This window comes from Tahibacter amnicola (genome assembly GCF_025398735.1).
GTDB classification, from domain to species: Bacteria; Pseudomonadota; Gammaproteobacteria; order Xanthomonadales; family Rhodanobacteraceae; genus Tahibacter; species Tahibacter amnicola.
The window spans coordinates 6162279-6219949 of record NZ_CP104694.1; the positions used below are offsets into that span (position 1 = coordinate 6162279).

Annotated in this window: 42 protein-coding genes (2 of these 42 cut by a window edge); 14 read left to right on the forward strand and 28 right to left on the reverse strand. The window is 65.1% G+C overall.

The genetic code is table 11. The features are described 5' to 3' along the window. On the forward strand, positions 1 to 1599 hold the 3' portion of the coding sequence (locus tag N4264_RS24415) for a molybdopterin oxidoreductase family protein (RefSeq protein ID WP_261694811.1). Its footprint begins 1188 nt before the window's first position; the window shows 1599 of its 2787 coding nt (coding positions 1189-2787); its start codon lies beyond the left edge, outside the window; its stop codon occupies positions 1597 to 1599. Next, positions 1596 to 2345 carry a 4Fe-4S dicluster domain-containing protein gene (locus N4264_RS24420; protein WP_282563024.1) on the forward strand — a complete coding sequence of 250 codons (750 nt, stop codon included), beginning with the start codon at positions 1596 to 1598 and terminating at the stop codon, positions 2343 to 2345. The genes N4264_RS24415 and N4264_RS24420 overlap by 4 nt, the downstream gene beginning before the upstream one ends. A 148-nt stretch (positions 2346 to 2493) precedes the next feature. On the opposite strand, the gene N4264_RS24425 is transcribed toward N4264_RS24420, so the two are convergent. Continuing rightward, positions 2494 to 4191: a serine/threonine-protein kinase gene (locus N4264_RS24425; RefSeq protein WP_261694812.1), complete on the reverse strand. Its 1698-nt coding sequence runs from the start codon at positions 4189 to 4191 to the stop codon at positions 2494 to 2496. A gap of 86 nt (positions 4192 to 4277) precedes the next feature. Between N4264_RS24425 and N4264_RS24430 the strand changes: the two genes are divergently transcribed. Next, positions 4278 to 5261, forward strand: coding sequence for a dimethyl sulfoxide reductase anchor subunit family protein (locus tag N4264_RS24430; RefSeq protein WP_261694813.1), 984 nt, complete (start codon positions 4278 to 4280; stop codon positions 5259 to 5261). Between the two features lie 145 nt (positions 5262 to 5406). After that, a complete protein-coding gene (locus N4264_RS24435; protein WP_261694814.1) occupies positions 5407 to 6162 on the forward strand; it encodes a DUF481 domain-containing protein in 756 nt (251 codons plus the stop codon). A gap of 53 nt (positions 6163 to 6215) precedes the next feature. Here the strand turns inward: N4264_RS24435 and hemC are convergent, their stop codons facing one another. The 4 genes from hemC to N4264_RS24455 form a co-directional block, all read right to left on the reverse strand. Then, positions 6216 to 7136 (reverse strand): hydroxymethylbilane synthase, encoded by a 921-nt coding sequence (gene hemC, locus N4264_RS24440; protein ID WP_261694815.1) that lies wholly within the window; start codon positions 7134 to 7136, stop codon positions 6216 to 6218. A 79-nt stretch (positions 7137 to 7215) separates the two neighbouring features. Then, complete coding sequence (locus tag N4264_RS24445) at positions 7216 to 7962, reverse strand: LytR/AlgR family response regulator transcription factor (protein ID WP_425508362.1); 747 nt, start codon at positions 7960 to 7962, stop codon at positions 7216 to 7218. Beyond that, entirely contained in the window at positions 7925 to 9049 is a 1125-nt protein-coding gene (locus N4264_RS24450) for a sensor histidine kinase (RefSeq protein ID WP_261694817.1), read from the reverse strand. Before N4264_RS24450 ends, N4264_RS24445 begins: the two co-directional genes overlap by 38 nt. Before the next feature lie 32 nt (positions 9050 to 9081). Then, positions 9082 to 9747: an alpha/beta hydrolase gene (locus tag N4264_RS24455; protein ID WP_261694818.1), complete on the reverse strand. Its 666-nt coding sequence runs from the start codon at positions 9745 to 9747 to the stop codon at positions 9082 to 9084. A 159-nt stretch (positions 9748 to 9906) separates the two neighbouring features. On the opposite strand from N4264_RS24455, the gene N4264_RS24460 reads away from it, so the two are divergent. Then, positions 9907 to 12354: a S9 family peptidase gene (locus tag N4264_RS24460; protein ID WP_261694819.1), complete on the forward strand. Its 2448-nt coding sequence runs from the start codon at positions 9907 to 9909 to the stop codon at positions 12352 to 12354. 29 nt (positions 12355 to 12383) lie between these two features. Here N4264_RS24460 and N4264_RS24465 read toward each other — a convergent pair whose 3' ends face one another. From N4264_RS24465 to N4264_RS24475, 3 genes are all read right to left on the reverse strand, one after another. Beyond that, positions 12384 to 13322, reverse strand: coding sequence for a glutaminase (locus N4264_RS24465; protein ID WP_261694820.1), 939 nt, complete (start codon positions 13320 to 13322; stop codon positions 12384 to 12386). Then, a complete protein-coding gene (glnE, locus tag N4264_RS24470) occupies positions 13319 to 16180 on the reverse strand; it encodes a bifunctional [glutamate--ammonia ligase]-adenylyl-L-tyrosine phosphorylase/[glutamate--ammonia-ligase] adenylyltransferase (protein ID WP_261694821.1) in 2862 nt (953 codons plus the stop codon). The genes N4264_RS24465 and glnE overlap by 4 nt, the downstream gene beginning before the upstream one ends. Positions 16181 to 16276: 96 nt before the next feature. Continuing rightward, a complete protein-coding gene (locus tag N4264_RS24475; RefSeq protein ID WP_261694822.1) occupies positions 16277 to 18970 on the reverse strand; it encodes a fibronectin type III domain-containing protein in 2694 nt (897 codons plus the stop codon). 542 nt (positions 18971 to 19512) lie between these two features. Here N4264_RS24475 and N4264_RS24480 point away from each other — a divergent pair. The 5 genes from N4264_RS24480 (at position 19513) to N4264_RS24500 (ending at position 26352) form a co-directional block, all read left to right on the forward strand. Beyond that, positions 19513 to 21318, forward strand: coding sequence for an assimilatory sulfite reductase (NADPH) flavoprotein subunit (locus N4264_RS24480; RefSeq protein WP_261694823.1), 1806 nt, complete (start codon positions 19513 to 19515; stop codon positions 21316 to 21318). Positions 21319 to 21329: 11 nt separating this feature from the next. Further along, positions 21330 to 23009, forward strand: a complete 1680-nt coding sequence (cysI, locus tag N4264_RS24485; protein ID WP_261697700.1) for an assimilatory sulfite reductase (NADPH) hemoprotein subunit — start codon at positions 21330 to 21332, stop codon at positions 23007 to 23009. Further along, positions 23006 to 23728: a phosphoadenylyl-sulfate reductase gene (locus N4264_RS24490; RefSeq protein WP_261694824.1), complete on the forward strand. Its 723-nt coding sequence runs from the start codon at positions 23006 to 23008 to the stop codon at positions 23726 to 23728. The genes cysI and N4264_RS24490 overlap by 4 nt, the downstream gene beginning before the upstream one ends. A gap of 133 nt (positions 23729 to 23861) precedes the next feature. Further along, positions 23862 to 25607, forward strand: coding sequence for a bifunctional sulfate adenylyltransferase/adenylylsulfate kinase (locus N4264_RS24495; RefSeq protein WP_261694825.1), 1746 nt, complete (start codon positions 23862 to 23864; stop codon positions 25605 to 25607). 175 nt (positions 25608 to 25782) lie between these two features. Then, on the forward strand, positions 25783 to 26352 hold the full coding sequence (locus tag N4264_RS24500; RefSeq protein ID WP_261694826.1) for a hypothetical protein: 570 nt from the start codon (positions 25783 to 25785) through the stop codon (positions 26350 to 26352). Here the strand turns inward: N4264_RS24500 and N4264_RS24505 are convergent. Both N4264_RS24505 and N4264_RS24510 read right to left on the reverse strand, forming a co-directional pair. Further along, on the reverse strand, positions 26316 to 26744 hold the full coding sequence (locus N4264_RS24505; protein ID WP_261694827.1) for a hypothetical protein: 429 nt from the start codon (positions 26742 to 26744) through the stop codon (positions 26316 to 26318). The genes N4264_RS24500 and N4264_RS24505 overlap by 37 nt on opposite strands. Positions 26745 to 26754: 10 nt before the next feature. Further along, positions 26755 to 30045, reverse strand: a complete 3291-nt coding sequence (locus N4264_RS24510; protein WP_261694828.1) for an nSTAND1 domain-containing NTPase — start codon at positions 30043 to 30045, stop codon at positions 26755 to 26757. A gap of 568 nt (positions 30046 to 30613) precedes the next feature. Between N4264_RS24510 and N4264_RS24515 the strand changes: the two genes are divergently transcribed. The 3 genes from N4264_RS24515 to N4264_RS24525 all read left to right on the forward strand — a co-directional run bounded on the left by N4264_RS24515 (position 30614) and on the right by N4264_RS24525 (position 34400). Beyond that, a complete protein-coding gene (locus N4264_RS24515) occupies positions 30614 to 33094 on the forward strand; it encodes a TonB-dependent receptor plug domain-containing protein (protein ID WP_261694829.1) in 2481 nt (826 codons plus the stop codon). A 315-nt stretch (positions 33095 to 33409) separates the two neighbouring features. Further along, positions 33410 to 33826, forward strand: a complete 417-nt coding sequence (locus N4264_RS24520) for a hypothetical protein (RefSeq protein WP_261694830.1) — start codon at positions 33410 to 33412, stop codon at positions 33824 to 33826. 187 nt (positions 33827 to 34013) lie between these two features. Beyond that, a complete protein-coding gene (locus N4264_RS24525; protein ID WP_261694831.1) occupies positions 34014 to 34400 on the forward strand; it encodes a hypothetical protein in 387 nt (128 codons plus the stop codon). Between the two features lie 76 nt (positions 34401 to 34476). On the opposite strand, the gene N4264_RS24530 is transcribed toward N4264_RS24525, so the two are convergent. The 12 genes from N4264_RS24530 to N4264_RS24585 all read right to left on the reverse strand — a co-directional run bounded on the left by N4264_RS24530 (position 34477) and on the right by N4264_RS24585 (position 47153). Then, entirely contained in the window at positions 34477 to 34701 is a 225-nt protein-coding gene (locus N4264_RS24530; RefSeq protein WP_261694832.1) for a formate dehydrogenase subunit delta, read from the reverse strand. Then, positions 34698 to 35540 carry a formate dehydrogenase accessory sulfurtransferase FdhD gene (fdhD, locus tag N4264_RS24535; RefSeq protein ID WP_261694833.1) on the reverse strand — a complete coding sequence of 281 codons (843 nt, stop codon included), beginning with the start codon at positions 35538 to 35540 and terminating at the stop codon, positions 34698 to 34700. Before fdhD ends, N4264_RS24530 begins: the two co-directional genes overlap by 4 nt. After that, positions 35518 to 38385 (reverse strand): formate dehydrogenase subunit alpha, encoded by a 2868-nt coding sequence (gene fdhF, locus N4264_RS24540; RefSeq protein WP_261694834.1) that lies wholly within the window; start codon positions 38383 to 38385, stop codon positions 35518 to 35520. Before fdhF ends, fdhD begins: the two co-directional genes overlap by 23 nt. A 137-nt stretch (positions 38386 to 38522) precedes the next feature. Beyond that, positions 38523 to 40064: a formate dehydrogenase beta subunit gene (locus tag N4264_RS24545; protein ID WP_261694835.1), complete on the reverse strand. Its 1542-nt coding sequence runs from the start codon at positions 40062 to 40064 to the stop codon at positions 38523 to 38525. Then, a complete protein-coding gene (locus tag N4264_RS24550; protein WP_261694836.1) occupies positions 40061 to 40570 on the reverse strand; it encodes a formate dehydrogenase subunit gamma in 510 nt (169 codons plus the stop codon). The genes N4264_RS24545 and N4264_RS24550 overlap by 4 nt, the downstream gene beginning before the upstream one ends. A 102-nt stretch (positions 40571 to 40672) precedes the next feature. Next, positions 40673 to 41749 (reverse strand): EAL domain-containing protein, encoded by a 1077-nt coding sequence (locus tag N4264_RS24555; protein ID WP_261694837.1) that lies wholly within the window; start codon positions 41747 to 41749, stop codon positions 40673 to 40675. Between the two features lie 165 nt (positions 41750 to 41914). Then, positions 41915 to 42124 (reverse strand): hypothetical protein, encoded by a 210-nt coding sequence (locus N4264_RS24560; RefSeq protein ID WP_261694838.1) that lies wholly within the window; start codon positions 42122 to 42124, stop codon positions 41915 to 41917. A gap of 306 nt (positions 42125 to 42430) precedes the next feature. Beyond that, a complete protein-coding gene (locus N4264_RS24565) occupies positions 42431 to 42775 on the reverse strand; it encodes a hypothetical protein (protein ID WP_261694839.1) in 345 nt (114 codons plus the stop codon). A 487-nt stretch (positions 42776 to 43262) separates the two neighbouring features. Then, positions 43263 to 44064 (reverse strand): IS5 family transposase gene (locus tag N4264_RS24570; protein WP_261694840.1). Its coding sequence is split into 2 segments (ribosomal slippage): positions 43263 to 43737 and positions 43736 to 44064, totalling 804 coding nucleotides; the frame shifts between segments, so codons are not numbered across the junction. A 63-nt stretch (positions 44065 to 44127) separates the two neighbouring features. Further along, positions 44128 to 45281 (reverse strand): IS3 family transposase gene (locus N4264_RS24575; RefSeq protein ID WP_425508297.1). Its coding sequence is split into 2 segments (ribosomal slippage): positions 44128 to 45026 and positions 45026 to 45281, totalling 1155 coding nucleotides; the frame shifts between segments, so codons are not numbered across the junction. Positions 45282 to 45658: 377 nt separating this feature from the next. Next, the gene (locus N4264_RS24580; protein WP_261694842.1) at positions 45659 to 45895 is read right to left on the reverse strand and encodes a hypothetical protein; all 237 of its coding nucleotides are present in this window, start codon (positions 45893 to 45895) and stop codon (positions 45659 to 45661) included. Positions 45896 to 46538: 643 nt separating this feature from the next. Then, entirely contained in the window at positions 46539 to 47153 is a 615-nt protein-coding gene (locus tag N4264_RS24585) for a hypothetical protein (RefSeq protein ID WP_261694843.1), read from the reverse strand. Positions 47154 to 47350: 197 nt separating this feature from the next. On the opposite strand from N4264_RS24585, the gene N4264_RS24590 reads away from it, so the two are divergent. Beyond that, positions 47351 to 48504 (forward strand): IS3 family transposase gene (locus tag N4264_RS24590; RefSeq protein ID WP_261694844.1). Its coding sequence is split into 2 segments (ribosomal slippage): positions 47351 to 47618 and positions 47618 to 48504, totalling 1155 coding nucleotides; the frame shifts between segments, so codons are not numbered across the junction. Positions 48505 to 50163: 1659 nt separating this feature from the next. Here N4264_RS24590 and N4264_RS24595 read toward each other — a convergent pair. From N4264_RS24595 to N4264_RS24620, 6 genes are all read right to left on the reverse strand, one after another. Beyond that, on the reverse strand, positions 50164 to 52500 hold the full coding sequence (locus N4264_RS24595) for a hypothetical protein (RefSeq protein ID WP_261694845.1): 2337 nt from the start codon (positions 52498 to 52500) through the stop codon (positions 50164 to 50166). A gap of 76 nt (positions 52501 to 52576) precedes the next feature. Next, on the reverse strand, positions 52577 to 54853 hold the full coding sequence (locus N4264_RS24600; RefSeq protein WP_261694846.1) for a type IV pilus secretin PilQ: 2277 nt from the start codon (positions 54851 to 54853) through the stop codon (positions 52577 to 52579). 23 nt (positions 54854 to 54876) lie between these two features. Beyond that, positions 54877 to 55398: a pilus assembly protein PilP gene (locus N4264_RS24605; RefSeq protein ID WP_261694847.1), complete on the reverse strand. Its 522-nt coding sequence runs from the start codon at positions 55396 to 55398 to the stop codon at positions 54877 to 54879. A 2-nt stretch (positions 55399 to 55400) separates the two neighbouring features. Beyond that, a complete protein-coding gene (locus N4264_RS24610; RefSeq protein WP_261694848.1) occupies positions 55401 to 56132 on the reverse strand; it encodes a type IV pilus inner membrane component PilO in 732 nt (243 codons plus the stop codon). Then, positions 56129 to 56776 carry a PilN domain-containing protein gene (locus tag N4264_RS24615; protein ID WP_261694849.1) on the reverse strand — a complete coding sequence of 216 codons (648 nt, stop codon included), beginning with the start codon at positions 56774 to 56776 and terminating at the stop codon, positions 56129 to 56131. The genes N4264_RS24610 and N4264_RS24615 overlap by 4 nt, the downstream gene beginning before the upstream one ends. After that, positions 56776 to 57671, reverse strand: partial view of a pilus assembly protein PilM gene (locus N4264_RS24620; RefSeq protein WP_261694850.1) — the 3' portion only. 163 nt of this gene lie beyond the right edge of the window; only the last 896 of its 1059 coding nucleotides appear in the window; its start codon lies beyond the right edge, outside the window; it ends in the stop codon at positions 56776 to 56778. Before N4264_RS24620 ends, N4264_RS24615 begins: the two co-directional genes overlap by 1 nt.

Below are 57671 nucleotides of genomic sequence, written 5' to 3' on the forward strand. Positions count from 1 at the left end.
TCGAACGGCTTCCATACCTGCCGCATGCTGCACACGCTGCAGATGCTGATCGGCGCGATCGACACGCCGGGCAGCTTCCGCTATCAGCCGCCCTATCCCAAGGGCGTGCCGCCGGCCAATCGCCCGGGCAAGTCACGCAAGCCGGACGGCACGCTGGATGCGGGCCCCCTGGGCTACGTGCACAGCCCCGACGATCTGCTCGTCGATGCGCAGGGTGCGCCGCGTCGCATCGACAAGGCGTTCTCCTGGCAGCACCCGCTGGCCGTGCACGGCATGCTGCAGAGCGTGATCGCCAACGCCGCTGCGGGTGATCCGTATCGCATCGACACGCTGTTCCTGTTCATGGCCAACATGAGCTGGAACTCGTCGATGAATACGACGGGCACGCGGCGCATGCTGACCGAACGCGATCCGGCAACGGGGCAGTACCGCATTCCGCGCATCATCTACGCCGATGCCTACGCCTCGGAAATGGTGGAGTTTGCGGACCTGGTCCTGCCTGACACCACCTATCTGGAGCGGCACGACTGCATCTCGCTGCTCGACCGGCCGATCTCCGACGCGGACGGTGCGAGCGATGCCATCCGCCATCCGGTCGTTGCACCGGATCGCGACGTGCGGCCATTCCAGGACGTGCTGCTCGACCTGGGCACGCGCCTGGGTCTGCCGGGATGCCTGCGCGAGGATGGCTCGGCGCGCTATCCAGGCGGCTACGCACAGTACATGGTCGATCACGAACGGGCGCCGGGTGTGGGCCTTCTGGCCGGCTGGCGCGGCCGCGACGGCAGCGCGCGTGGAACCGGTGAGCCCAATCCGCAGCAGCTGGAGCGCTACAAGGAACACGGCTCGTTCTGGCATGCCGATGTACCGGTCGCCGGCCGCTACTACAAGATGGCAAACCGCGATTACCTGGAGTGGGCCCGCAGCCTGGGGTTCGTCGGCGCCACCACGCCGATCGTGCTGGAGCTGTATTCCGAGCGGCTGCAGCGTTTCCGCCTGGCGGCGCAAGGTCACGGCAACACGCAGCCGCCGGACCACGAACGCGCCCGCGTCGAGCGGTATTTCGATCCGTTGCCCTTCTGGTACGAACCGTTCGAGTGGGAAACCAGCGACCTGGCGCGATACCCGATTGCCGCCATCACACAGCGGCCGATGTACATGTATCACGCCTGGGGATCGCAGAATGCCTGGCTGCGCCAGATCGCCGCGCGCAACTTTCTCTATCTGCATCCGCAGACCGCCGCCTCGATCGGCGTCGTCGACGACGACTGGGTGTGGGTGGAATCGCCGCACGGACGCATCCGCGTGCCGGTGCGCCTGCATACCGGTACCGAGCCGGGCACGGTGTGGAGCTGGAATGCCATCGGCAAGGCACGCGGCGCCTGGAAACTGGCGGCCGACGCACCGGAGTCCCAGCGTGGATTCCTGCTCAATCACGTGATCACCGAACTGCTGCCACCGCGGGCGAACGGTCAGCGCTACGCCAATGCCGACCCGGTCACCGGGCAGGCCGCGTGGTTTGACCTGCGGGTGCGCATCGAAAAGGACACCGCCACCATGACGGACGCCGTTCACCGCGTCGAGGACGCACGCGCATGACCGCGCTCCCGCCCCCCACCACGAAGAAGCTGGGCCTGGTCATCGACCTGGACACCTGCGTGGGTTGCCATGCCTGCGCCGTTGCGTGCAAGGAGTGGAACGACGGCGGCCAGTTCGGCCCCCTTCCGGACGAGAACGCCTACGGGAAGGAACCGCTGGGTGTCTGGTTCAACCGGATCCACAGTTTCGAGGTGACGCCCAAGGCCGACGCCGGCAGCAGCATGACGGTCCACTTTCCGCGCTCCTGCCTGCACTGTGAGACGCCGGACTGCGTGACAGTCTGCCCGACCGGCGCCAGCTACAAGCGCGCCGAAGACGGCATCGTGCTCGTCGACGAGGACAAGTGCATCGGCTGCAAGCTGTGCTCCTGGGCCTGTCCCTATGGCGCCCGCGAATACAGTGAAAAACGCGGCGTGATGCAAAAATGCACTTTGTGCGTCGACCGGATCTACAACGAGACGTTTGCGCCGGAAGACCGCCAGCCCGCCTGCGTCATGGCCTGCCCGACGCGCGCACGCCATTTCGGCGACCTGGGCGACCCCGAATCGCCCGTGTCACGCCTGGTGGCCGAACGTGATGGCGTGGCCCTGATGCCGGAGCTGGGCTACAAGCCGGTCAATCGGTATCTGCCGCCACGTCCCCGGCGCGGCGGCTGCGACGCCAACGCCGCGCCGCGCGAGACGGCGCTGGATACGAACCAGCTCTCGCCGCTGCTGCGCTGGGTCGACCGCCTGCTGTCACGCTAGTGACCTGTAACCGAGGAATCGGGAGTGACTGGCGAAGGGCTGGTCGTGCCGGGCGCCTAGCAGCGCTACGGCCCGAATGAGAAACACGTCCGGCGCGGGCAGAACGACTCAGTCATTTCCGATTCGCGTGTTACAGGCCACCCGATGGCTAACCCGCCGGCTCCACCACGATCCAGTCCACCTCGCCGGTGACGTTCTGTGCGTCACCGGACCAGCTGGACAGCATGACGTACCACGTGGCCTGGATATCGTCCGGCGTTGCCGGCAACTGGCCGACGGCGCGGCCGTTGATCCGGATCTGCGCAGCGCCCGCGTCGAAATGGAATGCCAGTTCCTGCCAGTCGGACAAGGCGCCCGCATCGCCCGCCGGGAATTCGCGCCGCCGCTGGTCGGTGCAGGTGGGCGTGGCGCGCAGCGCGCCACGGGTGGCGTAGACGTAGCAGGAGATCCAGCGGTCTGGCTGGTCCGAACGCACGACGGTCATGCCCACCGCCGCGTCACTGGCAATGACGGGCGCGGTCAACCGCGCACGGGTCACCATGCGGCTCAGGCCAATCGCACCGAATGTCGCCACCAGCCCCTGCTCGCGCAGCGGGCTGTCGATGGTCATAGCGCCGTTACGCTGTATGTAGCGCTGGCGCGGATCCTCGCGCGTGAAACCCCAGCGTTTCGTATCGAATGCACCGTCGAATGCAGCACCGTCGAAATCGTCGAAGGCATCCGGCGGCGGCGGTGCCGGCGCTGGCGCGCCGGTACTGGCCACCGGCGGCGCCGGAACGGGCGCCGGCGCGGGAGATCCGGGGCTGGCCCCAGCCGGCGGGGAAACCGCCGGCTTGCGCGACAGGATGATCGTCGCTGCCACGATGACAACGGCGATCGCGCCGACCAGCGCAAACCGGAACCGTCGTGCCGCCGGCGCGCGGACAGGTCCCGTGGGTAGCGCCACGAGCGTATCCGCATCGATCACGCGCGTGGGCGTTTCGTCCGTCCGGATGGTCGGAAGCGTCGGCGAATAGGCATCGACGTCGGAGTCCGGCAATGCCTGGCGCATCGCCGCAGCCATCTCGGCCGCGCTCTGGAAGCGCTTTTCCGGTGACTTCGCCAGGGCATGCAGGATCACCCGTTCGAAGGGTTCCGGCAGGTGCGGATTGAGCGTACGCGGCAGCACCACGGCTTCGTCGCGATGTGCACGCAGCCAGTCGGCCGCGCCGCGCGCGCGGAACGGCAGGCGGCCGGTGGCCATCTGGTAAAGAATCACGCCCAGCGCGTAGACGTCGCTGCGGAAATCGGCAACGCCCTGGGCCTGCTCCGGCGCGAGGTATTCGGGCGTGCCCAGCGCGTGCCCGGCCTGGGTCAGGCGTTCCGCCCCGAGGGTGAGGGCAATGCCGAAGTCCGCCAGGTGTACCGTGTCGTCTTCGTCCAGAAGGACATTCGCCGGCTTCAGGTCACGGTGGACCACGCCGCGAAGATGGGCGTATCCCAGGGCCTCGCACAGTTCGAGCCCGATGCGGCGAACCTGGGCCAGTGGCAGGGGGCCGTCCTCGCGATTGATGCGATCGGCAAGGTCGCCCTGGCGCAGCAACGGCAGCACCAGATAGAGCTGGCCGTCATCGCTGCCAGCGTCCAGCAGCGGCACAATGTGCGGATGGTCGAGCTCGCCCAATACCGCCGTTTCGCGGGCGAAGCGGGCGCGCAGCGACTCGTCGGCGCCCGCCGCCAGCCACTTGACCACCACCTCGCGACCGTCGCGAGTGTCCAGCGCCCGGAACAGGCGCGCCATGCCACCTACCGCCAGCGTCTCGGTCAGCTGATAGGGCCCCAGACGATCACCCGGTCGAGCCTGCACGTTTGCCTCCCTTCCGTTGCGCGACGGTGCGCGTGGCGCCGCCACAAGGGCTAAACTGCGCACGTTCCCGCCCTGCCCTGCCAGCCATGCATCCTGCGTTGTCGGTCCTATTCTTCACTACTCTGTCGGGCGCCGGCTACGGCCTGTTGTTCCTGCTCGGTACGGGCGTCGCACTCGGCATCTGGCCGCACTTGCCGCTGGAGATCGCGATGCCGCTGGCGATCGGCCTCGGACTGGTGGCGCTCGGGCTGGCCTCGTCGATGGCCCACCTGGGCCAGCCGGCCCGCGCCTGGCGCGCCTTCACCCAGTGGCGCACCTCGTGGCTTTCGCGCGAAGGCGTCCTGGCCGTCCTGGGTTTTGCACCGGCGCTGGCACTGGGTTTTCTCTATTTCACACCGGTGGAGGGGGGAATGAACCCGCCACTGCAGCGGGCCTGCGGCGCGACGATGGCGCTCCTGGCCGTCGCCACGGTGTATTGCACGGCGCAAATCTACGCCAGCCTCAAGACGGTGCCTGCCTGGCACAACCCCTATGTCACGCCCGGCTATTTCCTGTTCGCGCTATACAGTGCCGGCCTGTGGCTGTGGGCGCTGGGCGCCTGGTATCGCCGCGGTGACCCGCAGTTCTGGCCACAACTGGGCCTGCCGCCGGGCGTACTGTTCATGGTCGTCGTCGTGGCCATGCTGGCGTGCGTGCAGAAACTGCTGTACTGGCGCCACATCGACAATCCGCCCGTGACAGCCACGGTCGAATCGGCCACCGGCCTCAATGACGTCGGTGCGGTCAGCGCCTTCGAACGCCCGCACACGGAAGAAAATTATATTACGCGTGAAATGGTATTTGTTCTGGCACGCAAGCACTCGACCAAACTGCGTGCGATTGCCCTGCTGTTCGCGTTTGCGCTGCCGCTGGCCGCGCTGGTCTTCGCGATGCTGTGGGTACCGACGAGCTTCGTGCTCGCCACCGTGGCCCTGGTTTCGGCCAGCGTGGGCATCTTCGTCGAGCGCTGGCTGTTCTTCGCCGAAGCGCGCCACGTCGTCTCGCTGTACTACGGCGAACAGAAAGCCTGACCACGCAAAGCCCGCTCCGTCAAGCCGGAAACGCCCTTCCGGCCGACCGGGTTCACGCCGGATTCAATCCCCGCCGGTACGATGCCCTGGCGCCGGCGTCGTCCCGTGCCCGCGGCCAGCCCCATAGAAAATACGGTAGAACGTCATGAAGAAACTCCCGCTTGCCCTCGTTTTTTGCAGCCTGATGCCACTCGCCGCCCACGCAGACGGCGACTGGAAAGGCTCGGGTGAACTCGGTTTTGCGGCTTCGCGCGGCAACACCCGTTCGGAAAACCTCAACGCCAAGCTGAATTTCAGCATGGAAGACGACACCTGGAAAGATAACTTCTACTTTTCTGCACTTCGCAGCAAAGGCGAAGTCAAGGTCACCAACGTCGACTCCAACGGCCAGGTGGTCAGCCAGGACAGCTACCAGCTCACCGCCAACCGGTATGAAACCGGCGCGTCCCTGGGCTACAAGTTCGACGAGCGCAGTTATCTGGTCGGCGCGCTGCGCTACGAAAACGATGAGTTCTCGCCGTTCGACTACCAGGCCGTGCTCTCGCTGGGCTACGGCTACACGGCGATCAAGAACGAGCGCACCGAGCTGTCGCTGGAAATCGGCCCGGGTTACAAGCGCTACAGCATGACCCTCACGGGCGAAGACGAAAGCGAAGCCGTTGCCCGCGGCCTTATCGGCTACAAGCAGCGCGTCACCGAAAACACGGCATTCGAGAACACCCTGCTGGTGGAAGCCGGTTCGGACAATACTTTCATCCAGAACGACGCGGGCCTTGTCGTCAACATGAACAAGACGCTGGCGCTCAAGCTCGGCTACCAGGTGCGCCACAACTCCGATGTCACGCCGGGTACGAAAAAGACCGACCAGCTGATGACGACCAATCTCGTCTACAACTTCTGACGGCATTCGTAGCACCGGGAGCCCCTTGCATCGCGGGGCTCCCCTTCGCGGCGTCAGCTGGCGCTGCGCCCCAGCAGCGGCCCGGCGCCCTGCGCCAGCAGCAGGTCGGCGACCTGCAAACCCAAGGCTTCACCCTGGTCGCGCGGCGCCGTTGCCCGCGCCCGCAGCAGACGGCCCGTGGCGGCATCGCCGACCAGGCCGACCAGGTCCAGCGCGTTCTCGGTTTCCCAGCAGAATCCGGCAATCGGCACGCTGCAGCTGCCGTGCAGCGCCAGGTTCATGGCCCTTTCGGCGCCGGTGCAGCGGGATGTCTCCGCGTCGTTGAGCGGCGCCAGGAGGCCCGCGACCTCCCGGTCAATCGTGCGGTACTCGATCGCGATCGCGCCCTGCGCTACGGCCGGCACCCAGTCCGGCGGAGCCAGACGATTGCGGATACGGGCAGCCAGGCCCAGGCGATCGAGCCCGGCACAGGCGAGAATGATGGCGTCGTACTGGCCCGCATCGAGCTTGGCCAGCCGCGTGCCGACATTGCCGCGCAGGTCGAGCAATTCCAGGTCCGGACGGAAGGCGCGCAACTGGGCCTGGCGCCGCAGCGACGAGGTGCCCACGCGCGCGCCCTGGGGCAGTTCGGAGAGCCGCTCGTACGCGTTGCTGACGAAGGCGTCCGCCGGATCCGCCCGTTCGAGCACGGCACCGATCGAAAAGCCGGCCTCCAGCGACATCGGCACATCCTTGAGGGAATGCACGGCGATGTCGGCACGTCCTTCGGCCATTGCCACCTCCAGCTCCTTGAGGAACAGGCCCTTGCCGCCGATCGCCGCCAACGGGCGATCGATGATCTCATCGCCGCGCGTGGTCATCGGCACCAGTTCCACCAGGACATCCGGATGCGCCTGGCGCAACCGGGCGGCCACGTGTTCCGCCTGCCAGACTGCCAATGCGCTCTGCCGCGTGGCAATGCGAAGTGATTTCATGCCGTTCCTGTCGCGCCGCTAAAGCACAACAGGATAGAAGGCTTGGCGATGGAGGTGAAGAACCAGCACCGCTGCCACCTCAGAGGCTGCGCACCAACTTGCGCAGGGCAGGCAGGTTCCGGCGCGAAACTTCAAGCACGTCCGGACTGCCGTCCACGCGCGCATGGATGCGGCCGTCCGCACCGCGGCTCAGGCCGCCCAGGCGATCGCGTGCGACCAGGCAGTTGCGGTGAATACGGACGAACCGGTCACCGAATTCATCTTCCAGGCCCTTGAGCGCATCCTCCACGAGCACCTGGCCCTTCAGATGGTGCACGACAACGTACTTGTCCTCGGCCATGAGGTAGAGGATCTCGTTCACCGGAACCAGCACCAGGTTGCCACGCACCCGCGCGCAGACATGGGTGCGTTGCCGGTTCGACGCCATGGCGCCCGCCATCGCGTCCAGCTTGGGCGGGCGCAACCGGCGCGCTTTCTCCAGCGCCTGTGTCAACCGCTCCTGTCGGACAGGCTTGAGCAGGTAGTCGACCGCATTCTCCTCGAACGCGCGGACCGCATATTCGTCATAGGCGGTGCAGAACACGATCGCCGGCGCCTCGGGCATCGCACCGATCATGCGCGCCGCGTCCAGGCCGTCCATCAGCGGCATGCGGATGTCCAGCAGGCATACATCCGGCTGAAGCCGCTCGGCTTCACGGACGGCCTCTTCGCCATTGGCCGCCAGGGCCACCACCTCACCCTCGGCGGAAGCGACCAGCGCCGCCAGGCGCTCGCGTGCCAGCGGTTCGTCATCGGCGATGAGTATGCGCATGCTCAATTCCCCCAGGTGCGGTGCCATCGTCCGGCAGGCGCAGGACGCAGTCGAAAGTATCGTGGCCCTGGTGGATTTCCAGGGCGCCACGGTCGTCAAAATGGTAGGCGATCCGGCTGCGGATGTTTGCGACCGCGATACCGTTGCCGCGCGGCGAACGCTTGCCGGGCGCCGGGCAGGGATTGGCGATGCGGATCTCCACCATGCCGCCCGAATGCCGCCCCGTCACGGTGACCGTTCCCCCGTCGGTCAGGGGCTGGATGCCGTGGTACACGGCATTTTCGACCAGCGGCTGCAGCAACAGCGGCGGCAGCGGAAGGTCACGCGGTAAGGACGCCACATCCCACACCACCTGCAAGCGCTCGCCGAGACGCAATTCCTCGATACGCAGGTAACCGCGCGCCAGATCCAGCTCCTCGCCCAGCGTGCGCGGTGTGTCCACGGACCCGAGCGAGGCGCGGAAAAGGTCCGCCAGGTCCTCCACCGCCGTTTCGGCCTGGGCCGGCCGGATGCGGATCAGGCTGGCGATCGTGTTCATGCTGTTGAACAGGAAATGCGGCCGGATGCGCGCCTGCAGCGCCTCGTAGCGCGCCCGTGCTTCGGCTCTGACGCGATCGCGCCACTGTTCCTGCACGTAGAAGTAGCGCAGCACGGCGGTCGCCACGAGCGCGCAGATGACGCTGTTGCGCAGGATGAAGCGCTCCTGCCCGCTCAGGATGCCGATCAGGCCCAGCGACAGGGAATTGTCGATCGTATAGGCGAGCCAGCTGGCGATCGCCGTCGTGCCGACCATCAGGGCGAACGCGGCGAATTCGCTCATCCACGGACGCATGCGCACCAGCAACGGCCGCGCCTTGCACAGGCAGACGGTCCAGACGACCGCCAGCCACTGCACGAACACCGTGGCCGTTCCGAGCCGCTGCCAGCCGGGCGAACCCACGTCGCTCGACGCGAGCACGACGATCAGGGCGACCAGTTCGCCGATCACCATGAGCGCAAACAGGATGGGCAGGCTGCAGAAATTCGGCAGCCAGTGATTGGCGAGCGCCACCTCGCCGGAACTGTCGTTGGCCGTGGCCGACCGCGGTTCCGAATGCGCCATGCGCCCTCCCGGCGCCTGCGTAGGTCGCCCGATTATGCCGCCAGCCGCGCTCCAAGCCATTGCCGCAGGTCGGCAATTTCTTCCGAACACACCTGATGGGCCATCGGATAGGTGTGCCACTGGACCGCGTACCCCAGCCCGCGCAGGTAGTCGCGCGACGCCGTGCCGAGGGTCTGCGGTACGACATTGTCGAAACTGCCATGCGCCATGAGGATCGGTACAGCCTTGTTGGCGTCGTGGCGGTCCGCGGCGGTCTTCTCCGCCAGTGGCAGGTAGGTCGACAAGGCCATGATGCCGCCCAGGCGCGCCGCGTGCCGCACGCCGCCCGCCAGGACCACCGCGCCGCCCTGTGAGAAGCCGGCCAGGATCACGCGTTCGGCCGGCACGCCGCGCTCAGCCTCGCGCGCGATCAGCGCGTCGAGCTGGCCGATCGAGGTGCGGATACCGGGCTCATCCTGCTTGGACGCGATATCCACGCCGCCAATGTCGTACCAGGCACGCATGGGCATGCCGCCGTTGATCGTCACCGGGCGCACCGGCGCATGCGGAAACACGAAACGCAGGGCAGGCCACTGGCGCGAGACCAGTTCCGGCACGATCGGCTCGAAATCATGGCCATCGGCCCCCAGACCGTGCAGCCAGATGACGCTGTGGCGCGGATCAGGCGCTGTTTCAAGTTCGACGGAAGGAAGGATCATCAGAACGTCTCCGGGGCCGGCAGGCCAGGGCAAACGGCGATAGTGCCCGAACGGCCCTGGACGGGAAAAGCCGCTGCCGGACGCGGGGGGCCTGACTTATTGCCGATCCACCCTCCCACCTTCTGGGCTACCCTGCCCGGGTTCCCCGCGGAGGTATCCATGTCACGCCTGTTTACCGGAGGCTTAGCCTTCCTGTTCGTCCTTGCCGCGCAACCGTCCACGGCGGCCCTGTCGCTGGACCAGATCATGGCCGACCCGGACTGGATCGGCCCGGCCGTCGAGGCCCCCTTCTGGGCTGTCGACGGCAGCGCCGTGTACTACTCGCTCAAGCGCACCGGCTCGCCCATACGCGACCTGCATCGGATCACACTGGGCGATAAGTCTGACCACATCCTCACGGACGCCGAACACGCCAGCCGCGACGCCATCGGCGCCGTCTTCGACACCGCACGCCAGCGTGCCGCCTTCGTCCGCAACGGCGACATCTTCGTGCGCGAACTGCCGGGCGGGCGCCTGGTACAGGTGACGCGCACCGCCGAAGACGAATCATCGCCGCAGTTCTCCGCCGACCAGCGCCAGCTGCACTATCGCGTGGGGAACGACTGGTTCAGCTATGACTTCGCCAGCGCCATCAACGCCCCCATCGCCCTGCTCAAGGCCGAGAAGAACCCCGACGACAAAAAACCTGGCGAGTTGGAAGAGCTGCAGCTTCGCCTGATCAGTACGCTCAAGCGTGACCGCGACAACCGCCTGGCACAGAAGGCGCGCGAGAATGAACTGCGCAAGACAGACCCCACTCGCGCCGTGGCCCCGCATTTCCTGGGCGATGACGTGAAAATCGCCGATACGGCCCTGTCGCCATCCGGCCGCTGGCTGGTAGCGGTGACTACGCCCAAATCCTTCGATGCGGGCCGCGCCGGCAAGATGCCCGACTACGTCACCGAATCCGGCTATGAGGAAGTCGAAGACGTCCGTACCCGCGTCGGCCGTGGTGACCCCGTGCCGCACACCGTGTGGTTCATCGATCTTGAAACCCACACGCGCACCGAGCTTTCGGTAACAGGACTCGACGGCATCAAGGACGACCCGCTCGCGGCCGTCCGCGCGGAAAATGCGAAGGTCCGTGATAAAGACAAAAAGACAGATTCTTCCAAGGAGAAGAAATCCACAAAAGAAGCGAAGGAACCTGCCGCTCGCCCCATCCAGGTCGCCGGCGTGCAGTTTACGCGCGACGGCAGCATGGCCGCCATCCAACTGCGCGCCAACGACAACAAGGACCGCTGGATCGCCACCGTCTCGCCGGACGCAAAACCGGCACTCACGCAGCGGCACCGCCTCACCGACCCGGCCTGGATCAACTGGAACTTCAACGAATTCGGCTGGCTGCCGGACAATCGCACGCTGTGGTACGTCTCCGAAGAGACGGGCTACGCCGGCCTGTACGTACGCCAGGGCGACCAGAAGCCCACGCGCCTGGCCGGCGGATCGTTCGAGATCTCGACGCCGACGGTATCGCCGGATGGTCAATGGATCTACGTACGCGCCAATGCCGAGGCGCCGTATGTCTATGACGTCTACCGTGTACCGGCCCGCGGCGGCGAGTTCGAACGCCTGACCACGCTCAAGGGCGTGGAAGGGTACAGCCTCTCGCCCGACGGTACGCAGCTGCTGCTGGCTCATTCGGGCAGCTACCAGCCCCAGCAGATCAGCGTGCGCGACGCCCAGGGCCAGCTGCACGCACTGACCGACACACGAACAGCGCAGTTCAAGGCCATGAGCTGGCAATCGCCGGAAATCGTTGCGGTGCCCTCCAGCCACACCAGGGCGCCGATCTGGGGCAAGCTGTATCGCCCGACGACGCGCAGTGCGCAGCCCGCGCCGATCGTGCTGTTCGTCCACGGCGCCGGCTATACGCAGAACACGCACCTGTCGTACCCGTACTACTTCCGCGAGCAGATGTTCCACAACCTGCTGACGGAAAAGGGCTACCTCGTGCTGGATCTGGACTATCGCGCCTCCGAGGGCTACGGGCGCGACTGGCGCACGGCGATCTATCGCCAGATGGGCACGCCGGAACTGGAAGACCTGATCGACGGCGTGAACTGGCTGGTGAAGGAACACAACGGCGATGCGAAGCGCGTCGGTGTCTACGGCGGGTCCTACGGCGGATTCATGACACTCATGGCAATGTTCCGCGCACCGGATCGCTTCCATGTCGGCGCCGCGCTGCGGCCGGTCACCGACTGGACCCAGTACAACCACGAATACACCTCCAACATCCTCAACACGCCGCAGGTCGATGACCTGGCCTATCGCCGCAGCTCGCCGATCGAGTTCGCCGACGGCCTCAAGGGCCCGCTGCTGATCGCCCACGGCATGATCGACGACAACGTGTTCTTCCAGGATTCGGTGCGTCTGTTCCAACGCCTGATTGAACTGCACAAGGACAACGTGGAACTGGCGCCCTATCCAATGGAACGGCACGCGTTCACGCACGCCTCCGCCTGGCGCGATGAATACGCGCGCATCCTGAAACTGTTCGAAGGCACGCTGCGGACACCGCAGTCTGGCACCACCGGCGCCGCCGCCGCGCCACCTGCCCAGTAAGTGACGGACGCCAGTGTCGCGCAGCGCTGCTACGCGACACTGGCACCGAAAATCGAAAGGCCCGTTTCCGCCGCAAAGCGCTCGATCGCTGCCGCTGCCGCGATCGAGTTGCCGTTCGCATCCAGCCGCGGCGACCAGGCGCACAGGCTCATGCGTCCCGGCACCACCGCGAGAATGCCGCCGCCCACGCCGGTCTTGGTCGGAAGACCGATGCGACAGGCGAAATCCCCCGCTGCATCGTAGGCGCCGCAGGTAAGCATCAGGGCATTGATGCGCCGTGCCGCCAGTGCATCCACCACCGGCGATCCACCCAGCGGATCACGACCGTCGGCCGCGAGAAACAGGCTCGCGCGCGCCAGGTCCGCGCAGCTCATGGCGATCGCGCACTGGGCGCAATAGGCATCGAGCACCGTCGCCGGCTGGCTGCCCAGTTTGCCGAAGCTGCGCATGAAATGCGCAATGGCCGCATTGCGGTCGCTGTGCTGCCGCTCCGAACGTGCCACGCCCGCGTCGATGGCGACATCCGTCCGGCCAAGCAGGCCATGGATGAACTCCAGCACCGCGCGCTCGGGCTGCAGGAAGCGCTGGCACAGCACGTCCGTGATGACCAGGGCACCGGCATTAACGAAGGGGTTGCGCGGAATACCCTGCTCCCGCTCCAGTAGCACCAGCGAATTGAACGGCGTACCGGAAGGCTCGCGGCCAACCCGCCGCCACAAGGACTCGCCTTCCCGGCGCAGCGCCAGGGTCAGCGCAAACAGCTTTGAAATACTCTGGATCGAAAACGGTTCCGTGGCATCGCCGGCCCGCAGCACCGTGCCGTCGAGCGTGGCGATCGCCATGCCCAGCCGGTCCGGCGGTACTTTCGCCAGCGCCGGGATGTAATCGGCGACCGCGCCTTCGTCGCAGCGCGAGCGCGTCGCGGCGACAATATCGTCGATCAGCGCCTGCAGAGACGAGGCGTTCACCGCACGGCCAGGCCAACGGAATGGGCCACTTCGAGGACGACCGTCGTGGCCTCGTCGAGCGCGTCGTCGCGCGGCGCGATGCGGGGGCGCGCGTCCAGCGTGCAGGTCAATGCCCGCTCAAGCAGGCAGGCGTGAGCCGCCAGCAGCTGCGTGGCCTGCGGTTCGTCGAACAGTCCCAGCTTCGCCGCCGCGCGGATCAGCCCGCCGCTGTCACTGCTGGCGAGCAGTTCGCGGTGATCCGCCGCATGTGCCAGCACCAGTGCCTGTAGCAGGAATTCGATATCCAGCAGCGCGCCGGCCCCTTGCTTGAGGTCCAGCTCCACCGCGTTGGACCGGTCGCGTTCGGCACGCCAGCGCGCACGCATATCGGCGACATGGCGCAGCACTTCGGAAGGTTGCCGCGGCTGCCCGAGCACCGCGCTGCGCGCCTGGTCAAAACGAAGCGCCAGCTGCGGGTCGCCGGCGAGGAAGCGCGACCGCACCAGGGCCTGGTGTTCCCAGGTCCAGGCCCGCTCGCGCTGGTAGTCGGCAAATCCCTGCACGCTGGTCACCAGCAGGCCCTTGCCACCATCCGGACGCAGGCGCACATCCACTTCATACAGGCGGCCGGCACGCGTGAGCGTGGTCAACAGGTGCACCACGCGCTGCGCGATACGCGCGAAGTAGCGCTGGCCATCCAGCGGACGCGGGCCGTCGCTTTCGGCCTGGCCCAGGCTTTCGTCATAGAGAAAAACGAGATCCAGGTCGGAAGCGAATCCCAGCTCGGCCGCCCCGAGCGACCCGTAGCCGACGATGCCCAGCCCGCTGCCATCGGTGGCATGGCCGGGCATCCGGCCATGCTGGCGGATTGCATCGCGCTCGGCCTGGGCCAGTACGGCTGCAATGATCGATTCGGCCAGGACGGCCATTCGTCGCGCCGTCTGCACCGCATCCGCACGCCGCGCCAGGAACGCAAGGCCCAGACGGAAACCCAGGCTGTGCTTGAGCTCCTGCAGGACCTCGATCTCTGCCTCGGCGTCGGCCTCGTCGAGCGTGGCGACGCGACGGGCGATCTCACCCTCGATGGCGCGGCGGTCGACCGGCACCTGCTCCAGACGCGGGTCGAACAGGTCATCCAGCAGCAGCGGATGGGCGATCACGCGCTCTGCCAGCCAGGCGCTGTCGGCAAACAGCGCGATCAGCCGGCGCCGTGCGCCGGGCTGCTCATCCAGTAGCACCAGGTAGGCGGCGCGACGCACGATCGCGTGCAGCAGGCGCACCAGGCGTTCCAGGCAGGCTGCAGGTACACGCGTCGCGGCAGCGGCCTGCAGGAGCTGCGGCATCAGGCGATCGAAACGCTCGCGCGAACTGGCGGCCATCACGCGGACCGACGGTGATCGCGCCAGTCCCACCAGCGCCTCGCGCACCGGCTCGCCGGGAACGAAACCGGCGGCCTCGAGTGCGGCCGTGGTATCGCCGTTCCCGTCCGCATCGATCGCGCGCCACAGCGTGATCCAGCTGTCCGGCGTGGGCGAATGCGTTTCGGGCGTGAGCGGCGCCAGCAGCTGGCGGAACTCCTCGGCAACAATGGCACGCTCGACGGTCAAGGCTCGTCCGAATGCGTCGGCATCGGGAAAGTCCAGCGCGCGGGCAATGCGCCCCACGAGATCCGCATCACCCGGCAGGGCGTGCGTCTGTTCGTCGCGCAACATCTGCAGCCGGTTCTCCACGCGCCGCAGGAACAGGTACGACTGGCGCAGCTGGGCCGCGCGGGCCCGATCGAACAGGCCCAGCTGCTCGCAGGCCGCCAGTGCCGGCAGCAGGCCGCGCACGCGCAGGCTGGGCTCACGGCCACCGCGGATCATCTGCAGCAGCTGCACGATGAACTCCACTTCGCGGATACCACCGGGGCCGAGCTTGAGATTGTCGGTCAGGTCTTTGCGCGCCACTTCAGCGTCGATCAGCGCTTTCATCTCGCGCAAACCGGCGAAAGCGGTGTAGTCGAGATAGCGCCGGTAGACGAACGGCCGCAGCGTCTCGGTCAGGCGCTTGCCGGCCCCCAGGTCACCAGCGACCGGGCGCGCCTTGATCCACGCGTAGCGCTCCCAGTTGCGGCCTTCGCGCTGGTAGTACTGTTCCATCGCGGCGAACGACAGGGCCACGCGGCCGGAATGGCCGAACGGGCGCAGGCGCAGGTCCACGCGATAGACGTAGCCGTCCGCGGTCACCTCGGCCAGCAGCTTGACCATCTGCTGTCCGACGCGCGCGAAAAATGTTTCGTTGTCCACGACACGCGCGCCGTCGGTCTGTCCATTCTCGGCGTAGGCGAGAATCAGGTCGACGTCGGAGGAGAAATTGAGCTCGCCGCCACCGAGCTTGCCCAGGCCCAGCACGACCAGGCGCTGTGCCTTGCCTGCGCTGTCACGTGGCGAGCCGTGGCGGGCGCCCAGGTGCGCCTCGGCGTAGCGCAGCGCCAGTTCGATACAGGTTTCCGCCAGCGTGCTCGATCCAGCGAGCGTATCGGCGACTTCGTCCAGTCCGTTGACGTCGCGCCAGATCAGGCGCAGCGCCTCGCGCTTGCGGAAGCGGCGCAGCGCGCTCATCTGGCGCGCCTCGTCGCGTTCAGTGGCATCGAGCTGGTAAACCCGCGCATCCGCCGGACGCGGATCGCTCATCAGCATCAACGCATCGGGCGCCATCAGCGCCGGATCGCGCGAAAAGCAGTCGTAGGCGAAGTCGCTGGCCAGCAGCACGCGCTGCAGCTGCTCGGCAACGCCGGCATCGTCATAGAAGGGAACGCCGCATTCGCGGCAGCGCGCCAGCAGATGGCTGTAGCGGGATTCGGTGAGGCCTGCGAAAGGCGCGACGGTCGTGGGCATGAAGGCCGATTGTAGCCTTGGCCGGCGTGCCGGATGTAATACCCCGGTCCGGCCTCCCCGCAGCGGGGAGGCCGGCACTTCCGATAGAGCCGAGGGTTATGGTTCGAAGCCGTTGCGGAAGATCAGGTCGGCGCCAACGCTGCAGCTGCTGCCGTAGAACAGGCGTACGTCATCGATCCACCAGCCGTCACGGCCGACGGAATTGTCGCTGCCTGTACGGAAGCGCAGCTTCACGATGCGTCCGGCGAAATCCGCCAGGTCGGCCTGGACGCGGCTCCATTCCAGGTGTGCGCCATGCCAGGCGTTGCGCCCCGGGAACGCGCCGGCGGAATTGAGCGCCCCGTTATAGCCGCCTTCGATGAGGCGATTGGCGTTCGCGGGCACCGGCCCCTGCGCCGCAAGGATGTCCGTCCAGGTCGTTCCGCCGTCGAGCGAGTATTCCAGCACCGCACCGTCGTAGGCCGTCTCCAGCTCGTAGCGGTGCCAGAACTCCAGCAGCACGCCGCCCTCGGCCGGCACGGTGACGGGAGTGATCTGGGTCAGGGTGCGGTCCTGCACCTCGCCCGGATCCGGCGAATGCCAGGCACGCGTGGGCGAATGGACATGATCGGTGACGACGCTGAATCCGCCGTTGGCGGGGCCGGTGCCCGCCGTGACCCAGGAAGCAGCCCCTTCCACGTCATCGCCGAAGGCCACGATGTCCGGTCCCGTCGGCCGTACGTCGAGACGCTGCGTGTTCGTATCCTGCAGACCACTGGCGCACAGGCCGTTGCCGGAACCGCTGATGTCCTCGGCACGCACCGCGTAGTAGTAGCGCGTGGCGTTGGCAACTGTGGTGTCGGTAACCTGTGTATCCGTGACGCACGAACGGATGAGGTTGTCCGCCGACGGCGTGAAGTTCGCGCTGGTCGAACGGAACACGTTGTAGCGCATCTGCCCCGCCGCTCCGCAGCTGGGGGTTGCCGAGGCCCAGCTCAGCTGCGCCGCGCAGGTGGCAGTGTGTGCATTGGTGGCGGCGCCAAGGCCCGTGAATGCGGGCGCCAGCGTACATACGCCCGTCGCCACGGCGTTGGAGCACTGGCTGAGCACGGATTCGCAGGGCTGGGTTGTGTCGTAGGACGTCACCTTGTAGCTGTAGGTCGTGCCGCCGGAGACCGTGGTGTCGACAAAGCGGGTGGCATTTTCCACATCGCCGACCGGCACGAAGGTGGCGCCGGGGCAGGCACCGGTCGAACGCAGGATGCGATAACGCGTTATGCCAGGCACGGCCGTCCAGGTGACCGCGACGCGGTTGGCGCCGTCCACCGCCGCAGCCACGTCTGTCGGTGCCGCCGGCAAGGTGCATTGGCTCACGCCGTCCAGGAATTCCGCTGCGCCACCGGTGACCGGATCCAGGTGCGACTTCACCGCCGTGGCCGGCGTGCCACCGCCCTCCCAGGCGTTGGAAAGCCGGCCGTAGAAATCCGACAGGTCACCGCCGGTGGAGCCGCACTGGGACGGCCCGCCACTGAGCACGCCGACGAAGCGCTTGTCGGCACTGTAGAGCGGCGAACCGGAGGAACCGGGCTCGGTCACGTTGGGCACCACCGTGGTCGGCGCCGGCGTGATACCCGGCAGCAGCGGCGGCGTGGGGTCCCAGTACGGATGCAGGTGGCTGTTCTGGCCACCGGAGAAATTGGAAACTTCCATCGTCTGCTCGACGAAGGTGATGCGCTTTTCCTGCACGCCGGGGTGATGGATGCTGGCACACAGCCCTTCGGTCGATACCAGGTTCGCCGGCGCGGTGCAGGTGTGGCTGCGGTCGCGCCGGTCCCAGCCGGCCCAGTAGAGATTGTGTGCGGGATTGGCCGGCTGCAGGAACTCCACCAGGGTGAAGTCCGAGTTGAACGCGCTGCCGATCTGCGCATTGAAGGGGCTGCCGGTCTGCGCCAGGAAGCGAGCGCCGGTGGATGTCGTTGTCGGTCGCGGAACCGATGTGCCGCTCGCCTGCGAACCCGGCGTGCGGCAGCTGGCCGACTCGTAGTTCCAGTAGGCCACCAGGGTGGCTGCGACGGAATCGGAGCTCACGCCGCAGTGCGTCGCCGTGGCGAACAGCATGCGCCGGTCGTTGGCCGTGTTGTTGAGCAGCGAACCGGTACAGGCGAAACTGCCGTTGCGGGAATAGGCGGCGACCGACCGGCGCGGCTGATTCCAGCTGTCGTTGTTGCCCAGGCAGGCCACGTCCATGTTGCAGGCGCCCGAACGGCAGTACTTCGCCGTCGCGCCAAAGCCACGATAGCCCTGCCCGATGTGCACGAGGCCCAGCTTGACCTCGCCCTCCTTCCCGGCCGGAACGACCAGTTCCACGCGCGCCTCGGCGACCGGAAGTATCGGTGTCCACAACTGCGCCGACGGGTTGTTGTCCCGCTCGGTAAACGGGCCCAGCACCTGTTTTCCATCGCGGGACACGATGCGTAGCGACGCACCGGCCGGCAACTGGAACGGGTTGAAGCCGAAGTTGAGATGCACCGCGTCCGGCGTGTGGACGTCAAACTGCCACTGCCGCGACCCGTCGGCGCGCGATGACCACAGGCCATCCGCCGTGGGATTCACCGCGACGGCGCGCGCAATGGCAAACCGGAACGCTTCGCCCTTCCGGTCGTTGCGTTCGTCTTCCGCGGCGATCGAAGCCAGGTCCAGGGCCTCAAAGCCGATGGCACTGCGATCGGGCGCCATCCCCGACGCCGATGCCTGTCCCCCAATGCCAAACAGCCCTGCCAGCACGAGGCCGGCAAACATACTTTTGCGCACTGTCATCTCCCTTTGCGATGAAGACGCCCGCGCCGGCCACGGGCGGCCAGCGAGGTCGGACGTCATTCGATTGCCGGCGCGTGCAAACGACGCCGGACGCTGTGGCCGGATCGGTCCACTCCGGCGGCGCCAAGGATAATTACGCTACAGTGCAACAAATAGACATTACGCCACGCATCCGCGCACAAGGGCATAAAAAAACCCGCCGCAGTCGCCCGCGGCGGGTTCCCTCCCCGCAGGCTCTGTGGCCCGCGCGGCCGGATTGTGGCGATCCGTCCTGCGGAGTCACGCGGCAGCGCAGCACGGAGCGCAGTGTCCGGCCGCCCTTGCCCCCGTCGACATCGTGCCAAAGTGGTGCCAGCCACCCAGGCAATCCGCCGCCCCATATCCAACCGATTGATCTGCAAAGCTAATTCCAAACCGGAATGGCACATGTCGCGGCGGCATAACCGAATAACCCCCCATCCTTTCCGCCGCCCCGCACCGATCCCTAGCATCCCCTGTCAGTTGGCGTTTAGACGTCCAAATGATTCGGTGCTGCCATGTCCTCCAACGCCGCTCTTCCACTCATTCCGCTGCCCGAAGCCAAGGCCGGCGAACTGCTGCGGCTGGTCGACGGTCTCGACAGCAGCGCCCTGTGGTGGCTGTCCGGCTATGCCGCCGGGCTCGCTTCGCAGCCGGCATCGCTGCCACGCGCCGTCAACGCGGCGCTGGCCAAGGACGCAACGCCCGCGCTCAAGCTCTCCATCGTGTACGGCAGCCAGACCGGCAACGCCAAGCGCCTGGCCGAGCAGCTGGCGCAAAAGGCCGAAGCCGCCGGAATCGCGGTGCGTCTGTTGCGCGCCGACGCCTACCCGACGCGTGAACTCAAGGCCGAGCGCCTGCTCTACATCGTGATCAGCACCCAGGGTGATGGCGATCCGCCGGACGACGCCCGCGGCCTGGTCGAATTCATTGCCGGCAAGCGCGCGCCGGAACTGCCCGAACTCCAGTACGCCGTGCTGGGTCTGGGCGACAGCAGCTATCCGCAATTCTGCGCCATCGGACGCCAGCTCGATGAGCGCCTTTCGGCGCTCGGTGCGCGGCGCCTGGTCGCACGCGGCGATGCAGACGTCGACATCGACAGCATCGCCAAGCCCTGGCTGGAGCAGGCCCTCACCGCCGTGCGCGAAGCGACCAAGGGCGCTGCGCCGCTGGCGACAGTCACGCCGCTGCGTCCGCCCGCCGCGCCCGCGTTCTCGCGTGAGAAGCCCTTCGCCGCCGAGTTGATCAAGAATCAGCGCGTGACCGGCCGCGGCAGCGACAAGGACATCCGTCACGTCGAACTGTCGCTGGAAGGTTCCGGCCTGCGTTACGAGCCGGGTGACGCGCTGGGCCTGTGGCCGCGCAATCCGGCGGCACTGGTTGACGCCGTGCTCGATGCGCAGAAACTCAACGGCGATACGCCCGTCACGCACGACGAGGTCACGCTGTCGCTGCGCGAATGGCTGTCCAGCCGCCGCGAGCTGACCAAGCTGGCGCGTCCCTTTGTCGCGCAGCACGCGGCGCATGCCGGTGATGCGGAACTCAACCGGATCCTCTCACCCGACCACGCACCGGCGCTGACGCGCCTGCTCGGTGAGTACCAGATCATCGACCTGCTGCGTGCCTTTCCAGCGGCGTGGTCCGCCGAGGAACTGGTCGCCGCCCTGCGCCCGCTGGCGCCGCGCCTGTACTCGATCGCCTCGAGCCAGCGCCTGGTCGGCGACGAAGCGCACCTGACCGTCGCGCACGTGCAGTACGAAGCCTTCGGCAGCACGCACTGGGGAGCGGCGTCGCACCAGCTGGCCGCCAGCGACGAAGGCGCGGCCTTGCCGATTTTCATCGAGCACAACGATCGCTTCCACCTGCCCAAGGACACCGCCCGCGACGTGATCATGATCGGTCCCGGCACCGGCGTGGCACCGTTTCGCGGCTTCGTACAGGAACGCCAGGCCATCGGCGCTACGGGCCGCAACTGGCTTTTCTTCGGCAATCCGCATTTCCGGTCGGACTTTCTCTACCAGACCGAGTGGCAGGAAGCGCTCAGGAACGGCTCGCTGCACCGGCTGGACCTCGCCTTCTCGCGTGACCAGGCGGAAAAAGTTTACGTGCAGCATCGCCTGGTCGAGCAGGGCCGCCAGCTCTACGCGTGGATTGAATCCGGCGCGCACGTATACGTCTGCGGTGACGCCACGCGCATGGCCAAGGACGTGCACAACGCGCTGATCGAAGTGGCCATGAGCCACGGCGGCAAGAGCCGCGAAGACGCCGAAACGTATATCAACCAGTTGCAGCAACAGGGCCGTTACGCCCGAGACGTGTATTGACGATGAGCGCGTTGCCTTCCCCCGTTGAAAAGATCAAATCCGAAAGCCGTTACCTGCGCGGGACGCTCAAGGAAAGCCTGGCCGACGCCGTCACCGGCGCGCTGCGCGAATCCGACACGCAACTGATCAAGTACCACGGCAGCTACCAGCAGGACGACCGCGACGTGCGCGAGGAACGGCGCCAGCAGAAGCTGGAGCCGGACTACAGCTTCATGATCCGTACCCGTACGCCCGGCGGTATCGCGACGCCGGAACAGTGGCTCAAGCTCGACGCCATCGCCACGCGCTACGCCAACGGTACGCTGCGCGTCACCACGCGGCAGGCGTTCCAGTTCCATGGTGTGATCAAGCGTGAACTCAAGGCGACACTGGCAGCCATCAACGGCAGCCTGATCGACACCATCGCCGCCTGCGGCGACGTCAATCGCAATGTGCTGGCGGCGGCCAATCCGCTCGAATCGCAGGTCCACGCGGTCGTGTACGAGCAGGCCAAGGCGCTGTCGGAGTACTTCCTGCCCAAGACGCGGGCGTACTACGAGATCTGGCTCGACGAAGAGCAGGTTGCCGGTACGCCCGAGCACGAACCGATCTACGGCGCGACCTACCTGCCACGCAAGTTCAAGACCGCGTTCGCCGTGCCACCCGTCAATGACGTCGACATCTTCGCCAACGACCTCGGCTTCATCGCCGTGGTCGAGAACGGCGTGGTGGTCGGCTATAACGTCACCGTCGGCGGTGGGTTCGGCGCCACCCACGGCGATCCGACCACCTATCCGCGACTGGCCGATGTCATCGGCTTCGTGACGCCGGAACAGGTCATTGCCGTCGCCGAAGGCGTGATCACCACGCAGCGCGACTGGGGCAATCGCAGCGAACGCAAGCGCTCGCGCCTGAAGTACACCATCGATGATCATGGCCTCGACGCGTTCAAGGCCGAAGTCGAGCGCCGCGCAGGCTTCGCCCTTGCGCCGGTACGACCGTTCCATTTCGATCACAACGGCGACCGCTTTGGCTGGGTCCAGGGCCACGACGGCCGTTGGCACCTCACCCTGCGCATCGAGGCCGGCCGCATCGCCGACCGCGGCGAGCGACGTCACCTGAGCGGCCTGCGTGAAATTGCCCGCATCCATACGGGCGATTTCCGTCTCACACCGAACCAGAACCTCGTCATCGCCGCTGTCGCCGACAGCGACAAGGCGCGCATCGACGCCCTGGTCACCGAATACGGCCTGGACGGCTTCCGTACGGCCAGCCCCGTGCGTCTCAACGCGCTGGCCTGCGTTGCGCTGCCGACCTGCTCGCTGGCCATGGCCGAGGCCGAGCGCTACCTGCCCGATTTCCTGACCCAGGTCGAGACACGCCTGGCTGCGCACGGCCTGCGGGACACGCCGATCAATCTGCGCATTTCCGGTTGCCCCAACGGCTGCTCGCGCCCCTACCTGGGTGAAATTGCCCTGGTCGGCAAGGCACCCGGCCGCTACAACCTGATGCTCGGCGCCGATCACCGCGGCCAGCGCCTGAACCGCCTGTACAAAGAGAACAGTGGCGAGAGCGACATTCTCGACACATTGGACGGCCTGTTCGCGCGTTATGCCGCCGAGCGCGAAGCCGATGAAGGATTCGGCGACTTCCTCGTCCGCAGCGGCATCGTGGCCGCCAAGGCCGGTATTCCGCTGGAGATACGTGCATGAACTTTCCGGACCTGATCAGCGCCGCCGAAGACGCCCGCGCGCTGTCCGAACTGAACCAGAAACTCGATGCGCTCAGCGCGCAGGACCGTGTCGCCTGGGCGCTGGCCAGCCTGCCGCAGAGCCGGGCGCTGTCCTCGTCCTTCGGTGCGCAGTCAGCCGCCTCGCTCCATCTGGTGACCCAGCAGACGCCGGATATCCCGGTGATCCTGGTCGATACAGGCTACCTTTTCCCCGAAACCTACCGCTTCGCCGACGAGCTGGCCGAACGGCTCAAACTCAATCTCAAGGTCTATCGCCCGAATATCAGCCGAGCCTGGATGGAGGCCCGCCACGGCCGGCTGTGGGAGAACGGCGTCCAGGGAATTGACGAATACAACCGCCTGCGCAAGGTCGAGCCGATGCGGCGCGCGCTGGAGGACCTGGCCGTCCGCACCTGGTTCGCCGGCCTGCGCCGCGCACAGGCCCGCTCGCGCAGCGACGCGCAGGTGCTGGAACTGCGCAACGGACGCTGGAAGTTCCATCCGCTGGTCGACTGGACCGATCGCGACATTTACGTCTACCTGCAGCAGCACGACCTGCCGTACCACCCGCTGTGGGACGAGGGCTATGTCTCGATCGGCGACGTGCACACCACGTCGCGCTGGGAGCCGGGCATGCGCGAAGAAGACACACGCTTCTTCGGCCTGAAGCGGGAGTGCGGTATCCATGTGGAAATCTGATTCCGCGCGTGCTGCCGCCGCATGGCGATGTTGACGCACGCGCTGGCACGGCAATAGCGCCGCCACGCGGCGTCCAAACCCCGAATACCTGCATCCGGCCACCGAAGCCGGACTTCGCCCACGGCTGATTCCCATGACCCATACGGCTCTTGCTCCGCAACTCGTCGATACCCTCAATGCGCCGCACGGCGGCGTGCTCAAGGAGCTCTACGTTCCCGCCGCCGAACGCGCGGCCCTCAAGCAGCGCAGCGCGACGCTGCCCGGCTGGGACCTTTCCATCCGTCAGCTGTGCGACCTGGAACTGCTTCTCAACGGTGCCTTCTCGCCGCTGGAAGGCTTCCTGACCCGGCGCGACTATGACCGCGTCGTCCAGGAACTGCGCCTGGCCGACGGCACGCTGTGGCCGATGCCGATCACGCTGGATGTATCGGAGGCATTCGCCGCCAGCATCCAGGTCGGTGCCGAGATCGCGCTGCGCGATTCCCAGGGCGTGCCCCTGGCCGTGCTGGACGTGCAGGACATCTATTTTCCGGACAAGCTGCGCGAAGCCCGCGAGGTCTTCGGCACCACGGATACCACCCATCCCGGTGTCGCCGACCTGCTCGAGCGCAGTCATCCGGTCTATGTGGGCGGCACGCTGCGAGGCATCCAGCCGCCGCAGCACTACGACTTCGCCGAACTGCGCCAATCCCCGCGCGAACTGCGCGACTGGTTCGCCCGGAACGGCTGGGAAACGATTGTCGCCTTCCAGACGCGCAACCCGATGCACCGCGCCCATCGCGAGCTGACGCTACGCGCGGCGGAGCAGGTTGGGGCACGCCTGCTGATCCAGCCGGTGGTCGGCCGGACCAAGCCCGGCGACGTCGACCACTACACCCGCGTGCGCTGCTACCACGCCCTGCTCAAGCACTATCCGCGCAACGAGGCGACGCTGTCGCTGCTGCCCCTGGCCATGCGCATGGGCGGCCCGCGCGAGGCGGTATGGCACGCCATCATCCGCAAGAACTACGGCGCCTCGCACTTTATCGTCGGACGCGACCATGCCGGCCCCGGCAACGATCGCGACGGCAAGCCCTTCTACGATCCCTTCGCGGCGCAGGAACTGCTCGCACGCCACCAGCAGGAAATCGGCATCCGCATCGTGCCGTTCCCGGCGATGGTCTATGCCGCCAATCGCGATACCTACGTGCCGTCCAACGAAGTGCGCCCCGACGACGTCGTCAAGGACATCTCCGGCACCGAGCTGCGCCGCCGCCTGCAGACCGGCGAAGACATTCCCGAGTGGTTCACCTTCCCGGAAGTGGTGGACATTTTGCGCGAACGCTACCCCGCGGGCGCCAAGAAGGGTGTGGCCCTGCTCTTCACCGGTCTTTCCGGTTCGGGCAAGTCGACGCTCGCCGAAGCGGTGATCGCCAAGCTCCTGGAACGCAGCAGCCGGCCGATCACGCTGCTCGACGGCGACGAGGTGCGCAAACACCTGTCCAAGGGACTGGGGTTCTCACGCGAGGACCGCGCCGCGAATGTCACGCGCATCGGCTGGGTGGCCAGCGAGATCGTCAAGCACGGCGGCATCGCCATCTGCGCGCCGATCGCACCATACGCCGACACACGGGCGGAAATCCGCCGCCTCGTCGAACAACATGGTATTTTTGTGGAGATATACGTTTCTACGCCGATTGACGTATGCGAATCCCGCGATCGCAAGGGCCTGTACGCGCAGGCCCGTGCCGGTAAGATTCCGCAATTCACCGGCGTGAGCGATCCCTACGAAGTACCCGCCAATCCCGAGTTGTCCTTCGACACCAGCACCGCCGACGCCGGCGCGCTGGCCAACCAGATCCTGGCGCATCTGCGCAATCGCGGCTGGCTGGTCGACTGACCCTCCCTATTCAGCGGTATTGCCCCGCCGAATGACGTGACGCCCGGCCCCCTGTGCCGGGCGTCGTCGTCCTGGTACGGAAAGAATCTGAAAATTCCGAGGAATCTGCAGGATTCCCGCGGATTCGCCGCATTTCGCACACGCCTACGCTGGTGGCCCCCACAAGGAGTCCACCATGCATCGACGCATCGCACTGCTGGCAATAGTGCTGGCCACCATCGCCTGCCAGCCGGATGGCGCCATCGCCGCCACGCCGATCCACAAATGCCAGCGCGCCGACGGGCACGTGACATACCAGGACATCGCCTGCCCGGCAGACAACCAGGAACTGCCGGTCGGCTGGATGCCGCGCGAGGTGACGCCCGCTGACACGGCTGCGCGACCGCACACACACAGCTGGCCGCAGCGGCCGGCGCTGCTGCCGCGTGTGGTAACCCGCCCGGCGCGATCCAGGCCCGTGGCGGCCGCCGTCTCCTACGAATGCCGCGCCAGCAATGGTGAAGTGTTCTACCAGCACGTGGGCTGCCCGGCGACGATTCCCGCCGACCTGCGCAGCGCTGGAAAGTCATCCCGGCGGCGCAGGAATAGTGGCAGCGGTGACCTCGCCGTCACCGGCCGTCCGATCGCGCGTGCCGAAGCCTGCCGTCGCATCCACGCCGCCAGCGCAAGTGACCGTCCCGGGCATGCCCGGGACGAAGATGTTTCCACTTACGAACGGATACTCGGACGCGATTCCTGCGACTGAGCCGCCAGCTCCGCACGCACATGGGGCGGCGTGTTGACCACCTGCGGATCGCACACGATCACCTCGCCGGTCAGGTTGTCGCGTACCACCAGTGCCAGCTGCATCAGGTAGGGCGCCGTATTCCGGTTCTCCACCTGTACCCGGCGCCGGTCTGCATCGATCAGCGGTTCGCCCAGCTGCTGCAGGGCGTCGCTGCTGATCAGGCTTTCGATGACCAGATCCTTGGGGGTCTCCTTGGACAGCTGGAAATCCAGGATCGCCGCCGTGTCGCCCGTCTGCACCGGGTGGGGATCGAAGGTGAAGAAGTAGCGGCCATTGCCGGCGTTGCCGCCCTCGTGAATACGCGCAATCGACAGCAGGATCGGAATGGTGCGAACGATCTGGGTGCTCATGGTCTGGCCCTCAGGGTGAGTGGTGGCGTGCGAACCGCAGGTAGTCCGGATGACGGTACCCCATGCGGTCCAGACGCTGTTGCAACGCACGGGCGTCTTCTTTCCGGTTCAGCAGGATCAAGGCGCGCTGGCGAAGATCGATACTGGTGGCGTCCCGCGCCGAGGCGTCGCCGTCGAGCGAGGCCAGCAGGTGCAGTGCATCCTCGCTGGCCGCCAATTCAGACGTTGCTTTCTCGGCGCGCGCGGCGAGCAGGTTCTGCAGCAGGCGCTGGGACTGGGAATCCTGCGGCGCGCGCGCCAGCACAGCTGTCTGCTCCGCAACCAGAACATCCAGGACGCCCGTGGCACTTTCCGGCGCCGCCGGATCCAGCTGGTGGCTGCGCCAGCGTGCCAGTACCTGCAGCCGGCGCCAGGTGACGTTGTTGGGCGACTTCTCCAGGAGCGCGCTGATTGCGCCGAGCCCGGACTGGGTCAGCGACCGCGCACGTGCGATGTCGCCGGCAAATTCGGACGCCGTTCCATTGTGGATGGAGGCCAGTGCGGCATCGTGCTGCCAGGCGACGTTGCTGGGGTCCGAAGCGGCCAGGTCCACAAGCGCCCCGCGCGCCGCGTCATAGTTGGCCAGTGCGACGGAACGTTCGCCGCGCATGAGCGCGATACGCGCGACATGCATCCGCGCCAGCGCTTCCCGGTGGCGCCAGCGCGGATCGTCCGGACGACGATGGCGGACAATGCCAAGCGTCGTCAGTGCCGCCTCGTACTGCGTCGCGGCGGCGGGCAACGCCAGCTCGACTTCCTCCAACGTGCCAAGCCAGGTCAAGGTGTCGGCCAGGTCCGCCAGGATGGCGTCATCGTCTGGCGCCGCCTCCGCGGCGGCGCGCTTGAGCGTTGCCGATTCGGTGAAACGCAATCGGGCGGCAGCATGGCGGTTTTCACGCAGGTCCAGTGTGGCCAGGTTGTTCAGCGCGTACGACAGTTCCAGCGTTGCGGCAGGATCTTTCGGTTGCAGTGCCACCACGCGCCGGGCCGCTTCCAGATAACGCTGCCAATGCGTGGCGGCGTCCGCATACCGCGATTCCTGGAAAGGAATCTGGCCCAGCCAGAATTCGGCCAGCCCGAGCTCGGTCCAGGCCTCGGCGTCGTCCGGCGCGCGTGCGGTCAACGCGCGCGCCAGATCGCTGGCGTGGGCGAAGGCTTCGGCCGGCGCCGATTCCGCGCGTGCCAGCCGGATTTCACCGATCTGCCGCGACGCGCGGATACGCAGCAGCTGAGTGCGCGCGTTATCCGGATCCGCCGGCAGTGACACGAGATAGCGCATCGCCTCGTTGCCGACCGCATCGAGCACGTCGAGCTTGCCCAGGCCGCGCAGGCGTTCGGTCAGGTCGCCCAGCATGAAGCCCACCAGCCCTTCCGCCTGGCTGCGTCGCTGCTCCGCCTCGCGCTGGGCAAACAGCGCCAGCGTGCCGGCAACGGCGGTCGCAAGACTGAGCACGATGACGACAGCGATTCCGGCGATCCAGCGCCCCCGCTGGCGACGCCGGCGACGCGCGCTGGCCCGCACGAAATCCTGGATGTCCGGTGGCAGCGGCGCGTGTGCCTGGTTGAGCAGCGCTTCGCCGTCATCCAGCTGCGCGCCAGACGGCAGCAGAAAATCCGCGCGGCGTCCTTCGGTACACCAGCGCCGGAATGCCTGTTCCAGGCGGGTTCTCGCGAGTAGCAGGCGACGGTTCTCGGTCACCCAGTCGCGCGCCCGCGGCCAGTTGCGGAAGAGCGATTCGTGCGCAGCCGCGAAAGCGGGAATCTCGCCGCTGCGCTCGGCGACGAAGAGGCGATGCTCGACCATGGCCTCGGCCAGCCGACGCTCGTCGTCATCGGCCAGGGCGCTCCAGGCGACACGCCGTCCGACCGGCACGGTTTCATCCGGCCCGAGCGCGACCATCCGGCGCAGAAGCACCGGCAGGCGCTGCCGACTGGCAGGCGGCAGCATTGCGAAGGTGGCCTCGGCGCGCTGGCCGAGCGCGCCGGCCAGTCCGCCGATGTCGTGCAGGGCGGCAAAGCTCAGCACGCTGCCGCCTTCGCGCCGCTGGTAAAGCTCGACGAGCGCATGCGCGAGGAGCGGCAGCGGCTGCGGTTGCGCAATGGCCTCGTCGCGCAGCACATCGTCCAGGCGCATCGCGGTGTGTGGGTCGGTGTCGAAACGCAGGCCCGCCGCCAGTGCGGGCGCGCGGATGATCTGCGCCAGCTCACCGGCGGTGAGCAGGGGAATGTCGACGGTGCCGTCGCCGGATTTCAACTCCGCCAGCGCAGGCACATTGCCCAGGTGCTGGTAGAAATCGTCGCGACACGACGCGATGACCGCAATGCGTCCGTTGCTGATGAGCGCCGACAGCATCTGGCAGCAGCGTTCCAGCGCATGAGTGGCACCGGCGGTGAAAGCCCGTTCGAGCTGGTCGATCACCAGCAGCACGACGGCCGAATCGTCGGCCAGTCCACCGGCGGCGCGGCGCGACAGGCGTTCGTCGAGCAACAGCGCGACATGGGTCGGTTCCGATTCGAGCAACTCGACCAGGAAACTGCGTTCGGCGGGGAAGAACACGGGTTCGCCACCGACTTCCCATCCGAGCAGGCCATCGGCCAGTGCCGCCGCGGCGCCGTCGGTCAGGCGCAGGGCATCCAGCGTGCTGGCCGACAGCACGCGGCAACCATCGAAGCCGCCTTCCTGTTGCAGCAGCGGCAACACGCCAGCCTGGATCAGCGAGGTCTTGCCACAGCCACTGGGCCCAAGCAGCAGCACAAAGCCGCATCCTTCACGTAGCCGGGACCGCAGCCGCGACAGCACGGCCGCCTGCGCCCTTGTCCGCCCGAAAAAGACGTAGCGATGGGCGGAGCCATAGGCACCCAGGCCCACATACGGGCATCCGCCGCCCCAGACGGGCAGCGAGGCGGGCGCGGCGCGGTATTCCTCCGGAAAGGTGACCTTGGCGACGATGCGGTAGCCCCGCTTGCGGATGGTGGCGAGGTAGCGTGGCGCAGTCGCGCTGTCACCCAGTGCGCGCCGCAGCTGCGCGATGGTCTTGTGAACGGGGTTGTCGCCGTAGAACGTGCCGCGCCAGCATTCGATCAACAGCTGTTCGGCGCTGACCACTTCGCCGGCGCGCTCACACAGCACGACCAGCACATCCATCAGGCGCGGTTCCAGCGGGACGCGTCCACGCGCGTTTTCGATGGCGCACTCGGCCGGCAGCACGAGCCAGCCGCCAAGGCGGAACCGCGAGGAGACGGAGGAAGCGACGGTCGCCATCGACAGGACACACCAAGCGGGACGGACATCGTAATACAAAGCATCGGAGTTTTGGGCCGCGCATTTTCTCTGAGGCGACTAATCCGCATATTCCCATACGCCACATACTGCACCGGATCGCGAGGCACGCAGCAGAGTGTCTTCCGCTTAACCGGCATCCGGCCCTCGGTGTCGATACATGCGGCGGCGTAATCCTGTCGGCCGCTGCCGCGCCCAGGCTGCCTTCGACGGCCGGGATAGCAGAAGTGGTTGGCGGAACACCGGGCCACCCGGTCGCCGAGCTCCTTCCGGCGAGCAGCCGGTCAAACAGCCGCCGGATTCCGTACGACCACGAGTAACCCGTGTCCTACCCGTCGATTCCAGCGTGGCTGCCCGTTATTGCGGCGTCCCGCAAGGGCATAAGGGGAATTGACCGGTCCGCTGTACAGCGCCGGTGCGGATCAGCCACACTTTCGCCAGCGCTGTGCGCTTCCCGCCGGGGACGGGATTGTTATCGAGGCCCCAGGCTGTCGCGGCAGATGCCGTACGGCAAGGAGCCGTTGTTTTACGGAAACGGAGTGCTTTAACAATGAATAGGTATTACCGCCGCGCGCAGCGGCGCGCTGCGTTGTATGTGTCCCTGATTGCTGCGCTGGCCAATCTGCCCGTCTTCGCGCAGGAAGACGCGGACAAGCTGGAAACCATCAACGTCGTGTCCACGGGTACCCGCGCCGGCAACCGCTCGGATACCGACACCGCCGCGCCGATCGACGTCATCAACATCGACGCCATCGAGGCCACCGGCGCCCTGGAAACCGGCAAGCTCCTGCAGAAGCTCGCCCCTTCGTTCAACTTCCCGACCAATTTCGTCAGCGACGGTACGGACCTGATCTGGCCGGCCACGCTGCGCGGGCTGGGCCCGGACCAGGTGCTGGTGCTGGTCAACGGCAAGCGCCGCCACCAGCAGGCGCTGGTCAACGTGCAGCAGAGCATCGGCCGCGGTTCGGCCGGCACCGATATCAACTCCATTCCCATCGCCGCGATCGAGCGCATCGAAGTGCTGCGTGACGGCGCCTCGGCCCAGTACGGTTCCGACGCGATTTCCGGCGTGATCAACATCATCCTGAAGGATCAGACCGACCACACCGACCTGGGCGTGGAGATCGGCGAAACCTACGCCGGCGACGGTGACCAGTACCGCGCCAGCCTCAACACCGGCTTCAAGATCGGCGATGAAGGCTTCATCAACCTCACCGCCGACTACCTCAAGCGCTTTGAAACCAACCGGGCCGGCCCGGACAGCCTGCGTGTCGACCCGCCGCGCGTCACCCAGCGCCTGGGCGAAGCCGACATGGAAGGCGCCCAGCTGTGGATGAACGCCGAGATCCTGCTCGCCGGCGGCGAACTGTACGCCTTCGGTGGCCTCTCGCGCCGCGAGGGCGATTCGTCGGGCTTCTTCCGTTCGGCCGGTGACGGCCGCACGATTCCGCAGCTCTACCCGAACGGCTTCCTGCCAACCCTCCTGACCACTACCGACGATGCGTCGCTGGCGGTTGGCTACCGCCACGCGATCAACGACCGCTGGCGCTGGGACCTGAGCATCAACCGCGGCTGGAACGAGTTCGAGTTCGCCTCGGAAAATTCCGCCAACGTCAGCTATTTCTACGAACCCAAGCCCGGCGGCGGCATCTTTGGCGAAACACCGACCTCGGCCAGGGACGGTACGCTGCGCTACAAGCAGACCACCGCGAACTTCGACGTGAGCGGCGATATCGACTGGGGCATCGGCGCCGAGCCGCTGTACCTGGCGTTCGGCACGGAATGGCGTCGTGATGGTTACCAGATCATCGCCGGCGACCCGGTGTCCTACCAGTACGGCCGCGCCAACGACCGCTCGGTGCAGATCCTGAACCAGGCCGGTGGCACCGCAGCCGCCGGTATCCAGGGCTTCCCGGGCTTCACGCCGGGCACCGAGGTGGACAAGAGCCGCCGCAGCTACGGCGTCTATGTCGATGCCGAGTCCTACATCACCGAGAAATTCCTGATCGGTGCGGCTGGCCGCTTCGAGGACTACAGCGACTTCGGCACCAACTCCACCGGCAAGCTGTCGTTGCGCTACAACTTCACCGACACCTTCTCGATCCGCGGCACGGCCTCGACCGGCTTCCGTGCGCCGAGCGTGCAGCAGCAGTACTTCAGCCAGGTGTCGACCAACCTGAACTCGGCCGGCGTCCTCACCGACACCATCACCGCGCGCCAGGGCAGTGGCCTCTACAACGCCTTCGGCCTCAAGCCGCTGCAGGAAGAAGAATCGAAGAACTACTCGGTGGGCTTCATCTTCAAGCCGACCAACGAGTTCAGCCTGACGCTCGACTTCTACAAGATCAGGATCGACGACCGCATCGTGTTCTCCGGCGCGATCGGCCCGGAAGCCAACAGCACCAGCTGCACCGACGCGACGGTGTGCCCGATTGCCGTGCTGCTGCGTCCGTTCAATGTCGGCCAGGCCACGTTCTTCACCAATGCGATCGACACCGACACCAAGGGCGTGGACATCGTCACCGAGTACAACACCGAGCTGGCCAACGGTGCGAAGGTCGGCGTGTCCACGGCGTTCAACTTCAACCAGACCGAAGTCCTGCGCGTCAACTCGCCCTCGTCGCTGTTCCCGGCTTCGGTCATCTTCGGCCAGGAACAGATCACCCTGATCGAGGAGGGCCAGCCGCGCCAGCGCGCCACCATCGGTGGCAACTACGGCATCGGCGCCTGGCGTGCAGACCTGGCGTTCAACTACTACGGTTCGGTCGCCGGCGAAGGCTTCACCCCGGGCCTGAAGCAGAAGTGGGGCGGCAAGTGGCTGACGGACCTGGCCTTCAGCTACAACTTCAACGACGACTTCAAGCTCACGGTCGGCGGCAACAATATCTTCGACGTGTACCCGGACAAGTGGGAAACCACCGGTCCGGACCAGAACCCGTTCCCCGCGCTGGGCTTCAAGTACGGCTGGGAAACGCTGCCGTTCGGCCTGAACGGCGGGTATTACTACGCGCGCATGAACTACCGCTTCTAAGTGCATAGCACGCTACCCGGCGCGAGCGATCGCGCCGGGTTTTTTGTGCCCGAGTTCGCGGCTCGTCGCGCGGAACCACTTCAGACCCGACGCCCGCGCACTGTGGCGACTGCTTCACAACTCGCCCGTCGAATGCTTAACACATCCCAAAATCGTTCAGCTTCCACCACGCCCATGGACCGAAACCTGGGATAGAGTGCGCGCGCCGTGCCCGACACGGCGGCCGCCGGCGGCTGCGTTCGCTTCGGCGCTGCCCGGACGTTGTACATCCATCGCTCTTTGGGGGGCGATGCCATAGAACATTAGGAGACGTCGATGACCCGTTTTGCTCGCCCTGCCCTGGCCATCCTGGCCGCTGCGATCCTCGCCGCCTGCCAGCAGCAGGCCGAACCCGCCAAGACCACCACCCCGCCGCCGGCTGCCCAGACTGCGCCGGCGCCGACCGCTCCGGCAGCCACCCCGGCTCCGGCGCCCGCCGCTCCGGCCGCCACGGCGGACAGCGTCGGTATCCCCGAGTGCGACAGCTACCTGACCAAGTACGAAGCCTGCGTGTCGGAAAAGGTGCCGGCTGAAGCGCGCGCCATGATGAAGCAGAGCATGGACGGAATGCGCGCCCAGTGGCGCGGCCTGGCTGCCGACGCCACCACCAAGGCGGGTCTGGCGCAGGCCTGCACCGCGGCCAAGGAAGCGGCCAAGGCCAGCATGTCCGCCTACGGCTGCACCGACTTCTGATCGGCCGCCTGCCCGCCCGGACCGCCATCCGGCGGCCGGGCCGGCAGGCGCGATGGCTTGCCTTCGCCTCTCCTTTCCGGTCGAATCCGCCACGTTTTGCCCGGTTGACCGGGCTCGACACGGAACCGATCCGCATCGACCCAGTCAGAAAGACCAGTCACCGCTCCGCGGATGCCAGGAGAGCTGCATGAATCGTTTGATCCCCCTTGCCCTTGCCGTTGCCGCCCTCGGCCTTGCTGCCTGCCAGCGCGATCCCGCGCCAGCGGACCAGGCCCAGGCTGACGCCGGCACGGACACCGCCGCGCTCAAGTCCGCCACCCGGCCGCCGTCCACCAAAGGCGCCACGACCACCATCGACGCCTGCGACGAGTATCTTTCCAAGTACGAAGCCTGTATCGCCAAGCTGCCGGACGAGACACGGCAGGGCATGCAGGAATCACTCGAACTCAATCGCGCCGCCTGGCGCACCGCCGCATCGACCGAAAGCGGCCGCCGCACCATGACCACCAAGTGCAAGAACGACTGGGAAGCCGCCAAGGTCGCGCTGGCTGCCTACGGCTGTTCTGATCTGTAGTCGCCGCACCGCATCGCCACTCTTTTCGTCACGATGCTGTCCGATGCACTGGGCCTTTGCTGGCCCGGTTCAGCCGCTAAGTCACCGATGCCTGCCGCAGGCGCTGCGCGGCTTCCAGCGCCAGCGTCTCCAGGCCGGCGCCGCCACCGTCGACATAAGCCAGGAGCTGGCGTCGCATGCCCGGCTCCCAGAAGCGGCGAAGGTGCGCGACGATCGCCGCCAGCGCCTCCTCGCGATCCGGCTCGACACCAAGATTGGCAGCGATATCGTTGAGCATGTCGACCAGGCGTTCGGGATTCATGGCGTGATGAGGCGTTCGGGAAAGGTATACACGGTACAGCCGCTGCCGCGCGCAAAGCCCACCAGCAGCAGGCCGCAGGTCTGGGCCAGCGCCACTGCCATGGCAGTGGGTGCCGACACCGCGGCCACGGCGGCAATCCCCGCGCGCGCCGCTTTCAGCACGATTTCATAACTGGCACGGCTGGTCACGACGGCAAATCCGTCCGTATCGAAAACAGTCTCACCCCAGCGCGCGCCGATGACCTTGTCCATGGCGTTGTGACGGCCGATATCCTCGCGAACAAGGTGGATCTCACCATCGCTGCGGCACCAGGCCGCCGCATGCACGGCACCCGTGGCCTGGTTCAAGCGCTGCTGCGCCGCCATTGCTACCATCGCCCGTGCGATGGCATCGGCCCGCACGCATACGACGGGGAGTTGACCCGCCGGCAGGCGCAGCACGTCCTCGGCCACGGGATTGCCGCACAGCCCGCAGCCGCTGCGGCCTTCGATCAGGCGGACGCGGTCGCGCAGGCGTTCCGCCTGCGGTTCGGCCAGCGTCATGGCCAGCTCGACGCGTTCCAGCTCGCGTCGCACGTGGATACCATGCAGCTGGCCTGGCTGGTCGACGAGCCCTTCAGTCAGCGCGAAGCCGCGGCCGAAGTCTTCCAGGTCGCCGGGGCTCGCCATCATGACCGCAACGGGATGTCCGTTGCAGTGGATGGCCACGGGCACTTCCTCCGCCAGCCATTCACGCCGCGGCTCGCGCCGTCCGTCGCGCCAGCGCGTGACCTCGCGCAATGCCATTCCGGTCGCGCTGGCAACTTCCGGCGCCACGCTAGCGCGGTCGTCGTGTGGCATCGTCGGGTGCCACGGCAGCATCGACAAAGGCGCGTTGCTGCGCATCAAAGGCCTGGTGACGCCGCTGCCAGTCCGAGGGCTGCTGCACGCGTACCACCTGGACGGCGGTGACCTTGTACTCCGGGCAATTGGTCGCCCAGTCGGAGTTCTCGGTCGTAATGACGTTGGCGCCCGATTCGGGAAAATGAAAGGTTGTATACACGACGCCCGGCGCGACGCGATCAGTCACGCACGCGCGCAGCACCGTATCGCCGGCACGACTGGAAATGCCACACCAGTCGCCCTCGGCAATGCCGCGATCGCAGGCGTCCTGCGGATGAATCTCCAGGCGATCCTGGTCGTGCCACACGACGTTGTCCGTGCGGCGCGTCTGCGCACCGACGTTGTACTGGCTCAGGATACGCCCCGTCGTCAGCAGCAGCGGGAACCGCGCATTCACCCGCTCGCGCGTCGGTACGTAACCGGTGAGCATGAACTTGCCCTTGCCGCGTACGAACTGGTCGACGTGCATGGTCGGTGTACCCTGCGGATGGGCCTCGTTGCACGGCCACTGCACGCTGCCGAGCCCATCGAGCAGCGCATAGCTCACACCGGCGAAGGTCGGCGTGAGCGCGGCAATCTCGTCCATGATCTGCGCCGGATGCGCGTACGCCATGGGATAGCCCATGGCCCGCGCGAGCAGTTGCGTCGCTTCCCAGTCGGCATAGCCGGCACGCGGACTCATCACGCGGCGCACGCGCGAAATACGGCGCTCTGCATTCGTGAACGTGCCATCCTTTTCCAGGAAGGACGATCCCGGCAGGAATACGTGCGCGTACTTGGCAGTCTCGTTGAGGAAGAGATCCTGCACGATCACGCATTCCATCGCCCGCAGCGCGTCCGTCACGTGCTGGGTGTTCGGATCCGACTGCGCCAGATCCTCGCCCTGGATATAGATGCCCTTGTACTCGCCCGCGAGCGCCGCCTCGAACATGTTCGGAATGCGCAGTCCGGGTTCATCGTGCAGGCTCACCTGCCAGGCGCTCTCGAAACTGGCGCGGACCGCCGCATCCGACACGTGACGGTAGCCGGGCAGTTCGTGCGGGAACGACCCCATGTCGCACGAGCCCTGTACGTTGTTCTGGCCGCGCAACGGATTCACACCGACGCCGACGCGTCCGAGATTGCCCGTGGCCATCGCCAGGTTGGCAATGGCCATGACGGCGGTCGAGCCCTGCGCATGCTCGGTGACGCCCAGGCCATAGTAGATCGCCGCGTTACGCGCGTTCGCATACAGGCGCGCCGCCGCGCGCACCGCGTCCGCCGGCACACCCGTCTCTGCTGCGAGTGATTCCGGTGACTGCGCCGGATCGGCGATGAAGTGCCGCCACTTGGCATAGGCTTCCGCCTCGCAGCGTTCCGCAACGAACGCCTCGTCGACGAGGCCCTCGCTGACGATGACATGCGCCAGGCTGTTGAGCAGCGCGACATTGGTGCCCGGCTTGAGCTTGAGGTGCTGCGCCGCCGCGATGTGCGGCGTGCGCACCAGGTCGATGCGGCGCGGGTCGACGACGATCAGCTGCGCGCCTTCGCGCAGGCGCTGTTTCAGCCGGGATCCGAAGACCGGATGCCCATCCGTCGGATTGGCGCCGATGACGAGGACGACATCCGCCTCCATCACCGAATCAAAATTCTGCGTACCGGCCGATTCGCCCAGCGTCTGCTTCAGGCCGTATCCCGTCGGGGAGTGACACACGCGTGCACAGGTATCGACATTGTTGTTGCCGAATGCGGCGCGCACCATCTTCTGCACCAGGTAGGTTTCCTCGTTGGTACAGCGCGACGAGGTGATGCCGCCGATGGCGAATCGCCCATAGGTGGATTGAATGCGCTTGAGTTCCGACGCCGCATAGGCAATGGCCTCGTCCCAGCTGACGGCGCGCCAGGGATCGTTGATCGACGCCCGGACCATCGGCTGGGTGATGCGGTCCGGATGCGTCGCATAGCCCAGCGCAAAGCGGCCCTTCACGCAGGCGTGGCCGCGGTTGGCGGCACCGTTGCTGTCGGGAACCATGCGCAGCAGCGTCTCGCCGTGCATCTCGGCCCGGAACGAGCAACCGACACCGCAGTACGCGCAGGTGGTGACCACACTGCGCTCCGGCCGCGGCGCGCCAATAAGGGATTTCTCCACCAGGGCCGTCGTCGGGCACGCCTGCACGCAGGCGCCGCAGGAAACGCATTCGGAACCGAGAAAGCCTTCGTCGATACCGGCGCTGACACGGGACGCAAATCCACGCTCTGCAATCGATAGCGCGAAAGTACCCTGGACTTCGTCACAGGCACGCACGCAGCGCGAGCAGACGATGCACTGCGACGGATCGAAGCGGAAATAGGGATTGCTGGCGTCGACCGGCGCGGCGGCGTGGCTGGCGCCGGAACTGCCGTAGCGGTTTTCCTCCAGGCCGACGGCCGCCGCCATGTCCTGCATTTCGCAGCGCCCATTCGACGGGCACGTGGGGCAATCCAGGGGATGGTCCGAGACGTAGAGTTCCATCACGTTGCGGCGCAACTGCGTCAGCCGCTCGCTTTGCGTGCGCACGCGCATACCCGCCGCGACGGGCGTCGTGCACGAGGCCGGATAGCCCTTGCGGCCTTCGATCTCCACCAGGCAGAGGCGGCAGGACCCAAACGCATCGAGCGAGTCGGTGGCGCAGAGCCGGGGGATGGCCGTGTCGGCCAGTGCCGCGGCACGCATGACCGAGGTTCCTTCCGGCACGCTGACGCTGACACCGTCGATATCCAGGGTGATGGTGCGGGTGGATCCGGTATCCGGGGTGCCCCGGTCGATTTCGCCGTACGCGCGCATAAACTAGGTTCCGCTACAGGCCGTGCGCGCCGGGGCGCCCAGCCGTGGATAGGGTGGCGCAGGGCCTATTCTGTGCCTTTCCCGGCGCCGTGGCGCGTGGGTCCGCGCCATCGCATCCGGACGTCGTTCCGTCCGCTTCATCGGGAAGTTTCCGTGCGGCGGAAATCATCCGGGAAATGGTCCAGGGCGCTGAGCACCGGATACGGCGTCATGCCCCCGAGCGCGCACAGCGAGCCATTGAGCAAGGTGTCGCACAGGTCACGCAGCAGGGTTTCCTGCGCGACATCGCCGGCGCGCAGCCGATCGATGACTTCCATGCCACGCACCGAGCCGATCCGGCACGGCGTGCACTTGCCGCAGGATTCCGCCGCGCAGAACTCCATCGCGAAGCGCGCCTGCTCGGCCATGTCGACGCTGTCGTCGAAGACGACAATGCCGCCATGACCCAGCAACCCGCCGTTCGCCGCGAGCGACTCGTAATCGAGCGCCGTGTCGAAGTGCTTCTCTGCCAGATACGCGCCCAATGGGCCGCCGATCTGCACCGCGCGAATCGGCCGGCCGCTCAGCGTGCCGCCGCCGATGTCATACAGCAGCTCGCGCAGAGACATGCCAAAGGGCACCTCGTACAGCCCGCCATGGCGGATATTTCCCGCCAGCTGCAGCAGCGCGGTGCCGCGCGAATTTCCGGTGCCCAGCTCGCGGTAGGCCGTCGCGCCATTGGCGAGGATCCAGGGCACTGTCGCCAGGGTCACGACGTTGTTGACGACCGTGGGCTTGCCGAACAGCCCCACATGCGCCGGCAGCGGCGGTTTGAAACGCACCTGCCCGCGCTTGCCTTCGAGGCTTTCCAGGAGCGCCGTTTCCTCGCCGCAGACATAGGCCCCGGCCGCCATGCGTACTTCGAGCTCGAAGCCGAAGTCCGTACCGCCGATGGACGGTCCCAGCCAGCCGGCTGCCCTCGCATGCGCCAGTGCGGACAGCAGCATCTGCTGCGCGTGCGGATATTCGATGCGCAGGTAGATGTATCCCCGGCTCGCACCGACCGCGTACGCCGCGATCGTCATACCTTCGATCAGGGAATAGGGATCGCCCTCCATCAGCAGGCGATCGGCGAATGTGCCCGAATCGCCTTCATCCGCATTGGCCACAATGTACTTTTGCGTGCCCGCGGCCTCGGCGCAGGTTTTCCACTTGATGCCGGTCGGAAAGGCCGCGCCTCCGCGGCCCCGCAGGCCCGATCCGGTCACCTCGGCAACGACATCGACCGGCGACATCGCCAGCGCGCGGCGCAATCCGGCGTAGCCGCCGGTGGCCACATAGGCCGCGAGGTTGTCGCCTTCGTCTTGCCCCAGACGCGCCGCTGTCACGCGTTGCTGCCGCCGAAGCGCGGGGATGGCGTCGACCGGACCGAGGGCGAGCGTGTGTGCCGCGCCCGACAGAAAGCCAGCGTCAAACAACGCGGGTACATCGGCGGTGGCGACAGGTCCGTAGGCCAATCGCCCCTGGGGCGTCTCCACTTCAACCAGCGGTTCCAGCCAGGCCAGGCCGCGCGATCCATTGCGGCGCAGGCGAATGGATTCACCGCGTCGCGCGGCCTCGCGCGCGATCGCGCTGGCGACCTCGTCGGCGCCCACCGATACCGCGCTGGCGTCGCGCGGCACGTAGACCGTGACGCTCATGGCCGCTCCCGGCTGGCCAGCAGCGCGTCAATCCGCTCGGGCGTCAACCGTCCCACGAGTTTCCCGTCGATGAATGCGGACGGGCCGCAGGCGCAGTTGCCCAGGCAATACACCGCCTCCAGCGTAACGGCACCGTCAGCGGACGTCTCTCCGAAATCAATGCCCCATCGCGACCGGATGTGAGTCTCCAGCGCCCGCGCACCGACCGACTGGCAGGCTTCCGCGCGGCACAGGGCCAACACCTGGCGACCGGGCGGCGTGGACCGGAAATGGTGGTAGAAGCTGACCACCCCGTGCACCTCGGCGCGGGACAGATTGAGCGCGTGCGCAATCCGAGGCAGGCAGGCCGGCGGTACATACCCCAGAGCCTCCTGCACCGCGTGCAGGATCGGCAGGAGCGGGCCTTCGCACGACTGGTGCGCGGCGATGGCCGCATCCACGGTGGCGCGCTGCGACTCGCCCAAGGGCGGCAGCGGCGCGTGCAGTGGCAGGGTTTCCGGGGACACGCGGCGCTCCAGGACGAACAGGACACGCAGGGTAATCCAAGCCTGTCGCGATGGGAACGCGCGCCGCGACGCGGAATTCCGCCATCCGCCGCGCGGCGCGGACTATCGGAGCAGGGCCACGGCCTCGGCAATCGGCAGCGGCTTGCCGATGAGATAGCCCTGGGCGTACTTGCAGCCCAGCGAATCGAGCGTAGCCAGCTGCTCGTCGGTCTCCACACCCTCGGCAACGATGTCGCAGCCCAGGGAATCGGCCATGCCGACGACCGCCCGCACGATAGCCAGGCAGCGCGGATCGTGCATCTGGCGGATGAATCCCTGGTCCATCTTGAGCGTGTCGAACTGCAATTTGTGCAGGTGACCCAGGTTGGAATAGCCGGTGCCGAAGTCGTCGAGCGCGACCTTCATACCCGCCCCGTGGCAGCGCTCGATGATGCGCGACACCTGGGCGTAGTCCAGAACCAGGCTTTCGGTAATCTCCACTTTCAGCTGCGCCGGAGACACCTCGTGGGCACGCAGCACGGTCAGGAACCGATCCAGCAGACCCGGGTCGTCGAGCTGGCGGCCCGACACATTGAGCGCGATAAACGGCTGTGGACTGCCCGGAGGCGTGGCGATACCGCGCAGGGCGCCGCACACTTCGTGGAGCACGTAATCGCCGACCGGTACGATGAGCGAGGTTTCCTCCGCCAACGCGATGAAATCCGCCGGTGAAACCGGACCGCGTTCGGGATGCGTCCAGCGTGTCAGCGCCTCGAAGCCCGCCACCCGCTTGGCGTGAATATCGAGGATGGGCTGCAGGCGCACCTCGAGCAACTTGCTCTCCAGCGCCTCACGCAGATGGCTTTCCAGGCGGATCTTGTCGAGCGCCAGCAGGGCATCCGGCGACTGCTGCGCCGCCGCCTGCGGCGAAGCGTGGTGTTCGCCCTGCCCCGACAACTGGGCCAGCGCCGACCGATAGCGCGAGATCTGGCTCAGCAACAGCGCCCGCACCACCGGATCCGCCGAATCCAGCCGCTCCGCAAACTGCTTGCGGTCAATCGGCATCAGGGTGCAGTCCGTCAGCGCCCGCGCCGTGGCCGTGCGCGGCGAATCATCCAGGACCGCCATCTCACCCAGCAGATCACCGTCCGCCAGCAGCCCCAGCCGCCTCACCTCCCCCGTGGCGCGTCGTAACTTCAATCTGCCCGTGCTCGAGCAGAAACGCCGACGTCGGCGGATCGCCCTGCTCGAACAGGACCGCACCAGCGGGCACATCCACGCGAAACGGAGTTGAAGCCATTGACCTTCGCTCCTCTGCCGAGGCCGATGGTAACAGGGCCGGTTGGGGCTGGCAGCAGGGGCCTGTCAGCGGCCCGAGGTGCAGGGAATCAGCCTCCCCCAAACGAGCCGGACCACCGCGAGCGGCAGGCACGCGATGACGCCCCCCAGGAGAAACGACACACCGGCACTGATGAAACTAGTGAAGGGCCCGAAAAGGACCAGCGACGAAACGCAGCCCACCGTGAACATCACCGCATCCAGCAGCACGAACACATATTCGCGGCCCGCCGACAATCTGAGCTTTCCCCCGCACTGTCGGCAAGAAAATCGTGAGGCGACGCCAACCCCCAGGCGCCGCCACATCGAGATAGCCGAGTTACCGCAAAGCGGGCATTGAACTGACCTACTTGGTTTCTGCATTGTAACGTCCTACATCTACACACCTACACATCTACAAATCCATGGCACCAGAGGGTGCCATGGACTTCACATCGTGGGATCGTTTGAGGGAAGTCCTGAAATGGCCCTGCCTTCGGGGCATACTTCCTTGCTTACCTCTACCGGCGCGCGTGCTAGCCCAGATCCTGGGGATCGAAACTATTACTTATTGATGGTGGCCAATGTCTCGTTCCTGGAAACATTCCACGCCTGATCAAGCTGCAGCCGAAGTTCTGGGTCCGACACAGTCTCGATGGAATTCATCAGGACCGGAAGGAAAACTTGCGCCTCCTCGCCCCGCATCAGAAAACGGAGATGCCCCGAAAGTCCGTGACAAATCGAAATAACAGCGCGCACCCTTGATACCGAACCAGGATCGACTTCTAAGGAATTACTGTACATCCTGCCGATAGTCGTCAGCGCATGCACGAGCTCGACCAGAAAGATGCCCCGAGCTTCCGCAGAAAGAGACACCAACCAATGCAGCTCTTCTTCTACGTTCATCATCCGTCCCCCTCGTCTACGGATCGATTCGTAAGGACGTCATCGGATAGCGAGGCGGGCTCATCGCGGCCGTCCACGGTTGTATTCCTACCGGCCTGCTGCAAAGTTGGCCTGCTATATATCGATGATTGCCGTCCACGATGACGTTCTCGTCAACCAGTATAGGCATCAAAGTATTTCCCAACTGAATTAGCGACACGTACGCCTGAATTGCGGCCCGTGAAACCGTTGGTTGCATAGCGGACATTGAAGTGACGCATCGGTCCTCATTGGCCTTTCCGTCTTCCGTTTGAGTGTCCGCTACCGACAAGCCCTGACACCCCGAGGGGTGCCATGGGCTTCATATCGCGAGAGCCATATCGCTTGAGAGCATCCTGAAATCGCCCCATTTCCGCGCCCAAAGCGCCTGGCTTTTCCCGCGCATGTCACTCATCGGTTGCACCGGAGGTGTGATCTTGCCCCGATTTCCCGGACACCTGCCTAAGAGTGCCTAACAAAACCGTTCAATCGCACGCCAGCAGATCAATGAGCAAGCGAGCAATCCGAAGGCCAGATAGATTTCAGGGCGGCGCTCATACCGGATGCGAAGGCGTTTGAATCGGTTGAGCCAAGCAAACGTTCTTTCGACGACCCAACGATGCTTGCCCAGTCGCTGGCTAGATTCGACGCCTCGCCGAGCGATACGCTGGACGATTCCACGGTGCCGTAACGCGTGTCGGCAATGTTCGTAGTCGTATCCCTTGTCAGCATGAACCTTGTCTGGCCATCGCCGAGGACGCCCTCGAAGACCACCAACCGCAGGTAACGCATTGACTACGGCTTCGAAGCACTTGCTGTCGTGCGTGTTCGCGCCGCTGATGTGGAACGAGAGCGGCGTGCCCCTGGCATCGACCGCAACGTGCCTTTTGCACCCCAACTTTCCTCGATCGGTAGGATTTGGACCGGTTTCCTCCCCGCCCGGGGGAAGGAACACTCGCTGCATCCACACTCACTCGCGACATGTCGATCTGATCGTAGCTACGCAACCGCCGCAACAGTTCCTTGTGCAATCGATCCCAAACACCGCTCTGCTGCCAGTCTCGCAGCCGTCGCCAGCAGGTCATGCCGGATCCATAGCCTAGCCGGAGCGGCAAATGCTCCCATGGAATCCCCGTCCTCAGGACAAACACGATGCCGTTGATGGCAGCACGATCCGGCACTCTTGGCCGACCACCTTTCGGGCGATCTGGCTCCGGCGGAAGTAGCCGCCGAATCACGTCCCATAGATCGTCCTTGATCTCAAGCTTACTCATCCGTCAGCACTCAACTCTTTGTGGCTGACGCATTGTAGACTACGCGGCGTTTTGTTAGGCACTCTAAGCGACTTTTGGCAGCTCAAACTCTTCTGGGATGACGTAGCCCAAGGTGGAGTGGAGCCGCAGTCGATTGTAGTAGACCTCGATGTAGTCGAACACGTGCGATCTGGCTTGTTCACGCGTGCTGAATCGTTCGCCGTGGATAGCTTCGACTTTCAAACTGTGATTCCAGCTCTCCATTGCAGCATTGTCGTAGCAGTTGCCTTTGGCGCTCATGCTGGCAACCAGATCGTTCTCCGCGAGCAGGGCGCGATGTTCGCGTGAGCAGTACTGGCTACCACGATCCGAGTGGACGATAACACCGCGCGGCCGCTGGCGACGAAATAGCGCCATTCTTAGCGCGTCACTTACCAGCGTTGCGGTCATCCGATCCGACATCGACCAACCGACGACACGCCGCGAGAATAGGTCCAGCACGACTGCCAGGTAGAGCCACCCTTCTGTAGTGTCGATGAACGTTATGTCCGATACCCAGGCCTGGTTTTGTCGTTCAACACGGAAGTTCTGTTGCAGGAGATTGGGTGCCACTGGCAGCGAGTGCGCCGAGTTGGTCGTCGCCTTGAATTTGCGTGCCGCCTTCGCGCGCAAACCCTGACGACGGAGGCTTTCCGCCACTTGATTGCGTCCTGCACTTAACCCGTCGCGTTTGATCGCGTGCGTCAGACGTGGCGCTCCAGCACGACCTTTCTGTGCTTGAAATGCATCCTTCACCGCGCCGTCCAATGCAGCGCGCTGTGTTGCTCGCCGCGACGGCTTGCGTTGCCGCCAATCGTAGTACCCACCCGGCGATACAGCGAGGACGCGACACATCAACCGAATCGCGTGCTCGCCCTCATGCGTATGGATCACGGCGTACTTCACTTGGGCTGCTTCGCGAAGTACGCCGTGGCTTTTTTTAGGAACGCAACCTCTTCTTCCAGTCGCGCCAGGTCCCGCTTCAGGCGGGCATTTTCGGCCTGAATCGTGCGCTGCTCTTCCGTCACTTGGCCTACCTGCTTGGCCTTGGCTCTCCACGCGTACAGCTGGCTCTCCGCCAAGCCCAGATCCTGGGCTGCAACAGCAACCCCGTCCTTGTCTGCACGAGCCAGCGCCTGCTGCTTGAACTCCGCGCTATAGCGGTTGCGGGACTGCTTCACTGCCACCTTCTTTGCCATCTGCGTCACCTCGGGTTGCGATATTGAATCGCTTATCGGGGTGTCCGGCAAACTGGGGTAGGATCAGTGTGATCTTCTGCGGTAAGGCGTTGCGGTGGAAGATGGTTTCGCCGGACGCTTACGAAGCCCCTTGTTACCCCGAGTCGATGGAATAAGGCGAGTTGGCGCACACACCAACTCGACACCGATACGCGCGGGATCCAGATCAAGTATACACATCCACAACTAAGGTGTAGCTGTGGCCTATTGCGTCAGCCCCAATACCGGCAGCGTCTAGGAAAAGTCAGCGTTGCGGCTGACTTGAGCGAAGCATAGACCCGACTTCGTATCCGGTTAACAGGCCCCACCCGCCGTGGGGAAGGCGAGATCAGCTTTCATCAATCCATACCAGCCCTCGCCACCAACTCCAAATCCGGGCATGGCTTATCGATATGGACCAAGCCCAACTCATTAAACTTTACCAAAATACCATATTTTAAATATGACCACTCATCCGACGTATACTCTTTCGAAAACTTTCCTTCGTCAATCACGGCGACAACGACACCGTGACTAGTTGTGGCAAGAAGAACCTCATCACCCAAATCTACTCTGTTCCCGTCCGGATAATTCATTGTCCGCCGCCTTCAAAGGTGTTGCGACATCTACTTTGTGTCGATAGTGGAGCTCCCGGTAACCTGGCGGCAATTTACAATCACCGCGCAAATGGCTTTACCTCAATAGAGCCGGGCGGAGGAGTTGCACTACCACGCCCTTGATGACGTCAAACTGGACTTTCCCCCAGATCCCGGACTCCTCGCGAACGCGATAACCGCCTCAACGGTCTGGCAGTGGCTGCGACTGACCGCACGAAGGAGCATTTCCAGTTCCCTCAGCACATTGGTGCGATCGCCCCCACTTCAGAAAGACGCGCCACTCATCCTCCCCAGCGATGCAATCGGCAAAGACGAAACAGTTCTGGCAGCGCCACGTTGGAGGCTGGCGATCAAGCGGCCTGACGCAGAAGCAGTACGGCCAGTAGCACGGCGTCAACGCGTTGACGTTGGCTGTCAACGGCAACCCAATAATCCCCACCTCCGGGCGGGGATTATTGGGTTGCCGCTGACACTGGCACAGTGGAGCCACCGGCTCAAGCGTAAACGCTCGACCGTGCCTGGTCGCGCGCTGGTGCCAGTCCGGGTTGCCGTTGACAACTGCAGCACGGCGCATCGTTCTAGAGAGCCGCACGACGTAGGGATCAAGTAGCCGCAAACGGTCTCAATCTGACTGCTTCATACGTCTCGCCACCGACTCGTCCACGAGTCCCTCCAACCGAATGCAGTGCTCTTGGTGCCACTTCCAGGCGCTGTCATTCCTGCAAACAACGTATCTGTAGATGTCTCTCTGTGTGTAAAGTCGATCAAATGCGTTGTCAAACATCTCAAGTGAATAGGTGTCGCTACAGAGCAGTCGGCGGAGCTCATCGTCTCCGAAAGTCGAAATGAGCCTGGCAAGATGCAGCGAGTTCTCTTCAGCATGCTGTGCAACCGCACTGACGACATATGCTGTTCCAACGTCACCGGCGTCGCTACGCTTGATGGCCTCCACGGACAAATCATCCGCCCAACGTTTGCCCAGTTCAAATATCGTCAAAGCCAATGCGACACGCCCCTCTACTTTCACTTTCTCCACTGCGCGACACCACGCATTGACAGTCGAGTGGACAGCACGCATCGCCTCTTCGCTTGAGGCTGGCGCCACGTGCCGCACGATTAGTACATCCTCTATTGCTTCGGCCCGAATCGACACCGTGATATGCCGAAACGCTTCCGGCACGCCGCGATATACAACAAAGAACTCGAACCCCGCTCGCTCAATGAAGGAGTTTTCCATACCTAGAAATATTTCGTGGGAAAACCGGGATCACGGGTCACTTCAATATCGGCCTCTGGATTGTACGGCCGAGGCCTCGCCTTTGCCGCGGCAATATTTTCTCGCGGCTTTTTCCTGACAATTTGGTACAGTGATCCTACCCCAGTTTGCCGGACACCCCGATAAGCGATTCAATATCGCAATCCGAGGTGAACCCAATGGCAAAGAAGGTGGCGGTAAAGCAGACTCGCAATCGACACAGCGAGGAGTTCAAGCAGCAGGCTCTGGCTCGTGCCGAGAAGGACGGGGTAGCGGTAGCGGCAAAGGATCTTGGCTTGCAGGAAAGCCAGATTTACGGCTGGCGTGCTAAGGCCAGGCAAGCCGGTCAGATAACGGATGAGCAACGCACAATCCTGGCTGATCACGCCCGCCTGAAGCGCGAGGTAGCCCGCCTTGAAGAGGAAAATTCCTTTTTAAAAAAAGCGGCAGCGTACTTCGCGAAGCAGCCCAAGTGAAGTACGCCGTGATCGCCCACCACGAAAGAGAGTACGCCGTCCGCATGATGTGTGATGCACTGAGTGTCTCGCCTTCCGGATTCTACGAATGGCGTGAACGCGAACCATCCGAGCGGTCCAAACGGCGCGACACCTTGGACGCCTGCGTACAGGCCAGGTTTGTTGCCGAGAAGGGACGCGCAGGCGCACCGCGGTTGACGCACCGCCTGAAGCGGCAAGGACTCAGTGCCGGGCACAACCAGGTAGCGGAAAGCCTGCGCAGACAGGGTCTGCGCGCGAAAGCCGCGCGTAAGTTCAAGGCAACAACGAATTCCGTTCACTCGTTACCTGTGGCACCAAATCTATTGGAGCAAAACTTCACGGTGGAGCGTCCGAATCAAGTGTGGGTCAGCGACATAACGTTCATCGACACCGCCGAAGGGTGGCTCTACCTGGCGGTTGTGCTGGATCTATACGCTCGTCGCGTCGTAGGTTGGTCGATGTCGGACCGAATGACCGCCACGCTGGTTTGCGACGCCTTGCGAATGGCCATATTTCGCCGCCAGCGGCCCCATGGCGTGATCGTTCACTCGGACCGGGGTAGCCAGTACTGCTCACGTGAACACCGCGCCTTGCTCGCGCAGAACGGCTTGATTGCGAGCATGAGCGCCAAAGGCAATTGCTACGACAATGCAGCCATGGAGAGCTGGAATCATAGCTTGAAAGTTGAAGCGATTCACGGAGAACGGTTCGACACGCGTGAGCAAGCCAAAGCGCATGTGTTCGACTACATCGAGGTCTACTACAATCGACAGCGGCTCCACTCTACCTTGGGCTACGTCAGCCCCGAAGAGTTTGAGCTTCTCAAAGTCGCTTAGCCGAGTGTCCGGAAAACTGGGGCAAGATCACAGGTCCGGGTGACCGACGTCATCGTGGGGACGAACATGCGATCTTGCGTGCCCGCCGCCACGCGTACCGGAGGCCATCTGACTCACCGCTGGGGTCATAGTCGCCGCGAAACAAACTTCCATATGGCTGGCACAAGGACGAACCACTGCAGTGCGCCGACCACCAGATAAGCAATTTGCCTGATCACAAATGGCCACGGCGCTTTCTCCACAAACTGCAGCCATCCATTCGTCTCCAATGGATACCAAACCAATCCAGGCACGAGTACCCCTGATGGAGCAGACAGTAGACCAGCCAGCAATTCGGATGCAGCCATGCGTTCCGTGTCGCCAGACAAAAGCGATATGTAGGAATGGCCCGCAACTAGCAGACAGGCCACACCATAGATGAGCAACGCGACCCTGCGATTTCGGACCTGACTAGGCATCGTAGCCCCGCCACTTGAATGCCGGACCATCAGAGGCTTCTGGATTTGTCCCTGCACGTGGACTGACACCATTCGGTAGTCTTCCTGGCGCAGTCCCAGCCATTTTGGAGGTCCCAGCAGGTACATCGACGCGAAACGGAGTTGAAGCCATTACCTTCGCTCCTCTGCCGAGGCCGATGCTAGCAGAGCCGGTTGGGGCCGGCAGCAGGCTTAGCGCGGATGGCACTGACGGGCGGGCTGGACGCCACCACAGGGCTCGTCGCGTCGTCGGCGGCGCGACTTGGCCCAGACGATATCCGCGAAGCGACTACCGGCTGTGCGTGACCAATGGCGATCGCGCTTTCTTGCATCTGTGCGCGAGAAGGTACTGGCGGCACTGTGCGCGCAACTATCAGCACGCGACCTAAGGATGCCCGCGGATTCGCGAGGTGATGTTGAAATAGATATATGTGAAAAATCATGGAGTCTATGGCGGCTCATCCTTCCGGAAGGATTCGTCTTCTATGATCCTGAGGAGGAGTAAGGCGCCGTAAGTCGCCGCGTTCGATCCGGCGCCTGCCTGGACAGAGCAGCTAGCTTTCCGGATGCAGGTAGCGTGTGAGTCAACGGCAGTCCCGCCAGGCGCCTTGGAATGGTCCGGGCACGCCAGCGTGCCCGGACCGCTTCCCGTCGATGCGCAGGGCGCCCTTGCTCGACGCGAAACACGGTCATGCAGCCATGGCGCTAGGGCACGTCGTCGGAGAAGTAGTTGTCGATATAGAGCGGAATCTTCTACCCGGCGAGAAGGCAAAGCGCTTCCGGCGACAAAAGAGGGCCGCCGTCGAAGCTCGACTGGAAGTGTCCGCACCACCACACAAGGGAACCGCCTGCCATGCAGGCCATCAGCTTCTCGCGGTGGGGCTTCAACTCGTCCATCAAACGACGCAGCGCGGCGTCGAGGTCGATGTACTCCGCTTCACCACTGGTGAGCGTACGACCAAAATCCTTCTCGGCCTGGAACCCGCGGCGCCTGATGCGTTGGTTTCAATGCCAACTTCTCGGTGATCCGGTCGGGATCCCCCGAAATGCGAAGGGCAACGGTATAGCGATGACCTGGCTGGACTGCTGTCATTTGATCCGTGGCGTCGGTTTGATCGGCCATGAGACGACAAAGGGCCGATTTCTCGGCCCTTTGTCTTGCCTCATGGAAGCGCTGCCGCGTTTACGGACAGGTGGGCGGACTGAAGTCGTCGCAGGCCACACCGTTGAAGCGGACCGATCCGGTCAATCCGCTCGTCGTCGTGAACGTACAAACTCCCTGGCCAGGTGCGCCACCTGCCGTCGTTGCGCCGAAGCCGGTGGCTGTTGCCACGACAGTCAGGACACCGCTGCTGTTGGTAGTGCCGCTGGTCGGCGTCACCGTCAGCGACGCACCCGCGCCACCAGAAGCGGTGCAGCTGCCGTTGATCTGCACACCCGGAAGACCGGCACCCTGGTCGTCCAGCGCACGAATCGTGATGGTCGCGTTTTCCGGATTGTTATTGACCGTCACATTCGCCGGCGAAACCTGCAGGGTCGCCACGTTGACCACGATGGTCACCGAGCGGCTGATGCCGGCGACGGTGAAGGTCACGGTGCCGCTGCCGGTCGTCTGGTCGTTGCTGGCCGGAACGTTCTGGGTGACCACGTTGGCGACCGCGCAACCATCCGGACCGGTGAGGCTGTCCAGGTAGCCGGGCGAGGTGTTGCCGTCGACTGTGCCGGTACCACCGGTCAGCTGGAAGCGGAAGCCCACCGGCAGCATCTGGATCGGCGCTTCGAGGGCGTCGACCACGCAGATCGTGACCTGCTGCGGACGGTTGCCCAGGATCGGGTTCGGCGAGACCGTCACCGCGGCGTCAGCGATACCCGGGTAGCGCAGGGTTTCGACGTCGGTGGCGCGGCGGGTCGTGCCGGTCAGCGGATCGATGCTCTCGCCTTCGGCCCAGATGGCGACCGGGCGGCCCAGCGACGTGATCGGATAGTTCAGACGAACCGTTGCCGCACCGTGCTGGTCGACCTGCGCCGTCGCACCGATGTTGCCGTGCATCGAGCGACCCATGATGTACGGCAGGACACTGCCGTAGTTCACGCTCGTACCCGTGGTGTTGTTCAGGTTGAACGGGCTGGTCGTCGCGGCCGTCGTTTCGTTGATGATCGTCTGGATCGTGACGGCGGATTCGAGATCGGCGTTGCCGGTCACGTCCTTGCCGAAGACCAGCAGCGCGTCACCCGGGCCGGCACCGCCACCCGCCGTGCGGAAGCGGCCGGTCGGCGCGGTGAACATGTTCCCGCCTTCCTGCGGATTGCCGTCGCCGCCCGAGATCAGGAACTGGCCAGCCAGCGCACCGGCGTCGTACTCACCCACGGGGGAGTCGATCGAACCGAAGCGGATCAGCGTGCCCGGGAGTGCCGGATTACCCTGGCGGTCCTGCGCTTCTGCCGTGACGGTGAGCGAATAGGTGCCTTCGCACTCCGAGGGCGGCTGCGGATCAATGCAGGAATCCAGCTCGTTGGTGACGGAATTGGCGATGATGGCCGCCAGCGTCGGGATCGTCAGCTTCACCGAATACAGCTTGCCGTCAGAGACGACAATGTTCTTGGTGATCGCGATCGGCGTCGTGATGCCGTTGTCGACGTTGTTGTCGGCGGCGTCAGACGTGGCGCGCACGACAATGGCGCCCTGGATCGAACCGGCCGTGAACGTCGCACCGGCGATACCCTGGATGGTGCGCGTCTTGATCAGGTTGCCGGTGTGCGAAGCACCACTGGCGTCTACGGCGGTGATGGTGCCGCTGCCGGCCTGGCCGAGGACTTCCAGCTGCACATTGTTGACAGCGCCGTTGCCCGAGCCCGGGTTAGGTATGTTGGCACCGTTACCGTCCGCGACGCGAACGGTCAGCTGATTCGTGCTGGTGCCACCGGAGTTCGCCAGGTACACGGCGCCCGGCGACGTGGTGATGGTGATGGACGCAGGCAGCGGCGGCGTTCCGGAAACAATGCGGATCGGAACGGTGGTCGAGATCGTCGTCGGAGACGCCGGATCCTTTGCGGTGATCGTCAACATCGCGGTACCGGTCTGGTCATCCGCGTGCACGAAGATCGTGGCATGACCGCCCGTGGTGTGCACCGGGGCCGAACCCATGAGGGTCAGGAACTCGTTGCCTTCCGCGGTGGGTGGCGTCTTGGTCTGGCCGATCCACGGCGTCGTGGGATCGTCCAGCATCGAGAACGAGGCGATCGTGGTCGGGGCGATCGATACGTTGACGTCGGTGCCGGACACGAGGTCGCCATTGGCGCGGCGCCAGGCCACATTCACTTCGCCCATGTACGGCGAACCGAAGAAGGGACCGACGCCATCCCGGTTGACGGGCAGCTCGATCACCGACGGCGTGGCGACCAGCGTACCGCTCGGCGTGGGTTGGAACGCACCGTCGCTGCCGCTACCGCCGCCACCTCCGCAGCTGGCCAACATAATGCTGGCCGGCAACAGGGCGAGGCATTGTTTGAAAGCTCTCATGTCGTCTCTCCAAAGCTCGCAATTCACCTGATGCTTTGATCCGCGGCGACCAGGGTCGCCGGCGAGCTCAAATGGCTTACTTCAGGCTCTCGTTCAAAATCCGCGGCGTCACGAAGATCAGCAGTTCCGCCTTGTCGCTGGTGTTCTTCTTGTTGCGGAACAGCGCGCCCAGGCCCGGCACGTCGCCGAGGAAGGGAACCTTCTTGATGTCATCGCGCTTTTCAACTTCGTAGACGCCGCCCAGCACGACCGTCTGGCCGTCGTCGACGAGCACGGACGTATTGATCTCGCGCTTGTCGATCTGCGGCACGAAGCCACCGCCGGGGTTCGGCACCAGGGCCGCGATGTTGTCTTTCTTCACCGCGAGGGCCAGGAACACGCGGTTGTCGTTGGTGATCGTCGGCGTGACCTTGAGCTCGAGCACCGCGTCCTTGAAGCTGACGGTGGCCTGGCCGCCGCCGCCGGCGCCGCCCTGCTGGAAGGTCACGTAGCCGATTTCCTGACCCTGCTTGATCACGGCTTCCTGCTGGTTGGTCGTGATCACACGCGGGCTGGAGATCACTTCGCCGCGGGCTTCCGTCTGCGCGGCAGACAGTTCCAGGTCGAGCAGGTAATCCGCGCCGAGGATCGCAAGGCCGAAGCTGCCGGCCGGGGTGGCCGCGGGCAGGTTCACACCAAGACGATTACCGAGCGAGGGCACGGCGACACCACCCGGGATGACCGAGGGGTTGGACACCGGCGTGCCACGATTGCCTTCGAAGCGGTTGATCAGGGCGATGTTGGTCATCTGGTCAACGGCCGCCTGCGTGCCGGAGAGGCTGATCACATTGCCGTTGTTATCTTCATAGCCGCCCGACACGCCGAAGCGCACGCCCAGTTCCTTGGCGAAATCGTCGGTCGCAATGACGATGCGCGATTCGATCAGGACCTGCTGAACCGGACGGTCCAGCGTCAGGACGAGTTCGCGGATCTCGTTGATCTTGTCCGGAGTGTCGTTGACGAGCAGCGTGTTCGTGCGCTCGTCCCAGGTGACGCTGCCGCGCGGCGACAGGAAGCCGGAAACCGCGCCGGCACCACCACCCGCACCGCCGCCCGCCGGCGCCGCACCACCAGCCGCCCCACCGCCCGAGCCACCGGAGGAGTTGATCAGCGCGGCGATGTCCTTGGCCTTACCGTAGCTGACCGGGATATAGGCGGACTGCAGTTCCACGCGCTGTTCGAGCGCGATGCGTGCGTCTTCGATCGCCTGCTCGCGATCAGCGATTTCTTTCTGCGGAGCGACCCAGATCACGTTGTCGCGGCGACGCTTGTCCAGGCCCTTGGCCTGCAGCACCAGATCCAGCGCCTGGTCCCACGGCACGTTGATGAGGCGCAGGGTCACGTTGCCCGACACGGTGTCGGCAACGACGATGTTCAGGTCGGACACGTCCGCGATCAGCTGGAGCACCGAGCGGGTCGGGATGTCCTGGAAGTTGAAGGTCACGCGGGCACCGGTGTATTCCGGCGGCGCGTTCTTGTCTTTCTTCTTGGGATCTTCGCGCTTGGGAGCGATCTCCAGGATGTACTCATTGCCAGTCTGGTAGGCCAGCTGCTCGTACGGACCCTTTGCAGAGATCTCCATGCGTGCGCCATTGCCACGGCTGCGCGTCTCGACGAACTGCACGGGCGTGGCGAAATCGAGCAGATCCAGACGCTGAGCGAGATTGTTCGGCAGCTGCGCGTTGTAGAGATCCAGGGTGATCTTGTCACCGTCACGCTTGACGTCGGTCGTGGCACCTTCACCGGTGAAGGTGATGATGATGCGGCCCTCGCCGTTCGCGCCGCGGCGGAAGTCGACGTTGGAGATCTGTACGTTGCCCGCCGCAATCGCCTTGGTCGGGTTGTTGTTGGTGGAAGCGGTCGCTTCTGCCGAACCCGTCACGCCATTAGCGATGGTCAGGACCAGGTTGTTGCCGTCGATCTTGGTGACGTGGCTCGACGGCCGCACCAGGTCGACCACCACGCGGGTGCGACCCGCGGCCTCAATGGCCGATACCGATGTCGTCGAACCGACATTGATGGTGAGGTTGCGCTGCGCGACGGCGCTGCGCGTATCCGCCAGGTCCAGCGCAATGCGCGGCGGCGTATCCGTGGTGAAGATCTGCGGCTCGTTGACCGGGCCTGAAAGCTTCAGGGTCAGCTCGACCTTGCCGCCTGGCAAGGTGTTGTAGCTGACGTCTTCGAGCACATTCTCCGCCCGGGCTGTCGCCATTCCGGCGGCCCCGACGAACGCCAGCACAGTTAAGCAACGGCGCACCACCCGGATGACGGGACCAGACGCACGTCCCTGATTGTTGGCAGCTGTCGTAGTCATGAAGATCACCCCCAATGGGCCTCTTATTTGTCACCGAGCGCGATCGACGCCTGGCGTTCCATCCAACCGCCGGCACCGTTGGGAACCAGCTCGACGAGTTCGATTCTGTCCTCGGCGATGGTCGTAATACGGCCGAAGTTCTGGCCTAGATAGTTTTTCACATGGACGCGATGCACCACGCCGTCCGGATCCTTTACGAGGCCTTCCATCGCATCGCCGATGCCAAGTGTCCCGACCATCGACAGTCCGTCCAGGGGGAAGCTCTCCAGCGGTTCCTTGACGCGATTCTCGTCAGGCCGCGGTCCTGATCCTTCCGAGGTCAGTTCCGCGCTCTGCTCTTCGGCACTCGGGCTGAAGGGGTCGCGCAGGCCCTGATCCTTGTATTCAAATGTTTCGAACGTCTTGATGATGGGCAGTGGATCGATCGGCGCGCCCTTTTTTGCCTTTTCAGCGGCGACCCAGTCTTCCAGATCGCGGCGACCGGCGGTGCAGCCTGTCAGCGTCAGCGCGACCCCCACAGTGATTACAGCGATTCGCAGGCGCATGCTTAGTGCCCTCCGTGAGGCGACGGCGGCGGCGGAGTTGCCGGTTTCGCGCCTGGCGGTGGCGGTGCAGCCGGTGTTCCTGCGGCACCTGTGGCGGTCGGCATTTCATCATCTTCAACGTAGCGATACGTCTTTACCGTGCCTTCCAGCGTCAGACTGCCGGCGTCAGCGAGGTTCTGTGCCGATTTGCCCGCGGCGCCCTGCTGGCCCTTCGGGCGCAGCGAGACGTCGTGCATGGTGAGGATCACCACGCGTGGCAGCGAGGCAACGCCGCTGATGAACGTACCGAACTGGTGATAGCCGCCGACCATCCGCAAGGTGATCGGTTTCTCGGCGTAGAACTCCTTGATGATTTCCGCGCCCGGCTGGAACAGATCGTTCTCGATGCCCGACGACAGCGCCGTCTGCGAGATGTCGACCAGCAGCTCCGGCATTTCGGTCTTGCTCGGCAGCTGGCGCAACATCTGGCGTAGCATGTCTTTCATTTCTTCCAGCTGTACGCGCAGCGCTTCGAGGTTGACGGCTTTCGCCTGCATCGTGGCGAAGTCGGTGCGCAGTCCCTTTTCCTTGCGTTCCAGGGATTCGAGACTTTCCTGCTGCCCCTTGATCTGGAACCACCAGCCGCCCAGAACGATCAGGCCGAACAGCAGCACACAGAAGGTGAGTTTGACACTCTTGGGCCAACCACCGATGTTGCCTGTGTCAAGGTTTCGGAAATCCGAGAAGAAACTCATGGCGTCGCTCCCTTCGGCGCGGGCGGAGTCGCCGCCTTCGGCGCAGCCGGGATGGCACCCGGCGCGGCGGGGGACGTCGCGTCAGTCTGTTCTTCGCCGGCGGGCTTGCGCAGCTTCACGTCCATGGCGAAGTCGTAGGGCATGCGCTTCTCGTTCGTGCGCTTGATTTCGGTCTTCTTGAGGTCGGGATGTCCGAGCCACGGCGATGCCTCGACATTGCGCATGTACGTGGCGACGCTGGCGTTGGACTGCGCGACACCTTCGAGCGTCAGCACATCACCGACCTGCTTGAGGGAGGTCAGACGCACGCCGTCGGGAATCGTGCGCACCAGCTCGTCGAACATGTGCACCATCTGCGAGCGGTTGGCCTGCAGCTGTTCGATGACCTGCTTGCGCGCGAGCAGCTTGCTGCGCGTCTTGTCCAGTTCCTTGATTTCCTCAAGTTTCTTCTGGACTTCCTTGATCTCTCTTTCCAGGTACGCGTTTCGGTCGTTCTGGTTCTGGATACGGGCATCCATCCAGAACATCAGACCGAGGAATACCGCGATGCCGACGACCGCAGCCATGCCGAGCATCATGTAGAACTCGCGCTCGCGCTGCTTGCGCCTTTCGGCTCGCCACGGAAGTAGGTTTATTCTGGCCATCAGTCGAAGCTCCTGAGCGCGAGGCCGCAGGCAATCATCAAGGCCGGCGCATCCTGAGCCAGCGTCTGAGCCTGGACACGAGATGACAGCGACATGTTCGCCAAGGGATTGGCGACGACGCTCGGCACGCCCAGCTGTTCTTCCACCATGTCGGCGACGCCGGCGATGGAGGCGCAGCCGCCGGCCAGGACCACCTGGTCGACCTTGCTGAACTCGCTGCCGGCGAAGAAGAACTGCAACAGGCGGCTGATCTGCTGGACCATCGCTTCCTTGAAGGGCTCCAGCACTTCGATCTCATAGGACTCGGGCAGGCCGCCCTGACGCTTGGCCAGGCCCGACTCCTCGTACGAAAGGCCGTAGCGGCGCATGACTTCGTCCGTCAGCTGCTTGCCACCGAAGACCTGTTCGCGGGAATAGATAGTGCGCTGGTTCTTGAGCACGATGAGGGTGGTCATCGTGGCGCCGACGTCGACCACGGCAACCACCGCGTCACGCGGCACGGCCAGCTGGTCGGCGATCAGCTTGAACGCGTTCTCCATCGCGAAGGCCTCGACGTCGACCACCTTGGCACTGAGGCCGGCAAGGTCGAGCGCGGCGACGCGAAGGTCGACGTTCTCGGTGCGGGAAGCGGCAAGCAGGACATTGACCATGTCCGGGTTGTCCTTCACCGGGCCGAGCATCTCGAAGTCGAGGCTGACTTCCTCGATCGGATACGGAATGTACTGGTTCGCTTCGACCTGGATCTGCCCTTCGAGGTCTTCCTCGGACAGATCGGCCGGCATCGGGATCACCTTGGTGATCACCGCAGACCCCGCCACGGCGGCGGAGGCGAACTTGGTCTTGGCGCCGGATCGACCCAGCGCACGACGGATGGCTTCGCCGACGGCCTCGACCT

Bases quoted from the DNA above. Each gene is read 5' to 3' on its own strand.
- N4264_RS24545 (WP_261694835.1), bottom strand. From the start codon at position 40,064: ATGAGCGTCACGGTCTACGTGCCGCGCGACGCCAGCGCGGTATCGGTG.
- N4264_RS24510 (WP_261694828.1), bottom strand. From the start codon at position 30,045: ATGGCGACCGTCGCTTCCTCCGTCTCCTCGCGGTTCCGCCTTGGCGGC.
- N4264_RS24490 (WP_261694824.1), top strand. From the start codon at position 23,006: ATGAACTTTCCGGACCTGATCAGCGCCGCCGAAGACGCCCGCGCGCTG.
- N4264_RS24600 (WP_261694846.1), bottom strand. From the start codon at position 54,853: ATGACTACGACAGCTGCCAACAATCAGGGACGTGCGTCTGGTCCCGTC.
- N4264_RS24460 (WP_261694819.1), top strand. From the start codon at position 9,907: ATGTCACGCCTGTTTACCGGAGGCTTAGCCTTCCTGTTCGTCCTTGCC.
- N4264_RS24480 (WP_261694823.1), top strand. From the start codon at position 19,513: ATGTCCTCCAACGCCGCTCTTCCACTCATTCCGCTGCCCGAAGCCAAG.
- N4264_RS24580 (WP_261694842.1), bottom strand. From the start codon at position 45,895: ATGAATTATCCGGACGGGAACAGAGTAGATTTGGGTGATGAGGTTCTT.
- N4264_RS24430 (WP_261694813.1), top strand. From the start codon at position 4,278: ATGCATCCTGCGTTGTCGGTCCTATTCTTCACTACTCTGTCGGGCGCC.
- N4264_RS24420 (WP_282563024.1), top strand. From the start codon at position 1,596: ATGACCGCGCTCCCGCCCCCCACCACGAAGAAGCTGGGCCTGGTCATC.
- N4264_RS24525 (WP_261694831.1), top strand. From the start codon at position 34,014: ATGAATCGTTTGATCCCCCTTGCCCTTGCCGTTGCCGCCCTCGGCCTT.
- N4264_RS24595 (WP_261694845.1), bottom strand. From the start codon at position 52,500: ATGAGAGCTTTCAAACAATGCCTCGCCCTGTTGCCGGCCAGCATTATG.
- N4264_RS24505 (WP_261694827.1), bottom strand. From the start codon at position 26,744: ATGAGCACCCAGATCGTTCGCACCATTCCGATCCTGCTGTCGATTGCG.
- N4264_RS24615 (WP_261694849.1), bottom strand. From the start codon at position 56,776: ATGGCCAGAATAAACCTACTTCCGTGGCGAGCCGAAAGGCGCAAGCAG.
- N4264_RS24495 (WP_261694825.1), top strand. From the start codon at position 23,862: ATGACCCATACGGCTCTTGCTCCGCAACTCGTCGATACCCTCAATGCG.
- fdhD (WP_261694833.1), bottom strand. From the start codon at position 35,540: ATGCCACACGACGACCGCGCTAGCGTGGCGCCGGAAGTTGCCAGCGCG.
- N4264_RS24515 (WP_261694829.1), top strand. From the start codon at position 30,614: ATGAATAGGTATTACCGCCGCGCGCAGCGGCGCGCTGCGTTGTATGTG.
- N4264_RS24500 (WP_261694826.1), top strand. From the start codon at position 25,783: ATGCATCGACGCATCGCACTGCTGGCAATAGTGCTGGCCACCATCGCC.
- glnE (WP_261694821.1), bottom strand. From the start codon at position 16,180: ATGCCCACGACCGTCGCGCCTTTCGCAGGCCTCACCGAATCCCGCTAC.
- fdhF (WP_261694834.1), bottom strand. From the start codon at position 38,385: ATGCGCGCGTACGGCGAAATCGACCGGGGCACCCCGGATACCGGATCC.
- N4264_RS24520 (WP_261694830.1), top strand. From the start codon at position 33,410: ATGACCCGTTTTGCTCGCCCTGCCCTGGCCATCCTGGCCGCTGCGATC.
- N4264_RS24450 (WP_261694817.1), bottom strand. From the start codon at position 9,049: ATGGCGCATTCGGAACCGCGGTCGGCCACGGCCAACGACAGTTCCGGC.
- N4264_RS24435 (WP_261694814.1), top strand. From the start codon at position 5,407: ATGAAGAAACTCCCGCTTGCCCTCGTTTTTTGCAGCCTGATGCCACTC.
- N4264_RS24455 (WP_261694818.1), bottom strand. From the start codon at position 9,747: ATGATCCTTCCTTCCGTCGAACTTGAAACAGCGCCTGATCCGCGCCAC.
- N4264_RS24565 (WP_261694839.1), bottom strand. From the start codon at position 42,775: ATGATGAACGTAGAAGAAGAGCTGCATTGGTTGGTGTCTCTTTCTGCG.
- N4264_RS24530 (WP_261694832.1), bottom strand. From the start codon at position 34,701: ATGAATCCCGAACGCCTGGTCGACATGCTCAACGATATCGCTGCCAAT.
- N4264_RS24605 (WP_261694847.1), bottom strand. From the start codon at position 55,398: ATGCGCCTGCGAATCGCTGTAATCACTGTGGGGGTCGCGCTGACGCTG.
- N4264_RS24610 (WP_261694848.1), bottom strand. From the start codon at position 56,132: ATGAGTTTCTTCTCGGATTTCCGAAACCTTGACACAGGCAACATCGGT.
- hemC (WP_261694815.1), bottom strand. From the start codon at position 7,136: ATGAAATCACTTCGCATTGCCACGCGGCAGAGCGCATTGGCAGTCTGG.
- N4264_RS24585 (WP_261694843.1), bottom strand. From the start codon at position 47,153: ATGGAAAACTCCTTCATTGAGCGAGCGGGGTTCGAGTTCTTTGTTGTA.